Source organism: Streptococcus parasuis (assembly GCF_021654455.1).
Taxonomy (GTDB): Bacteria; Bacillota; Bacilli; order Lactobacillales; family Streptococcaceae; genus Streptococcus; species Streptococcus parasuis.
On the sequence record NZ_AP024276.1, the window covers coordinates 2075458 to 2133128 of the forward strand.

The 57671-nt window shown below is 41.0% G+C and carries 44 protein-coding genes and 2 pseudogenes (2 of these 46 only partly in view); 4 read left to right on the top strand and 42 right to left on the bottom strand.

Translation table 11 applies throughout. From position 1 onward, the window contains the following. The 27 genes and pseudogenes from rpsQ to L6410_RS11060 all read right to left on the bottom strand — a co-directional run. Positions 1-33: the 5' end (the start) of a 30S ribosomal protein S17 gene (gene rpsQ, locus L6410_RS10460; RefSeq protein WP_000440801.1), read on the bottom strand. 228 nt of this gene lie to the left of the window's left edge; 33 of the gene's 261 nt are visible here — the first part of the coding sequence; the start codon lies at positions 31-33; its stop codon lies off the left edge, out of view. A 23-nt stretch (positions 34-56) separates the two neighbouring features. Then, positions 57-263: a 50S ribosomal protein L29 gene (gene rpmC / locus L6410_RS10465; RefSeq protein WP_002936659.1), complete on the bottom strand. Its 207-nt coding sequence runs from the start codon at positions 261-263 to the stop codon at positions 57-59. A gap of 9 nt (positions 264-272) precedes the next feature. Then, entirely contained in the window at positions 273-686 is a 414-nt protein-coding gene (gene rplP / locus L6410_RS10470; protein ID WP_024391477.1) for a 50S ribosomal protein L16, read from the bottom strand. A gap of 3 nt (positions 687-689) precedes the next feature. Beyond that, entirely contained in the window at positions 690-1343 is a 654-nt protein-coding gene (gene rpsC, locus L6410_RS10475) for a 30S ribosomal protein S3 (RefSeq protein WP_237395474.1), read from the bottom strand. A 12-nt stretch (positions 1344-1355) separates the two neighbouring features. After that, positions 1356-1700 carry a 50S ribosomal protein L22 gene (rplV, locus tag L6410_RS10480; protein WP_023369052.1) on the bottom strand — a complete coding sequence of 115 codons (345 nt, stop codon included), beginning with the start codon at positions 1698-1700 and terminating at the stop codon, positions 1356-1358. A gap of 17 nt (positions 1701-1717) precedes the next feature. Further along, positions 1718-1999: a 30S ribosomal protein S19 gene (rpsS, locus tag L6410_RS10485; RefSeq protein ID WP_000533766.1), complete on the bottom strand. Its 282-nt coding sequence runs from the start codon at positions 1997-1999 to the stop codon at positions 1718-1720. A 101-nt stretch (positions 2000-2100) separates the two neighbouring features. Next, complete coding sequence (gene rplB / locus L6410_RS10490) at positions 2101-2934, bottom strand: 50S ribosomal protein L2 (RefSeq protein ID WP_024391479.1); 834 nt, start codon at positions 2932-2934, stop codon at positions 2101-2103. Positions 2935-2951: 17 nt separating this feature from the next. Next, positions 2952-3251 carry a 50S ribosomal protein L23 gene (locus L6410_RS10495; protein WP_024379978.1) on the bottom strand — a complete coding sequence of 100 codons (300 nt, stop codon included), beginning with the start codon at positions 3249-3251 and terminating at the stop codon, positions 2952-2954. Beyond that, positions 3251-3874 carry a 50S ribosomal protein L4 gene (gene rplD / locus L6410_RS10500; RefSeq protein ID WP_237395476.1) on the bottom strand — a complete coding sequence of 208 codons (624 nt, stop codon included), beginning with the start codon at positions 3872-3874 and terminating at the stop codon, positions 3251-3253. The genes L6410_RS10495 and rplD overlap by 1 nt, the downstream gene beginning before the upstream one ends. Positions 3875-3898: 24 nt before the next feature. Further along, complete coding sequence (rplC, locus tag L6410_RS10505; protein WP_011921686.1) at positions 3899-4525, bottom strand: 50S ribosomal protein L3; 627 nt, start codon at positions 4523-4525, stop codon at positions 3899-3901. A 211-nt stretch (positions 4526-4736) separates the two neighbouring features. Continuing rightward, positions 4737-5045, bottom strand: coding sequence for a 30S ribosomal protein S10 (gene rpsJ, locus L6410_RS10510; protein ID WP_024391481.1), 309 nt, complete (start codon positions 5043-5045; stop codon positions 4737-4739). A 441-nt stretch (positions 5046-5486) separates the two neighbouring features. Beyond that, on the bottom strand, positions 5487-6839 hold the full coding sequence (locus L6410_RS10515; RefSeq protein ID WP_237395327.1) for an IS66-like element short variant transposase: 1353 nt from the start codon (positions 6837-6839) through the stop codon (positions 5487-5489). Then, positions 6793-6999: an IS66 family transposase gene (locus L6410_RS10520; RefSeq protein ID WP_002939754.1), complete on the bottom strand. Its 207-nt coding sequence runs from the start codon at positions 6997-6999 to the stop codon at positions 6793-6795. Before L6410_RS10520 ends, L6410_RS10515 begins: the two co-directional genes overlap by 47 nt. A gap of 51 nt (positions 7000-7050) precedes the next feature. Further along, a complete protein-coding gene (gene tnpB, locus L6410_RS10525) occupies positions 7051-7401 on the bottom strand; it encodes an IS66 family insertion sequence element accessory protein TnpB (RefSeq protein WP_172017332.1) in 351 nt (116 codons plus the stop codon). Beyond that, a complete protein-coding gene (locus L6410_RS10530) occupies positions 7382-7567 on the bottom strand; it encodes a hypothetical protein (protein WP_024392629.1) in 186 nt (61 codons plus the stop codon). Before L6410_RS10530 ends, tnpB begins: the two co-directional genes overlap by 20 nt. Positions 7568-7829: 262 nt before the next feature. Next, complete coding sequence (gene gtfB, locus L6410_RS10535; RefSeq protein ID WP_237395478.1) at positions 7830-9155, bottom strand: accessory Sec system glycosylation chaperone GtfB; 1326 nt, start codon at positions 9153-9155, stop codon at positions 7830-7832. Then, positions 9152-10660, bottom strand: coding sequence for an accessory Sec system glycosyltransferase GtfA (gene gtfA / locus L6410_RS10540; protein ID WP_237395480.1), 1509 nt, complete (start codon positions 10658-10660; stop codon positions 9152-9154). The genes gtfB and gtfA overlap by 4 nt, the downstream gene beginning before the upstream one ends. 10 nt (positions 10661-10670) lie before the next feature. Beyond that, the gene (secA2, locus tag L6410_RS10545; protein ID WP_237395482.1) at positions 10671-13061 is read right to left on the bottom strand and encodes an accessory Sec system translocase SecA2; all 2391 of its coding nucleotides are present in this window, start codon (positions 13059-13061) and stop codon (positions 10671-10673) included. A 15-nt stretch (positions 13062-13076) separates the two neighbouring features. After that, the gene (gene asp3, locus L6410_RS10550) at positions 13077-13496 is read right to left on the bottom strand and encodes an accessory Sec system protein Asp3 (protein ID WP_050571166.1); all 420 of its coding nucleotides are present in this window, start codon (positions 13494-13496) and stop codon (positions 13077-13079) included. Then, complete coding sequence (gene asp2, locus L6410_RS10555; RefSeq protein ID WP_172040961.1) at positions 13489-15036, bottom strand: accessory Sec system protein Asp2; 1548 nt, start codon at positions 15034-15036, stop codon at positions 13489-13491. Before asp2 ends, asp3 begins: the two co-directional genes overlap by 8 nt. Before the next feature lie 6 nt (positions 15037-15042). Further along, complete coding sequence (asp1, locus tag L6410_RS10560) at positions 15043-16593, bottom strand: accessory Sec system protein Asp1 (protein ID WP_237395483.1); 1551 nt, start codon at positions 16591-16593, stop codon at positions 15043-15045. Then, the gene (gene secY2, locus L6410_RS10565) at positions 16590-17837 is read right to left on the bottom strand and encodes an accessory Sec system protein translocase subunit SecY2 (RefSeq protein ID WP_237395485.1); all 1248 of its coding nucleotides are present in this window, start codon (positions 17835-17837) and stop codon (positions 16590-16592) included. Before secY2 ends, asp1 begins: the two co-directional genes overlap by 4 nt. A 145-nt stretch (positions 17838-17982) precedes the next feature. Next, complete coding sequence (locus L6410_RS11145; RefSeq protein WP_024396200.1) at positions 17983-18285, bottom strand: hypothetical protein; 303 nt, start codon at positions 18283-18285, stop codon at positions 17983-17985. A 996-nt stretch (positions 18286-19281) separates the two neighbouring features. Further along, a pseudogene (locus L6410_RS11150) lies at positions 19282-23334 on the bottom strand (hypothetical protein); the annotation flags it as partial. A 4680-nt stretch (positions 23335-28014) separates the two neighbouring features. Further along, positions 28015-28185: pseudogene (locus L6410_RS11120) on the bottom strand (KxYKxGKxW signal peptide domain-containing protein); the annotation flags it as partial. Between the two features lie 312 nt (positions 28186-28497). After that, positions 28498-29439, bottom strand: a complete 942-nt coding sequence (locus L6410_RS10580) for a Cna B-type domain-containing protein (protein ID WP_216842261.1) — start codon at positions 29437-29439, stop codon at positions 28498-28500. Positions 29440-29546: 107 nt separating this feature from the next. After that, positions 29547-34214: a SpaH/EbpB family LPXTG-anchored major pilin gene (locus tag L6410_RS11060; protein ID WP_336512753.1), complete on the bottom strand. Its 4668-nt coding sequence runs from the start codon at positions 34212-34214 to the stop codon at positions 29547-29549. Between the two features lie 695 nt (positions 34215-34909). Here L6410_RS11060 and L6410_RS10595 point away from each other — a divergent pair. From L6410_RS10595 to L6410_RS10605, 3 genes are all read left to right on the top strand, one after another. After that, the gene (locus L6410_RS10595; RefSeq protein WP_172040955.1) at positions 34910-35737 is read left to right on the top strand and encodes a class C sortase; all 828 of its coding nucleotides are present in this window, start codon (positions 34910-34912) and stop codon (positions 35735-35737) included. A gap of 86 nt (positions 35738-35823) precedes the next feature. Continuing rightward, positions 35824-36666, top strand: coding sequence for a class C sortase (locus L6410_RS10600; RefSeq protein WP_024391281.1), 843 nt, complete (start codon positions 35824-35826; stop codon positions 36664-36666). Then, the gene (locus tag L6410_RS10605) at positions 36663-37514 is read left to right on the top strand and encodes a class C sortase (RefSeq protein WP_237395489.1); all 852 of its coding nucleotides are present in this window, start codon (positions 36663-36665) and stop codon (positions 37512-37514) included. The genes L6410_RS10600 and L6410_RS10605 overlap by 4 nt, the downstream gene beginning before the upstream one ends. A gap of 206 nt (positions 37515-37720) precedes the next feature. On the opposite strand, the gene L6410_RS10610 is transcribed toward L6410_RS10605, so the two are convergent. The 15 genes from L6410_RS10610 to argR all read right to left on the bottom strand — a co-directional run bounded on the left by L6410_RS10610 (position 37721) and on the right by argR (position 56882). After that, positions 37721-38548, bottom strand: a complete 828-nt coding sequence (locus L6410_RS10610; RefSeq protein WP_237395491.1) for a class C sortase — start codon at positions 38546-38548, stop codon at positions 37721-37723. Positions 38549-38625: 77 nt separating this feature from the next. Further along, positions 38626-40269: an isopeptide-forming domain-containing fimbrial protein gene (locus tag L6410_RS10615; RefSeq protein WP_237395493.1), complete on the bottom strand. Its 1644-nt coding sequence runs from the start codon at positions 40267-40269 to the stop codon at positions 38626-38628. A 91-nt stretch (positions 40270-40360) separates the two neighbouring features. Continuing rightward, on the bottom strand, positions 40361-44863 hold the full coding sequence (locus L6410_RS10620; RefSeq protein ID WP_237395494.1) for a SpaA isopeptide-forming pilin-related protein: 4503 nt from the start codon (positions 44861-44863) through the stop codon (positions 40361-40363). Between the two features lie 77 nt (positions 44864-44940). Further along, complete coding sequence (gene lepB / locus L6410_RS10625; protein WP_237395495.1) at positions 44941-45552, bottom strand: signal peptidase I; 612 nt, start codon at positions 45550-45552, stop codon at positions 44941-44943. A 3-nt stretch (positions 45553-45555) separates the two neighbouring features. Next, positions 45556-45831 carry a hypothetical protein gene (locus L6410_RS10630; RefSeq protein WP_024391287.1) on the bottom strand — a complete coding sequence of 92 codons (276 nt, stop codon included), beginning with the start codon at positions 45829-45831 and terminating at the stop codon, positions 45556-45558. An 835-nt stretch (positions 45832-46666) separates the two neighbouring features. Beyond that, complete coding sequence (gene nrdG / locus L6410_RS10635; protein WP_024391288.1) at positions 46667-47230, bottom strand: anaerobic ribonucleoside-triphosphate reductase activating protein; 564 nt, start codon at positions 47228-47230, stop codon at positions 46667-46669. Between the two features lie 156 nt (positions 47231-47386). Beyond that, complete coding sequence (locus tag L6410_RS10640; RefSeq protein WP_237395496.1) at positions 47387-47905, bottom strand: GNAT family N-acetyltransferase; 519 nt, start codon at positions 47903-47905, stop codon at positions 47387-47389. Beyond that, complete coding sequence (locus L6410_RS10645) at positions 47853-48818, bottom strand: Gfo/Idh/MocA family protein (RefSeq protein WP_237395497.1); 966 nt, start codon at positions 48816-48818, stop codon at positions 47853-47855. The genes L6410_RS10640 and L6410_RS10645 overlap by 53 nt, the downstream gene beginning before the upstream one ends. A 12-nt stretch (positions 48819-48830) precedes the next feature. Continuing rightward, a complete protein-coding gene (locus tag L6410_RS10650) occupies positions 48831-50168 on the bottom strand; it encodes a bifunctional metallophosphatase/5'-nucleotidase (RefSeq protein ID WP_237395498.1) in 1338 nt (445 codons plus the stop codon). Positions 50169-50170: 2 nt separating this feature from the next. After that, positions 50171-50305: a hypothetical protein gene (locus tag L6410_RS11045; protein WP_272877457.1), complete on the bottom strand. Its 135-nt coding sequence runs from the start codon at positions 50303-50305 to the stop codon at positions 50171-50173. Between the two features lie 98 nt (positions 50306-50403). Further along, positions 50404-52575, bottom strand: coding sequence for an anaerobic ribonucleoside-triphosphate reductase (gene nrdD / locus L6410_RS10655; protein ID WP_172018928.1), 2172 nt, complete (start codon positions 52573-52575; stop codon positions 50404-50406). A gap of 197 nt (positions 52576-52772) precedes the next feature. Continuing rightward, positions 52773-53213: a DUF3021 domain-containing protein gene (locus tag L6410_RS10660; protein ID WP_172089900.1), complete on the bottom strand. Its 441-nt coding sequence runs from the start codon at positions 53211-53213 to the stop codon at positions 52773-52775. Continuing rightward, positions 53210-53653 (bottom strand): LytTR family DNA-binding domain-containing protein, encoded by a 444-nt coding sequence (locus tag L6410_RS10665; RefSeq protein ID WP_024396332.1) that lies wholly within the window; start codon positions 53651-53653, stop codon positions 53210-53212. Before L6410_RS10665 ends, L6410_RS10660 begins: the two co-directional genes overlap by 4 nt. Before the next feature lie 227 nt (positions 53654-53880). After that, positions 53881-56421 (bottom strand): DNA mismatch repair protein MutS, encoded by a 2541-nt coding sequence (mutS, locus tag L6410_RS10670; RefSeq protein ID WP_237395499.1) that lies wholly within the window; start codon positions 56419-56421, stop codon positions 53881-53883. Positions 56422-56444: 23 nt separating this feature from the next. After that, a complete protein-coding gene (gene argR / locus L6410_RS10675; RefSeq protein WP_105126501.1) occupies positions 56445-56882 on the bottom strand; it encodes an arginine repressor in 438 nt (145 codons plus the stop codon). A 107-nt stretch (positions 56883-56989) separates the two neighbouring features. On the opposite strand from argR, the gene argS reads away from it, so the two are divergent. Next, positions 56990-57671, top strand: the start of a protein-coding gene (gene argS, locus L6410_RS10680; RefSeq protein WP_237395500.1) for an arginine--tRNA ligase. 1007 nt of this gene lie beyond the right edge of the window; 682 of the gene's 1689 nt are visible here — the first part of the coding sequence; its start codon is at positions 56990-56992; the stop codon falls past the right edge of the window.

The window sequence follows — 57671 nt, forward strand, 5'->3', positions numbered from 1 at the left end:
TCCAACAAGAACTTTACGATTATTGCGTTCCATTGAAATTCTCCTTTCCCAATCTATTATTTAGTTTCAGATTGCACAGTTTTGATACGTGCAATTTGTTTCTTCACTTCGTTCAAACGAGCAGTTTGCTCAAGTTGACCAGCAGCAGCTTGGAAACGAAGTTCGAAGAGTTCTTTCTTCAATTCGTTTTCTTTCTTAGCAAGTTCTTCTTGAGAAAGGCCACGAAGTTCTTTTACAAAATCTTTAATTTCTTGAAGTTTCATGTCTTCTCCTTATTCTGCTTCACGTTTTACGAATTTAACTTTAACTGGCAATTTGTGACCAGCAAGGCGGAATGCTTCGCGTGCGACTTCTTCAGAAACGCCAGCAACTTCAAACATAACCTTACCGCGTTTAACTGGAGCTACCCAACCTTCAGGAGCACCTTTACCAGAACCCATACGTACACCGATAGCTTTAGCAGTGTATGATTTGTGTGGGAAGATTTTAATCCAAACTTTACCACCACGTTTCATGTAACGCGTCATAGCGATACGGGCAGCTTCGATTTGGCGGTTTGTAATCCATGAGCTAGTAGTTGCTTGAAGACCGTATTGACCAAAGTCTACTTGTTTTCCACCTTTAGCTTCACCGCGCATTTTTCCACGGAATTCACGACGGTGTTTTACACGTTTAGGTACTAACATTTGTTATTTACCTCCTTTAGTGTTTTTACGAACTGGAAGAACTTCTCCACGGTAAATCCAAACTTTAACACCTAATTTACCGTAAGTTGTCAAAGCTTCTTCCCAAGCATAGTCGATATCCGCACGAAGTGTATGAAGAGGAACTGTTCCTTCTGAGTAGCCTTCTGCACGGGCAATATCAGCACCGTTCAAACGACCAGAAACTTGTGTTTTGATACCTTTTGCACCAGCGCGCATTGTGCGTTGGATAGCTTGTTTTTGAGCACGGCGGAAAGCCACACGTTGCTCCAATTGACGAGCAATTGACTCACCAACAAGGTGTGCATCCAAATCAGGTTGTTTGATTTCGATGATGTTGATGTGTACTTGTTTACCAGTCAATTTGTTCAATTGAGCACGAAGCGCGTCAACGTTGCTACCAGCTTTACCGATAACCATACCTGGTTTTGCAGTGTGGATAGAAACGATTACTTTGTTTACAGCACGTTCGATTTCGATTGTTGATGTTGACGCATCAGCTAATTCTTTTTTGATAAAGTTGCGGATTGCAAGATCTTCATGAAGGTAATCCGCGTATTCTTTTTCAGCATACCATTTAGCATCCCAATCACGGATGATGCCAACACGCATACCAATTGGATGTACTTTTTGACCCACGTTTTTACCTCCTTATTTCTCTGCCACAACTACAGTGATGTGAGCTGTGCGTTTGTTGATTGGTGAAGCTGAACCTTTCGCACGTGGACGGAAACGTTTCAACGTTGGTCCTTCGTTTGCGAATGCTTCGCTGACTACCAAGTTAGCTTTTTCCAAACCAAAGTTGTTTTCAGCATTAGCGATTGCTGAGTTTAAAACTCCCTCAATAATGCTTGCAGCTTTGTTTGGTGTGAATTTCAAGATTGCGATTGCGTCTGCTACGCTTTTGCCACGGATGTTATCCAAGACAAGACGTGATTTACGAGGTGAAACACGTACTGTGCGAGCAGTTGCTTTAGCTGAAGTAATTTCTGCCATTGTGTTTTCCTCCTAAATTATTTACGACGAGTTTTCTTGTCGTCAGCAGCATGACCTTTGTAAGTACGAGTTGGTGCGAATTCACCAAGTTTGTGACCTACCATGTCTTCTTGAATGTATACAGGTACGTGTTTACGACCATCGTAAACTGCAATTGTATAACCGATGAAACTTGGGAAAATCGTTGAACGACGTGACCAAGTTTTAATTACTTTTTTCTTTTCGTCATTTGCTTGAGCTTCGACTTTTTTCATCAAATGCTCATCGACGAAAGGTCCTTTTTTAAGACTGCGTCCCATTTTAGTGTTTTCTCCTTTAAAATATGTACCACAGCGGCTTGCCCGCAATGCGGGCTACCGAGTTGGCGGATGATATAGCATGCTAAGCAACTAAGTTTAGATTACTTTTGGTTGCGACGACGAACGATAAGTTTGTCTGATTTAGCTTTCTTGTTACGAGTTTTCAAACCAAGAGCTGGTTTACCCCATGGAGTAGATGGTGCTTTACGACCAACTGGTGCTTTACCTTCACCACCACCGTGTGGGTGATCGTTAGGGTTCATTACAGAACCGCGAACTGTTGGACGGATACCTTTCCAACGGCTACGACCTGCTTTACCAAGGTTTACGAGGCCATGTTGTTCGTTACCTACAGTACCAACAGTAGCACGGCAAGTACCAAGGATCATACGAACTTCACCTGATTGAAGGCGAACAAGAACGTATTTACCTTCTTGACCAAGAACCTGTGCAGATGCACCAGCAGCACGAACCAACTCACCACCGCGACCTGGTTTCAACTCAATGTTGTGAACAACAGTACCGACTGGGATGTTTGCAAGTGGAAGTGCATTACCAACTTTGATATCCGCTTCTGGACCTGAAACGATGCGTTGACCAACTTCAAGACCTTTAGGAGCGATGATATATGCTTTCACACCGTCTGTGTAGTGTACAAGAGCGATGTTTGCTGAACGGTTTGGATCGTATTCAATTGTTTTAACAACTGCTTCAACGCCATCTTTGTTACGTTTGAAGTCTACCAAACGGTAGAAACGTTTGTGACCGCCACCTTGGTGACGAACAGTGATGCGACCATTGTTGTTACGACCAGCTTTGTTTTTCAATGCAACAAGCAAGCTTTTTTCTGGAGTGCTTGTTGTGATTTCAGCGAAGTCCAAAGAAGTCATGTTACGACGGCCATTTGTCGTTGGTTTATAAACTTTAATACCCACGTTAATTCCTCCTTTGATTATTCAGCGTCAGCTGTAGCGAACAATTCGATCGCTTTTGAATCAGCAGTCAATGTGATGATTGCTTTTTTCACTTTGTTTGTGCGACCTACATAACGACCTACGCGTTTTGTTTTAGGTTTCACGTTGATTGTGTTAACATTTGCAACTTTAACACCTTCGAATGCAGCTTCAACAGCTTGTTTGATCAAGAGTTTGTGTGCACGAGTGTCAACTTCAAATACATACTTGCCTGCTTCGAGTTGGCCCATTGAGCTTTCTGTGATGACAGGTTTTTTGATAACATCATACAAATTCATTATGCAAGAACCTCCTCAATTTTAGAGATAGCTGCTTGAGTTACAAGAAGTTTGTCTGCATTTGCGATGTCAAGTACGCTTGCAGTAGTTGCAGTTGCAACTTTCACTCCTGGGATGTTACGAGCAGAAAGAGCTGCGAATTCGTTGCCTTCTTCAAGAATAACAAGGACTTTAGAATCAATGCTCAATGCTGCAAGCACTTTTGCAAATTCAGCAGTTTTTGGAGCTGTGAATTCAAGTGAGTTAACAGCTACAAATTTGTTTTCAGCAACTTTCTGTGAGTAAACAGATTTAAGTGCCAAGCGACGAACTTTTTGTGGAAGTTTGTACGCATATGAACGTGGAGTTGGTCCGAAGACTACGCCACCGCCACGCCATTGTGGTGAACGGATAGAACCTTGACGAGCACGTCCAGTTCCTTTTTGACGCCATGGTTTGCGTCCGCCACCTGAAACTGATGAGCGGTTTTTAACTGCGTGAGTACCTTGACGAAGGCTAGCACGTTGGCTGATGATCACATCAAATACAACTGCTTGGTTTGGCTCGATACCAAAGATTGCATCGTTAAGAACTACTTCACCAGCTTGTTTACCAGTTTGGTCAAATAATGTTACGTTTGCCATTTCGACTGATTTCCCCTTTCCTTATTATTTACCAGCTTTAACTGCTGATTTGATAGTGATAAGAGATTTCTTAGCACCTGGTACGTTACCTTTGATAAGGATAACGTTCTTTTCTGGAACAACTTGTACAACTTCAAGGTTTTGGATTGTTACACGGTTGCCACCCATGCGACCTGCAAGGTTTTTACCTTTGAATACACGGTTAGGTGCAACAGGACCCATAGAACCTGGACGACGGTGGTAACGAGAACCGTGAGCCATAGGACCACGTGATTGACCATGGCGTTTGATAACACCTTGGAAACCTTTACCTTTAGATGTACCAGTTACATCAACAACATCACCAGCTGCGAAAGTTTCAACTGTAATTTCTTGTCCAACTTCCAAGCCTTCAATGTTTTTGAATTCACGAATGAAGCGCTTAGGAGCTGTGTTAGCTTTAGCTACATGGCCTTTGGCAGGTTTGTTGCTCAATACTTCACGTTTGTCATCAAAACCAACTTGAACTGCCGCATAACCGTCAGTTTCAACTGTTTTCACTTGAAGAACAACGTTTGGAGTTGCTTCGATGACAGTAACAGGGATAAATTCACCAGATTCAGTGAAGATTTGAGTCATTCCCACTTTTTTCCCTAAGATTCCTTTTGTCATGAGAAAAATATTCCTTTTCTTATTTTATAGTTAAAAAGTTTTTAACGAGCGTTTTTCATGCTCAAATCAAGATACAAAGAGCATCAAACTCAAAGTGAAAATAGGAAAATCCAACGACTCAACGAGTCTAGGCAGTTTTATCTTTTTCACACGGAGTTTAGCCCGTGTTCAATTACTAAATGAACACTTGCTTTTTCGCCTCGCGACTTGATTACAATTTAATCTCTACGTTCACACCACTTGGAAGATCCAATTTCATCAACGCATCAACTGTTTTTTGAGTTGGGTTAATGATATCTACCAAACGTTTGTGTGTACGCATTTCGAACTGCTCACGAGAGTCTTTATACTTGTGAGTCGCACGGATGATTGTGTAGAGGCTACGTTCTGTTGGAAGCGGAACTGGACCTGCTACTTGAGCACCTGTACGTGTTGCAGTTTCAACAATTTTTGCAGCAGCTGTATCAAGTGTACGGTGTTCGTACGCTTTCAAGCGGATGCGGATTTTTTTGTTTGCCATCTTTTTCTCCTTTTCGTCTATTTAGAATAATAGGCTAGCTCCACAAGAAAACCAACACGTGTTGCGTGGCAATGCAACCGAGCGTGTCGCAACCTCTTGCATCAAAGCTATAGCCGTAAATTTTTACGGCACTAGAACAGTTTACCAAATTATCGGATACAATGCAAGAAGTTTTGCTTTTTATTTTTAAAAAAAATAGCTTATTCAATTGCCTCTCAGATTTCTCTCAGATTTCGAACACACTGACAAACCAAGCTTTAGTTGATGAATCAGCTTTCAGATATGAAATGATACTCAATGGAAATCAACAGCAACCTAGAAAACGAAATTGATGATAGAACAGGAGTTCATCAAGGCAAGTTGACAGGTTAGCCGTAAGCGCCCAATAATAAAGTATATTGAAAAAAGCTCCAAAGTCATGTCGACCCTGGAGCCTTTTTTCTATTTACAAGCTCTTTTAATTTTTTCCTTCCATGGCAAATAAGCCTCTAGCACCTCTTTTTTTGCGAGCGTCTCCTCGTTAGGTAAGTGTTCTAGAAGATAGGTCATATATTTTTCTGCATCAAGGCCGTGTCGTTTAGCAGTTTCCAAAAGACTCAGAATGACAGCTGTCGACTTGGCTCCCTCAAAGCTCTGAGAAAAAAGCCAATTTTTTCTGCCCATCACTAAGGTCTTCATTGCTCTCTCAGCCATATTGTTAGACAGGACTAAGTCACCGTCCGAGAGAACGGTTCGGAAAGTGGTTTCGTAGTTGAGGCTATATTCTATTGCAGTGCCCAATTTGGAGCCTGGCAAAACGGCCTGATTGCGACACCAGTCAAAGAATTCGTCCATCAAAGGAGCCAACTCTGTCTGACGTTTATGTAGCCGTTCCTCAGTAGACAAGTCTGCCCAGTCATTCTCTAAGGCAAACAGGCGGTCGCAGTAGGCTAAACCCTTGGCTCCTAAAGAAGTCTTGTTTGTCTTCTTAGGAGTCGCTTCAAAGAACTTTCGTCTAACATGAGCCCAACAGCCAACCAGCTGTGCCTTGTCTAACTGACGATAAGCACTCCACATGTCACAATGAACGTAGCCCGCATAATTTCCAAGAAATTTCTCCACAACTAAGCTGCTCCGTCGTTTGTCATGATGATAGAGGGTGATGCCCTTTTTCTCATGTTTCCCAGACAAGAAGGTCCAGTAGAAGGTTAACTGGCTATCATTTTCTAAGACCTTGTAGGAGGTCTCATCCGCATGGAGAATAGGCTGCTCCAACAATTTCTCGTGCAACAGGTCATAAATCGGTTCGAAATAATACTGACTAGACTTGATGTGCCAGTTGGCTATTTCCTTCCGACTGATTGGCAGACCAAGCTTATGCCAGTCCTCTTCCTGGCGGTAATTGGGCACCTTAAGATTGAACTTCTGATGAATAGTATGGGCGATGATAGAAGCTGAACCCAAGCTGTGTGCCAAAGGTGCCTTAGGAACTGGAGCCTTGATAATCTTATCGCTCAGATTCTTCTGACTACAAGCCTGACACTTGTATGCGTGTTGAACATGGTCAATCCGCTTTAATTGTGCGGGAATGAAGACCAACTCTTGCCGTTGAACAGTAGAACCAATCTCTTTCAACTGTCCATGACAGTCTGGACAAGTGCAGTCTTCGCCCTGCAATTCATGATGAATAATCTCTGGAGTGAACTGACTAAAAATAGCCTGACGAACTCCCTTAGCTTTCTTACGTTTATAGGTAATTGTTTCTGTTTCAACTGGGTAAGTCAGCTTCTTCTTCAGGGAGGCTTTCCTCCCCAAACAAGCTCAGCTGACCGGGTTGATACACAACCTTCTCTGATGATTTTCCGTAGAGTTTCTGTCTCAGATACTCAACCTGTTCACGAAGGAGGGTCAATTCGTTGGTCATGATTTCAATGGTTTTTGTTAGACTTTCAATCACTTTATCTTGTGACTCCATGCACTTACCTCCTTCTTTTTATCTCATTATACACAAAGAAAAGCCATGATTTCAATAGAAATCACGACTTTTTGAAACATTTATTTTTGGACTGATAGAAAATCCTTTCATGAGCCAGTCCACCTGCTCGGAAGTTAGCGCCTTAACCTCCTCTTCATTGTTTGGCCAGGTCAATTTCCCATTTTCAAAACGTTTATACAATAACCAAAATCCCTGTCCATCCCAATAAAGAGCTTTGAATCGATCTTTTCGACCTCCGCAGAAGAGATAGACCTGACCGGAGAAGGGATCCAGATTGAAATGACTTTTGACAAGGTAGGCGAGAGAATCAATCCCTTGACGCATATCCGTTTTCCCGCAAACCAAGTAGACTTGACCTAAATCACTGAGTCGGATGGTCATAGAACAGTACCTTATCCAAGATTGTTTCCAATATCTCTTGGTTGATAGAGTGAAAGAAAGTGAGTTCTACTTTTTCGAGACGAATCTTCATCAGGATCTCATTTCTGCTTTTCTTTTCAGAGCGTCGCGATTTGGGAACAGTCAATGGGACGATGGGTTGTGACATAAAAAAATCCTCCAGTTTTTTAATTACAGTATACTGGAGGAGTGAACGATTGGATAGGTACCTTGTTATGGGGCGCTTACGGTTAGCCGAATTTTGCTTCTCAAAGAGCCTAAAAAAGCAGAAGAGCTACTGGATATGTTTAGGCTCTACTGCTTTATGCTGTTTTCTTTCGGTCCCGTTTTCTAAATATGGGAGATTTCAGGCTGTCTGACTTGGTCTATAGGTAAGCAAAAAGCTTTGACAGAAACCTTCTTTATTTTTTCTAGAACTCATTTGGGTTGATCAGTTTTTTATACCCATCTTTGTTGCCCAGTCTTAGACTATTGTATTGCTCTGTCAGGCATTTCTGCCAATATGATTGCTCCCTAACCATATGTTGAATTTTATCAACCATGAACTCGACTTTATCTTTTGTAAAAACGTGTTGTTGCGGGATGTAGTCCTTATTGTGGACAGTTTCTTCAAATGCTAACAATACCATCGATTGTTCGAAGGAACGTCTTATTGCGTTAAACAGTTCATTTCCATAGTTAATATCCAAATATAGGTCACATTCTCGGAAGAGATTACTTGCTGTCTCGTCTGTCATATTAGGAAAGAGATATACATTGGTATAACGATCGAAGGAAAGGAGTTTGGTCGACATTTCTGTCAAGGCACCAATATTAAACTCTAGCTCTGGTAAGGTTTCCACCAATTTTTGTAAGCTTTCAATTTGATCTGAATTTGTCATAATCAAGGCTTTCGGTCTATAACCACTCTTTCTATGGAGTGGATATAGATAACCTTGATAGGAGATGACCTTACCAGCTGGAAGCTTTTCTTGGAGTTTGGTATAAGAATCCCAGCGCTGGACAATAACCTTTGCCGAATAACGAGAGCTATTTAACAAGGTTAACATGTTCTCTGGAACATCTTCTCTCGGTCGTTCTTGCCAAAAGAGAATATCCTGTCCATCATGCTTCATGGTGTATGCCACCAGGAATGGCAATCCAAGCGAGTTATATATGATTCGTTCACAATCAAAACTTGTTTGCTTTAAATAATAGATAATAAAGTCAATTTTATTTTTAAAAATGATGACTTCTTCATTTCTATTTAAGATACTATTTCCCGTTTCATGGTTTTCGACGATCACTTCTTTGCCGTCTTTATCATAGTAGCAAGTAACAATTGCTTTTCCTGCGTCATTGAAGCTTGTCTGAGAAAAGCGGTATCCTTTTTTATTGTAACGATCGATACTAAAAACTTTCCCTTCTTCATCTAACCATTCAACAGCTTTTACAAATCGCTTATGTGTAGGGTTAGAAAAGACAATTGTTGCACGTTTAATGTGGCGATCAGTGATCGAACCGCCATGACCTGAAGAGGTAATTTCCCAAAACTTTGGTACTCTTATCTCATTAAAGAATTTTGGTTTGCCCACTACCTGATCGAAGCCTGTAAAAAACTCATAGGGTGAGTATACATCCTCTGGTAGGAAGCCATCGTCAGTCAGAACAATTGTCGGGTGATTAAAGCCCGAACTAAGCAGTGAATAGTGCAGGTCCCAGCTCTCTTGACTATAATTATCAAACAAAGTTATCATTGTCCAAACCCTTTCAACAATTCATCCCATTTCTTTTCAATGACAGCTGTCAGATACTGCTCAGCAATTTCATAGGATTTTTCATGCATATTTTCAATGTCATTTTCATCGAAAAATTCAATTATCCTGTCAGCGAACGATTGAACAATCGCGCTTTCTTCTAGATTGTCTTGTCTAGGAATTAAGAAGCCATTTTGACAGTCCTTTATAAAGGTTGGATTCCCATAATTGACATCAAACCCAATGATTGGGAGCCCTGACCCAACTGCTTCCATGAGGGTCAATCCAAAACCCTCACTCGTTGAGGCAGTTAGATACAATTCATATTGTTGATAAACCTGATCCATCTGATGATGGCCCTTTAAATGAATATAAGCAGTTGCTTGGTATTCAGCAATTAGTTGGCGAAGAATCTTTTCTTCACCTCCGCTCCCATAGATATCAAATACGAGTTCAGGAAGGTGCTCTTTTGCCTTTACGACAGATTTGATTAACCAATTAATATGTTTTTCGCTGGCCAATCGAGAAGCTGTTAGCAATGAATAGGGAGTACGAGGTTGGTTTGGAACTGTCAAACGTTGTAGACTACCGACTGGTATTGTCACTATTTTCGGTTCCATCATACGATAGGTTTTAAAATGGCTGAGAAGGACATCCCTTTGTCGATCAGTTGCAGTCACAAAGAAATCAACTTCATCCGCATTGGTAAATTGATAATCATAATAATTATTCCAAAGTATCGTATCTTTAGTGGTTGCACCCTCGCTGAAGTGTTCTGCATGGACGACCACACCGAGTTTTGCTTTCCCATGATGGCGGAAAACAGCCTGTCCAACACCTCCAGAAGAGCGATCTAATATGATGGTATCGTCTTCACCAAGGTTGAGTTGTTGGACAAAATAGGCAAGCAATTCTTCTTTGGAATAGAAAATTTGATCTGGAAAACGAAATAAACTCCTACCATCCTGAATAATTTCCTCGTAAGCAACCGTGCCATCTTCATTATAAAAATGTCGCTTATAGAGCATTGCACGATTATCCTTTGGTCCATAAAACTCCGTGAACAGTTTAGTGTAGGAGAAAAAATCTTTCCGAATTAAGTTTCCTTTTGAAACATATTCCACTCGGTTCACAAAGTCGTCATTCTCATTGACCAGATAGGCAGTTAAAAAGAAATCTTCCTCTGCATAGTAATACCGGGCTATTTTCCCATTTTTTTCTTTTTTGGTTACTTGCCCATGAAACTGTTGAAGAACATCTGCAAGTGTTACAGAGGTGGGAGCAATCTTTGTATCCGTAAAATAGGTGTATAACCAGATAACTTCACTATCTAAAAAACCAATATTTTCAGTCAGGTGTGCAATATTTTCTTGTTGAATCATATCCACAAACACAAACTTGGCATCTCGTTGAAGATTTCTAAGTAACTGCGCCCGGTAGGCCTGAGCGTACTCTACTCCACTGCTTGCCCAACCGACTCCTAAATTGATGTTATAAACTGTCATTTCACACCTCTTATGCAAAATAGATATTCATTTTTTGATTCTTATCAACAGTCACTTCGCTAAGTAGGATGTTTCGAACAGCTAATTCCTTAATGCTCTGTAACATCTCATCGAATGATTTCAAAGCCTCTTTATGGTATTCGTATACAGGATTGCGCTGGGCTGAGCGTCGGCTGGAAACAATGACCCTTAATTGTTGTAAATAGTCAACCTCTTCAATCCACGCCTCATCTACTGCTTTCAACAAAGCCACGCGCTTGAAGGAGTTCAACCTATCCTTGGTTGATAGCAGCTGTTCTTTCTCAGCAAACTTAGAATCAACGAGTTGCATCACCAACTCTTTTGCTTCAGCAATCAGCCATTCATCCTTCAAGAAAACAGAACTATCGAAATCGTAACTAATGTTTTCCAACACAAACGACATGAGTTCTTTTCTTGTGATATGAACCCCTTTACCATGCAGGAATTGGTCTACAAATGCTTCAACAATATCTCGCAAATCATAGTCATCTAACGCATTGCCTAAAATTTTATTACGCTCTGCATACACTAATTCACGTTGCATTTTTAAACTATCGTCAAACTGAAGAGTATCCCGTCGCGACAGTCGTCCATATTCATCGCTCGCCTTTTGAGCAGCATTCACTCCTCTTTTAAAGAAAGCAGACAGTAGTTGGTCTGGATTGGACATTTCTTTCTTCGAAATTTCTTTTTTATAATACTCTTGGTATTTGGATTTCCCCCAATCTACCAATAAATCATCTTCTAAAGAAACAAAGAATTGACTGAGTCCTGGATCCCCCTGTCTACCCGACCGTCCTCGAATTTGGAGGTCCATCCGCTTACTAGCCATTCGCTCGCTCACAATGACTGCAAGTCCACCTAAGGCCCTTGCCTCATCAGACAACTTAATATCTGTCCCCCTTCCTGCCATCATGGTAGCTACCGTAACCGCTCCTTTTTGACCGGCCTCAGAGATAATTTCAGCTTCTTTAGCTTCGCTTTGCGCATTCAAAAGGTTATGCGGAATGCCATCTAATAATAACATATCAGAAAAATGTTCAGAGGCCTTTACCGAACCTGTAATTAACAATACCGGTTGTCCTTTTTCATGCAATTCTCTCACATGGCTTAATAAAGCCATCTTTTTTTCAGGCTCCGATGTGAAGATTCGATCTGGTAAGTCCCGTCGCTGAACTGGTTTGTGAGTTGGAATTTGTACAACTTCCTTGTCATAAACTTCAATAAATTCAGCCTCGTCGGATTTCCCTGTTCCTGTCATCCCCCCGTACCTCTTAAAGAGGACAAATAGGTTCTGATAGGTAATCGAAGCAATGGCACGCATTTCCTGAGAAATAGCTAGACCTTCTTTCGCTTCTAGGGCTTGATGCTGTCCAGCTTGCATTTTCGTCATTTCCAAAATGCGTCCTTCTCTCTTGTCAATCAGCTTTATTTCCCCAGCATCTACAAGATAGTCCTTGTTTTTTCTGTACAAAGTGTGGGCTCTCAAGGCTAGATTGATGTGGCGAACAAGGTTTCTATGATGCTCGTCACTTGTGAATAATTGCTTTGTGGCAAAATATTTATTGGCCTCATCGATTCCTTTTTGAGTCAGCCATACTTCGTTTTCATCCTTATCCAAGAAATAGTAATCATCCCCAACAAGAGTGTAGATAAACTTATCAACTATTTGATAGAGATTTGATTGCACACGAGGGGCACCTGAAATCACAAGTGGCATTTGAGCAGAATCGAGCAAAACAGCGTCCGCTTCGTCAATGATGCAATAGTTCAGCTCCTTCATAAATTTCTTTTGAGGACTGTCAGCCAAGTTATCAATCAAATAGTCAAAACCTAGGCCACTATTTGTAGTATAAATGACATCACTATTATAAATTTGTTGCTTTTCTGCAACAGTAAATGTTTTTCCTGGTATCTCAGAAACAGCGATGGCAGTAGTCAAACCTAAAAATTCATAGACTCCCTTCATCTCGCTCCCGTCACGACAAGCAAGGTAGGTATTGTTGGTAATCAACATTGCCCCTTTCCCTGTCAAAGCGTGCAAGTAGAGTGGCATAGTTGCAACGAGTGTCTTTCCTTCGCCCGTTTTCATCTCAGCTATGTCTCCTTGATGAAGAACAATCGCTCCCATCACCTGTTCATCATAGGGATATTGACCTAAAACGCGTTTATCAGCTTCCCGTACAACAGCAAAAGCTTCAGGCAAAAGCTCATCTAAGGTCTCACCTTGTTTTAACCTTTGTCGGAACTCCACTGTTTTTTGTCTCAAATCTTCATCTGACAATTTAGCCATTCGACTAGCCAGACCGTTCACTTTTTCTAATATGGCACGAATGCGCTTCAGTCTGTAATAATCAAATGAAAAATATTTCACTTTCAACTAGATACACCTCTTTCACAGGGAACTGAGATCAATATGATGAAACAGTAATTCAGTCACATTGGCATTAAATAAATGGATGGCGTAACTGAATGCACCATTTGGATAAGTAAAGTGAGCCTCATCAGATCGCAAGATTTTTGTATGGATGGTTTCATCTGACCGATTGTAAAAATCGATTTGCAGATAGACCGTTCCTTCTGGTATCACATCGGCCTCCAGGTGGAGGGAATAGCGCTTATTTCGAAACAGAACCGGCAACTGGGGTTGCTCACGATCCCTTTGGTAATTGGTCCGTGAATACCAACTATGAATCAAATTTCCTGATGGCATTAACTCATTTTTAAAATAGACAGAATCTCCTCGGAATTCCAACTCAGTCCCATATAAATAGGTGCTTCGGCTGTCTTGTCTCCAGTAAATTCTATTATTCATAATTCTCCTTACTAAAATCAAGTCTGATCAAACTACGAAATTGGCTTATAAACCACTGTGTAATTGCTCCAGAATTATCATTATGGCGACCAATCCAGCCTTTTCCTACGAGTTTTGTGCCAGAAGAACGTGTTTTCTCTAACAAATCATAAAAAGCAGTTCGATCATAGTCATCGTTTTTCATATAGGCAATCCTAAGCTGAGTATGCGATAAATCCGCATCTTCAAATTTTGTCCAAAAGCGGTTATCCAGATCTTGTCGGGATTGCTCCGAAAGATCATTGGCATATTGCTTCAGTAAGTCCAAGGACGTCGGGAAAATATTTGGACGAAGGGTTTTCTCGTTTTCTGCCAACTTACCAAGATTTACCAGTGGCTTACCAACAACAATGGCATGTGGCTTAAAGTCCAAACCGTAATACAAGGCCCCATAGGTTCCCATAGATAGGCCAGACATAATCATCTGAGAAGCCTCAAAGCCCAGAAAATTAAGTGCATCTTGTATGACTTGTTTAATGGCATCTTCGTATTCTTGATCCCCAATGTAAAAGGATCCACCCTCTAATCTCGGATCTGCAATTAACAAGAAGGGTTTGTTCAAGGATTTCATCATCCAATAGCCTTCAAATCCTTCAGCCGTTCTATAACCAGAAAAATATACATTCAAAGGAGGCGTAAAATCTCCTGGATGAAGGTAGTGCAGAAATTCTTGTCGTTTGCTGGTTGCATGAACATTCCCACCCAACAACAAGGTACCAAAGTGGTAGCGGCTGAAACGGTAATGAGTCGGCCCCAATTTTAGTTTGCCTTCCCCTTTTGCAAAAATACTGAGATGGAGATAGCCTTCTTGTTTGTTTCTCAAATAAAAGGGTTTGTCTAATTCTGCCTCTGAAACGACTATTTCAGAGAGAATTTTTGTTCCTCCCAAAGGAATGATTTGGAGCTTATATTGGAGTTCGCAAGGACCTTCTTTTATAAATTCTGGCCAAAATTCCAGAGGAACCTCATCTTTCGGAATGTTGTAAGCATAATTGGCAATCTGCCGAAACTCGTCCCCAAAATGACCTTCTAAGGTCAAGTAAGCACTCCCATCAAATCCTATTTTCCCCTTAAAACTAGTTGAAACAATTAGGTCTTTTGTATGGAATTTATCACCGTATTGTTTCTCAAAGAAGGTATGAGACAGGACATCGACTAACTCATTTGGATTGTCCATGCTGACTGGATAGGCCATTTGAGCAATCAGGAACCGGCGAACAGAATCTGATACAGAATTTGGGCCAATACCAGTTGAATATAGAAGAGAATAAGGTTCAAACAATCCTCCCAGAGAGATAATAGTCTCATCATAGAAATCATCTGTCAACAAAACAGCATGAATAGCCCGGCGTTTGAACGCCTCTTGTAAGCGATAGGTCTTGGAAAACATCTCAACATTTTGAGGTGAAATATAAAACCATTCTATATTTTCTGGAATCGTTAGTTCTCTTTTCCAGTTGGTTGTCCCAACTTGTAATACATTTATTTTTTCATCTTTCATCTTCGATTACCCTCTGTTCAGCATGAGACGAACCCTCTTCACTATCTCTGTATCTGAGTATTTTTCAATCAACTTGATACAATAAATCATCGACTCATTCCAGTGAGCCAAACCAGTGAGGTAGTAAACCAGTCCATCATAAAGATTATCCAAATCCAGGGTAATGTAGCCATTTTTCTTATGATGGACAAATTCTGAAGGAAGTTTGTTGATTTGAGGAATTGCAGCACTCAGCGCTGCGATATGCGTATACATATCCGGTTCATCAGCCAAATCAACTACCAGTCGGCAATTACTCAAAATTTTGATTACATCATCTGCTGGGGTGATGAAACTAAGACTGACACGGCTTTCCTTCTCTGGAAAAGCAGAATTTTCAATTGTATACGAATTTTCTTCCATCAATACCATATCAGGGTCATCATAGCTTGCTAGCAACATTCTGAGAATATTCGCCATATACTGTTGCTGTTTGGCATCTGACTCGAAAGAAACAAGGAGTAAATGAACCCGTTTATTGGTCTTCATATACCTAACTGCTGCATCTAAAACCCGTTTATAACTAGCTGTTGTCAATCCATCTAATCGAAAATAGACGAATTGGTCCTTCAACTGGCGGCTTTTACCAATGTCAAACCGCGTATCAATATAAGGTAGTTTAAGAACAGGAATATTTGTTAGGGCATTAAATTGCATTCTAGTCCTATCTGTTGTTGTCAAAATCAAATCAACATGCTTGATGTCCTCAATCATGTAGGGATCGATAGTAAATCCATTTCGTCCTTGGAAGTAGGAATAAACAACTTTTTTATTGGACTTTAATTTTAAAACTTCTGCTGAATGGCGACTATCTGCTGCCAAAAATATACTGTCATTTTCCTGATCATGTTGATCCAATACCCGCCCCATCTGCTCAAAAACCAACTCTTCAATAGAAGCATATTCTTTCTTCAAAAAGCGTGATTGTGCACTTTCTGATACTTCTACATGGTGGCCATAAGCACCAAAGTATTCACGAATTTGCCATTCTCGTTTTCTATTGTAATACTCTTGGTAGTGGTATTTACCCTCTGCATCATAAAAGATACTACTTGAAACAAAGCCTCTATCATCAAAAATATAGCGTTTTGTAGGGATATCATTCTGAAAACGGGTTATCCAAAATAGTTGGCCATTTGTTCCAAACTCTACTTCTGCTGACAATTGCCCATTTTCTTGAGCCACAACCGAGAATGGGTTATAGACAAACTCCGTCCCTTCTGCCCATTCAAGTTCTCTAAAATTGAGGACCTCCATATTTTTTCCACTAAGGTCTTGAATGATATCAAAAATAGAGACAAAATTACTTTCTAACAATTCCAGACGATGCATGTGATATCGTAACTGAGGAGTGTAATTTGGAACTATTAATTGGTAGGGGTTCCCACCCCTTGTTGCGAGTCGAACGTGGTTGGTGATATCATCTGTATAAATTAATTTTTGCTTCTGTGACCACGGTCTTGCATTAAAATACATGGTTCTTCTATCATTGTACCATGCAGGTATAAAATAAATCATTTTGCACGCCCCTTCTTCTCTTCAAAAATCGATTTGTAGTACCGTCCCATTCTCAATTTCCGAATTTCTTCCATAATCGTCAATACAATACTTGTTAACATAATGTAAAGCCCTGGAAGCATGGCAAATGTTTTATATTCTGGTCTGTATAAGGCTAAGATGAGGGGAACACCCACAATGATATCTATCATAATCCCTGAGAAAATACCAAAAAATAGGATTTCCCTCGAAAGAAATTGATAGGTTGGCTTCCCTGGACGAACTTGATCTATGTAATCTCCTTCTTTGCGCATTTGCCGAGCGAGCCTTCTTGGATCAATATTGAAAAATGAAAAGATGACGGTTAAAGCAAATACTAAAATGAGGTATAAAGCGATTCCTGACATACGGTAGGTTGAAAAATTGATTAACCAGTCCGATTCCCTAAGATCATTCGCTGTGAAATAATTCAAACCTAAAATGATGTACTGAGGAATCATCAGCAGGAGCATGGCATACATGATGGGTAGACCGCCTGCAGAGTTCACTTTTATTGGCAAATAAGATACTTCCGCTGTATGGTGGTATATACCAGGATGGTTGATTTTGATTCGGTATTCCGATTTTTCAGAAATAATCGTAAACAGAATGACCAATGCTGAAAAAATGACAAAGGCCAGTGTCACCAACCAATGGTTCAGATTGGATTGACTTAGTTGACTGATTAATTGATGAACCATATTGATAAAAATGATGATTGTAATTCCACCAATTCCATACTTGACATTCAGATTGCCTAGCCAAACGACAACAAAGCTACCCGCAACCATGGTAAGCATAGTTGGAAAGATAAGGTTCAACAGAAAGAGCCATTCACTATCAAAACTTAGTGTGTAATCAATATTGATCGCCACTGCAAATGCCTGGATGGTCGCAATAAGTAGAGTTAAACTCTTTATTCTACGGTCCGTTAGGTGAATAGCACTTTTATCATTGTCTGCATTAATTCTAAAGAGACGCCAAAAAAGCATGGCCATCATATAAGGGCTTACCCCTAATGAAAAAATACTTATTTTGGAGAGGTCTCCTCCGCTTAGACTACTTGTGAAAGAAAACCAGTCTGTCTGCGATGAATAGAAATCTGTGCTTTCTACAAATGGTAACGGGAGGTGTTGTCCCAACAACAGCACCAACACAATAAAAATTGTTACCAGCATTTTTTTGATAAAAACAATGTTATACCACATTGATCTTGAAATTTTCATACTATTTTCTCATAACTTCCCATACTTGAATATATTAAAACAAAAGGTATCTTGTTCCTCATTTTGAAGAAACAAGATACCTTTGAAGCTATTTGCAAGATATATCTTTGGCGAGATATATTGTTCCTAAATTATTAGATAAATCTTATAGCTCAACAGTTAAACTTGAAAGATCATCAGTTAGAGAGAGGCTATCAATAACCGCCTCCAAGGATGTCCGAATTGTTTCAGAAAGGCTTGGATCATAAGAGTCATATTGTACCTCTGAGGTGGAGATGCTGGCTGACTCACTGACGCTGACTGATGGATCCATTTGCGTTTCACTTGATTGGTAACTACTGTCTGTTAGTGACAAACCTGCAGCTATTGCGCTGTAGTAGAGACTTGCAGAAACAGATAGGCTACCCTCTAGTGAATCAAACTCAACTGTCGAAGTAGATAGACTCATGGATTCGCTCACACTAACCGAATTGTCCTCACTATCGTTGACACTATTTGAGATAGAGTCGCTAATCAGTTCAGAGGTGCTGATGCTAGTTGAGGTTGTCTCACTCGCTGTGTCCGTACCGCTGTTTGTATCGCTGGTACTTACTGCACCTGAAGTACTTGCCGAAGTTGATGCAGACTCTGAAACTGAGGTACTTACTGATGCTGATGCGGATTCAGAAATTGAACTACTTTCTGAAGCTGAAGTAGATTCAGATACCGAAGTGCTGGTGCTTACTGAAGTTGACGTAGATTCAGATACTGAAGTGCTTGCTGAAACTGATGTCGATTCAGACACCGATGTACTTGCTGATGCTGATGTAGACTCAGACACCGATGTACTTGCTGATGCTGATGTAGACTCAGAGACCGATGTACTTGCTGAAGCAGATGTGGATTCAGAGACCGATGTACTTGCTGATGCTGAGGCACTAATACTTGTTGAAGTTGATGCAGACTCAGATGTTGATGCACTTGCTGATGCTGATGTAGACTCAGAAACTGAAGTGCTTGCTGATGCTGATGTAGATTCAGATGTTGACGCACTTGCTGATGCCGAAACGCTAGTACTTGCTGATGCTGATGTAGATTCAGAAACCGATGTACTTGTTGATTCTGAAGCACTTGTACTTGCTGATTCTGAGGCACTAATACTTGTTGAAGTTGATGCAGACTCAGATGTTGATGCACTTGCTGATGCGGAAGTAGACTCAGAAACCGATGTACTTGCTGAAGTTGACGTTGACTCAGATGTTGACGCACTTTCTGATGCCGAGGCACTAGTACTTGTTGAAGTTGATGTAGACTCAAATACTGAAGTACTTGCTGAAGCAGATGTGGATTCAGAGACCGATGTACTTGCTGATGCTGAGTCACTAATACTTGTTGAAGTTGATGTAGACTCAGAAACTGAAGTGCTTGCTGAGGCTGATGTAGATTCAGATACCGAAGTGCTGGTGCTTACTGAAGTTGACGCTGACTCAGAAACTGAGGTGCTAGTACTTACTGAAGTTGACGCTGACTCAGAAACTGAGGTGCTAGTACTTACTGAAGTTGACGCTGACTCAGAAACTGAAGTACTTGCTGAGGCTGATGTAGATTCAGATACCGAAGTGCTGGTGCTTACTGAAGTTGATGCAGAATCAGAAACTGAAGTACTTGCTGAGGCTGATGTAGATTCAGATACTGAAGTGCTGGTGCTTACTGAAGTTGACGCTGATTCAGATACTGAAGTACTTGCTGAGGCTGATGTAGACTCAGAAACTGAAGTACTTGCTGAAGTTGATGTAGACTCAGATGTTGATGCACTTGTTGAGGCTGATGTAGATTCAGACACTGATGCACTTGCTGAAGTTGACGCTGACTCAGATACTGAAGTACTTGCTAAGGCTGATGTAGATTCAGACACTGAGGTGCTTGCTGATGCTGATGTAGACTCAGAAACTGAGGTGCTTGCTGATGCTGATGTAGACTCAGATGTTGATGCACTTGTTGAGGCTGATGTAGACTCAGATGTTGATGTACTTGCTGAAGCTGATGTAGATTCAGATACCGAAGTGCTGGTACTTTCTGAAGTTGACGCTGACTCAGATGTTGATGTACTTGCTGAAACTGAAGTAGATTCAGATACTGAAGTGCTAGTACTTACTGAAGTTGACGTTGATTCTGACACTGATGCACTTGCTGAGGCTGATGTAGATTCAGAAACTGAGGTGCTTGCTGAAACTGATGTAGATTCAGATGTTGATGCACTTGTTGAGGCTGATGTGGATTCAGACACTGAGGTGCTGGTGCTTACTGAAGTTGACGCTGACTCAGATACTGAGGTACTTGCTGAGCCACTTACACTTTCTGAAGTTGACGTAGATTCAGACGCTGAAGTACTTGCTGAGGCTGATGTAGATTCAGACACTGATGCACTTTCTGAAGCTGATGTAGACTCAGATGTTGATGCACTTGTTGAGGCTGATGTAGATTCAGACACTGATGTGCTAGTGCTTACTGAAGTTGACGCTGACTCAGATGTTGATGTACTTGCTGAAACTGAAGTAGATTCAGATACTGAAGTGCTAGTACTTACTGAAGTACTTGCTGATGCAGACGTAGACTCAGATACTGAAGCACTTGCTGAGGCTGATGTAGACTCAGATGTTGATGTAGACTCAGATACTGAAGTGCTGGTGCTTACTGAAGTTGACGCTGACTCAGATACTGAGGTACTTTCAGATTCAGACACTGAAGTACTTGCTGAAACTGATGTAGATTCAGACACTGAAGTACTTTCTGAAGCTGATGTGGATTCAGATGTTGATGTACTTGCTGAAGTTGATGTAGACTCAGATACCGAAGTGCTGGTGCTTACTGAAGTTGACGCTGACTCAGATACCGAAGTGCTGGTGCTTACTGAAGTTGACGTTGATTCAGACACTGATGCACTTGCTGAGGCTGATGTAGATTCAGATGTTGATGCACTTGTTGATGCTGATGTGGATTCAGATACTGAAGTGCTAGTACTTGCTGAGGCTGATGTAGATTCAGAAATTGAAATACTTTCTGAAGCTGAAGTAGATTCAGATACTGATGCACTTGCTGAGGCTGATGTAGACTCAGATGTTGATGTACTTGCTGAAGTTGATGTAGACTCAGATACCGAAGTGCTGGTGCTTTCTGAAGTTGACGTAGACTCAGATGTTGATGCACTTGTTGATGCTGATGTAGATTCAGACACTGATGTGCTAGTGCTTACTGAAGTTGACGCTGAATCAGATGTTGATGTACTTGCTGAAACTGAAGTAGATTCAGATACTGAAGTGCTAGTACTTACTGAAGTACTTGCTGAGGCTGATGTAGATTCAGACACTGATGTGCTAGTACTTACTGAAGTTGACGCTGACTCAGAAACTGAAGCACTTGCTGAAACTGAGGTACTTGCTGAATCAGATGTGGACTCAGATGTTGATGTACTTGCTGAGGCTGATGTAGACTCAGAAACTGAAGTGCTGGTGCTTTCTGAAGTTGACGCTGACTCAGAAACTGAGGTACTTGCTGATGCTGATGTAGATTCAGATACCGAAGTGCTGGTACTTTCTGAAGTTGACGCTGACTCAGATGCTGATGCACTTTCTGAAGCTGAAGTAGATTCAGATACTGAAGCGCTGGTGCTTACTGAAGTTGACGTTGATTCAGACACTGAAGCACTTTCTGAAGCAGATATAGATTCAGAAACTGAGGTGCTTGCTGATACAGAAGTACTTGCTGAGGCTGATGTAGACTCAGAAACTGAAGTACTTGCTGAAGTTGATGTAGACTCAGATACCGAAGTGCTGGTGCTGACTGAAGTTGACGCTGACTCAGATACTGAGGTGCTTGCTGAGGCTGATGTAGACTCAGATGTTGATGTACTTGTTGATGCTGAAGCACTTGTTGAGGCTGATGCTGATGCAGATTCAGATTCAGATACTGAGGTGCTTGCTGAAACTGAAGTAGATTCAGATGCTGAAGTGCTGGTGCTTACTGAAGTTGACGCTGACTCAGACACTGATGCACTTTCTGAAACTGATGTAGACTCAGATGTTGATGTACTTGTTGATGCTGAAGCACTTGTACTTGCTGAAGTTGATGTAGATTCTGACACTGAAGTGCTTGCTGATGCAGACGTAGACTCAGATACCGAAGTGCTGGTGCTTACTGAAGTTGACGCTGACTCAGATACTGAGGTGCTTTCTGAAACTGATGTAGACTCAGATGTTGATGTACTTGCTGAAGTTGATGTAGACTCAGATACCGAAGTGCTTACTGAAGTTGACGTTGATTCAGACACTGATGCACTTGCTGAGGCTGATGTAGATTCAGATACTGAGGTGCTTGCTGAAACTGATGTCGATTCAGATGTCGATTCAGATGTTGATGCACTTGTTGATGCTGATGTGGATTCAGAAACTGAGGTGCTAGTACTTACTGAAGTTGACGCTGACTCAGAAACTGAAGTACTTGCTGAGGCTGATGTAGATTCAGATACTGAAGTGCTTGCTGAAGCAGATGTAGATTCAGATACTGAGGTGCTTGCTGAAACTGATGTACTTTCAGATTCAGAAACTGAGGTGCTAGTACTTACTGAAGTTGACGCTGACTCAGAAACTGAAGTGCTTGCTGAAGTTGATGTAGACTCAGATACCGAAGTGCTGGTGCTTACTGAAGTTGACGCTGACTCAGAAACTGAGGTGCTAGTACTTACTGAAGTTGACGCTGACTCAGAAACTGAAGTACTTGCTGAGGCTGATGTAGATTCAGATACCGAAGTGCTGGTGCTTACTGAAGTTGATGCAGAATCAGAAACTGAAGTACTTGCTGAGGCTGATGTAGACTCAGAAACTGAAGTGCTGGTGCTTACTGAAGTTGACGCTGATTCAGATACTGAAGTACTTGCTGAGGCTGATGTAGACTCAGAAACTGAAGTACTTGCTGAAGTTGATGTAGACTCAGATGTTGATGCACTTGTTGAGGCTGATGTAGATTCAGACACTGATGCACTTGCTGAAGTTGACGCTGACTCAGATACTGAAGTACTTGCTGAGGCTGATGTAGATTCAGACACTGAGGTGCTTGCTGATGCAGACGTAGACTCAGATACCGAAGTGCTGGTGCTTACTGAAGTTGACGCTGACTCAGATACTGAGGTGCTTTCTGAAACTGATGTAGACTCAGACACTGAGGTGCTTGCTGAGGCTGATGTAGACTCAGAAACTGAGGTGCTTGCTGAGGCTGATGTAGACTCAGATGTTGATGCACTTGTTGAGGCTGATGTAGACTCAGATGTTGATGTACTTGCTGATGCTGATGTAGATTCAGATACCGAAGTGCTGGTACTTTCTGAAGTTGACGCTGACTCAGATACTGAGGTGCTTTCTGAAGCTGATGTAGACTCAGATGTTGATGCACTTGTTGAGGCTGATGTAGACTCAGATGTTGATGCACTTATTGAGGCTGATGTAGACTCAGATACCGAAGTGCTGGTGCTTACTGAAGTTGACGCTGACTCAGATACTGAGGTACTTTCTGAAACTGATGTACTTTCAGATTCAGACACTGATGCACTTGTTGAGGCTGATGTAGATTCAGAAACTGAGGTGCTTGCTGAAACTGAAGTAGATTCAGATACTGAAGTGCTAGTACTTACTGAAGTACTTGCTGAAGTACTTGCTGAAGCTGACGTAGACTCAGATACTGAAGTACTTGCTGAAGCTGATGTGGATTCAGACACTGAGGTACTGGTGCTTGCTGAGGCTGATGTAGATTCAGATACCGAAGTGCTTGCTGAAGCTGATGTAGATTCAGACACTGAGGTGCTAGTACTTACTGAAGTTGACGCTGACTCAGACACTGAGGTGCTAGTACTTACTGAAGTTGACGCTGACTCAGATACTGAGGTACTTGCTGAGCCACTTACACTTGCTGAAGTTGACGCTGACTCAGATACTGAGGTACTTTCAGATTCAGACACTGATGCACTTTCTGAAACTGATGTAGACTCAGATGTTGATGTACTTGTTGATGCTGAAGCACTTGTACTTGCTGAAGTTGATGTAGATTCTGACACTGAAGTGCTTGCTGATGCAGACGTAGACTCAGATACTGAAGTACTTTCTGATGCTGATGTAGACTCAGATACCGAAGCGCTGGTGCTTTCTGAAGTTGACGCTGACTCAGATGTTGATGTACTTGCTGAAACTGAAGTAGATTCAGATACTGAGGTGCTAGTACTTACTGAAGTACTTGCTGAAGCAGACGTAGACTCAGATACTGAAGCACTTGCTGAAGCTGATGTGGATTCAGACACTGATGCACTTGCTGAGGCTGATGTCGATTCAGATGTTGATGCACTTGCTGAAACTGATGTGGATTCAGAAATTGATATACTTTCTGAAGCTGAAGTAGATTCAGATACTGAAGTACTTGCTGAGGCTGATGTAGACTCAGAAACTGAAGTACTTGCTGAAGTTGATGTAGACTCAGATGTTGATGCACTTGTTGAGGCTGATGTAGATTCAGACACTGATGCACTTGCTGAAGTTGACGCTGACTCAGAAACTGAAGTACTTGCTGAGGCTGATGTAGATTCAGACACTGAGGTGCTTACTGAAGTCGACTCGGATTCTGAAACCTTTGTTGAAGTTGATGTAGATTCAGATACTGAGGTGCTGGTTGAGACGATAATCGACTCTGAAGTGCTTGTGGACAATGACTCTGAAGCTTTGATTGAAGTCGATGTACTTGCACTTGTTGAAGTGGACTCCACTTGACTGATTGCGGTTGAAATGCTTTGAGATTGGCTTGTGTAGTTGCTATCGATTTCTGAACCAGAGTTTGAATTCTGATTAGAAGTAGAAGAACTATTATCCTCTGTTTGACCCAGTGAGCCACCCTCATAATTCCAACGCGAAACAGTGCCTTGGCTGACGAAATCACGTGAAATGATGTTACCAGCAGTGCTAACATTTGTAGTCACTTTCGCCTCAGGAGCTAAAATCGAGCCTTCCCAGCTTCCACTGTTAATATCAATCGTACCTGTGAATGGTGTGTCATCAACGTTTACAAAATTCCAAAGGGTTGTATTCTTAATGGTTGTTGAACCACTACCGCCTGAAATTATAGTTCCATCTGTGTAATCAAATCGAATTTGAGAACGAGATTCAACAGTCGAAGAATTTCCTGTATTAATGACGTTAATCATAACCGTTTGAGGATTTACAGGATCATACCCTGAAATAGTCAACGGCGTTGCTTGCGCCAAAACATCCGAACTCATGTCGATAACAATTACACCATTGTTATCAGCGTCGGCAATCGTTGTTAAGTCTATCACTCGTTTGTTGTTATCAGAAAATGCATTATTACTAATGACTTTGTCTGCACTTGTTTGCGCAATTTGGCTACTTGTGTTTGTCAGAAATTCAAACTCTGCTTCCAGATCAATATATTTCTGCTCTGGACCATCTTGATAAACCTCTGATTTATTTAAATTATCATTGCCATTAAATGTCGCATTCCCAATCGTGAAGCCGTTCCCGTTGTTATATGGGTTAACAGTAACATCTTTACCCAGAACAAATTTTTCTGTAATATCTCGTGAACCGATGGATTGATTAATCCAGGTTGAAACATTCTCAGCGTAAAGATAATCCGTCTTGTCAGGATTATTGTACGAAGTCTGAGCACCATTGTTGTTTCCAACAAGTTCGCCCACCGCGAAGTTCCCTCTTAATGTTCCGCCAATTTGAGCATCATCTTTTGTAAAAGCAGTGAAATCTTGGGCAGCTTTCAAGAAGTTCTCTAGAGCGGATGGAACATCTTGATAGTAGGTTGTGTTGTTAATAGCAACGCCCGCACTATTTGTTGTAGAGGTGGTGCTGGATGAACTATTTGATTCTGCAACTGATGCAGACGCAGATTGACTCTCAGAACTTGACGCGCTTGCTGAGGTTGATTGTAAGCTATCTCGTAGACTATACAGTTCAGAAAGTCTTTCTGAGACAGTCATACTCGCGATTCTTTCTGACTCTGATGTAGAAGCACTTTCTGAAGTTGAATACGAGGCACTGACACTTTGAGACTCTGAAATGAGACGGTTAGACTCACTAATACTGATAGACTCTTCTTGTTCTCGCAACGAATTGCTCTCAGAAAGACTCTGTGATTCAGACACAAGACGCTCTGATGTACTTGTGCTTCTTTGTGTAGAAACTAATTCTTCCGATTGGCTTGTGCTTTGAGATTCAGATTCTAGTCGATCTGAAGTGCTCGCACTCGCTGACTCTAGAACACTGGCTAGTGAAGCACTGGCGCTGACTGATTCTGAACTTCTTCGAATAGAATCACTCTGGCTTAAGGATTCAGAAACAAGACTATTTGAAGCGCTAGCGCTTGTTGATTCCTGACTGACCCTTATGGAGTTACTGGTGCTGAGCGAATTGGACACGAGACGGTTTGATTCAGAAGCACTGAGAGACTCTGAACGCAACCGTTGTGATAAACTTTGGCTTGCCGAAGCAGAGGTACTTGTTTGAGACTGTAACACACTTGTGCTCAATGATTGTTTGGTAGAGACCGAGTTGGAAACTGATTGAGAAATCGAATCCGCATAGCTTTGAGCATAGCTGTTAGAAGCATCTGGCGTGAAGGAATCACGATAGGTCACCAACATACCACCCAAATTAGTACCATTGTTCCGCTCAGCTACTGTCGCATGCGTGTTTGAAGTGGTCGCATCTGTAACAGCTTGAACAAACACTGCAATATTCGCTAGCGTACCACCTGTTTGAGTTGAAAAACTAAACTGAATGCCCTTGCTGACATCATACAACTGGGTAGCTGAATAGTTGTTCCCATAGTAGCGACCTGAATAATCTGTTGTATTCAAATTGGAGCCTAAAGCGCGGTAGCTAGATCCCTCTTTTTGAATAAAGCTGTTGTTTTTGTATAAATCCTCTGTAATAACTGTATGTGTCGTCGCACTTGTTCCAGTTACTTTTAGATCGTAAGCCTCACCCATATCTGTAACGTTGGTCACTAAGAAACCAACATATTGAGGTGTGCTAGTACCCACAGTAGGCTCAAAATCAACTACCCAGTTTACAACACCAGTCACCACATTCAAATAACCCTTAACAGATGAAATCGTTCTATCTTTGTATTTTGAAGCGTAGTCACTTTCTTGGAATACAAGAATCTGAGCACCAGATGCATCAACAGTTTCCCCAACCTTCGTAGCTAAGCCTTCACCAGAAATAGCTTCCAACGCTTCTGATTTAGCAATATAATCGGATGCACTTTCGCTCTCACTAGTAGATGTTGAAACAGATGCTTTATATGATTCGTATACGATTAAACTAGCCGACTCTGATAAGGATTTTGAGGTAGAGTAACTTGCTAGACGCTGACTTTCTGACAAGGATTCTGAAGCCAAGCGCTCTGAAGTACTGGTACTCAAGGATTGAGAAACTGGTACATAAGACGTGCTGGCGCTCATACTTTCAGAAAGTTTTCGCAAAGAATTGCTTTGGCTGAGCGACGTTGACACAGACGCTTGCGAAGCACTTGCGCTAACGCTTTCAGATTGAAGACGGGCAGAAGTGCTGGTGCTCAATGATTCTTTTGCACTATCACTCGCTGACTGGCTGTCTTTTAACTCAGACGCTTCCCGTTCTGAAGTGCTGGCTGAAAGCGACGCGGTATCTAAACGCTCTGCCTCAGAAACACTGGTAGATTCTGAAGTGCTACGGAGAGAATCACTAGCCGAAAGGCTCTCTGACTCTTGTACCTCACGAGTAGATGTACTTGTACTCTGCGAAGCTGCAGTTTGATCTTGGACTTGCTCCACCTTTTCTGAACTTGTATCAGTAGCCTGAGCAACACTTGCATCAGAAACAGTGCCACTTGCTTCAACCTGACTTCCCTCAATCGTGCCTGCCTGTGCAATAGAATCCGAACTACCATCAGCAGAGTCCGATAAATCAACCTCAACCGAATCAGTACCTGCCAAGGTTTCAGAATTTAAATATTGAGTAGTATTTTCTGCCGCAAAAGCCTTATCTGCTACACTGACACCACCAAAAACGGTCCCCGAAAGAGCGATCGTTTTTAATATCTTTTGAGTACGGCGTTCCGCCAATTCATCCGTCACTGCTTGCGAGACTTGCTCATTGCTTGAACGATAAAGCTTGACCAGACCAATTTTTGATAGTACACGTGTTACCCAATGTTTACCAGCCTTATAAAGCTTTATCTTATCCTTTCGGTCACCTTCGCCGATTCCCTTTCCAAATTTCCAGTTCTTCACTTGAACCACCTCTAATTTCCCCAGCATGTATCGTTTTTTTATTTACAATCAAACCAGTATATCAGAGTCATTATACCACAAAGTTGCAAACTCAAGCCATAAATTTATCTAAAAATTGACAATTATACAGGAATAAAATTTCACGTTCTCAGCATGCCATACTTCACCAACCTTGACCTCATCATTATAGAAACGACTATATTATTTTTACAAATAAAAAGAGAGGAATTCTATCCTCTCCAGATGTCAAACCAAGTATCCTCAATTTCTCACTTTGATTAGTAATCAAACACAGAAAAAATATCTAGCACTCAAACTCGAACACCTAAATGTTTATTTTTATAAAGAATCATCGTTTTTGTTGTCTGTACGATATAGTCGATAACCAAAACCTATCATAACAACAGAAATTCCTATTATCCAAAAAATTTCTAGAGTACCCGTTTTTATAATCATCGAGCGAGGTGGTTTTGTAGGAACATAGGTATTCGTAATAGTAATCCCATTACCATCTGAGGACGGAACGTAAGTTGCTGTGTAGTTCTCCGGAACCACTTCTTCTGCTGAATACGTAATCGTCTCTCCATTTGATGATTGCTTATCTAAATTTTCAAAAGTGTACTCCCAGTTGTTACTGTTACTCAACTCAATGCTATCTACAATCTCACCGTTTTTCTTTAGATTGACTGTAACATTCTCTAATTGTTTACCCTTCCAAACTTTTTTGACATGAAATTTTGTCTTCTCTTCATCTACCTGAATTACTTGTTTTGGGTATACATGAAGAGCATCCTCGCCAGTAGTGTACCAAGTTCCGTCTTCTTTAAAAACAGGAAGATTTACTTCAACAGGTACTGACAACTTATATTTTATCCCAGATAAACTAGATGCTTCTTCATTTAGGATAATAACGTATCTTCCTGCTGGTAAGCCAGTAAACACAAGACGACCTTCAGCTGATGTCACTCCTGACTGAATCAATTCTCCTGTGGCCGATTCTTTCCGCAATTCGAAATTCAGCCCTTTAAGACCAACCGCCTCTTTTCCAAAGTAATCTTCAACATTTAATTGTTGCCCAATGTAACCACCGTCTTCCCACCTTTTTTGCAAGTATGATTGTTCATCAAAACTTACAGAAGTTAGAACTATATCATAAGTGTCAGTTGGAGAAGGCTGATTGGTAAGCTCTGTCGCATAAATTGAACGAATCGGAAACACTAATATACAAAAACAAATTAAAAATATACTAGTAATTTTTAATAAAAATCCTTTTCTATCCATCAAGATTCCTCCAATCCCAATCTTCATCAAAGCATTTAAGTCAACTTAAATGCTTTGATGAAGAGGCAAGCACCCTTGCCTACTTCGAAGTATTCATCATACATAGCTTACTTAGCTAAACGACGTTTAAGCATTAAACCAAAGCCTGCAACAAGCACACCTGCTACAATCACAACAACTGAACCAATACCACCAGTTTGTGGAATTGTAACTTTGTTGTTATCTACTTTTTGTGGATCTGCGGCTACCAAATTAACAGCAGTTGGATCTTCATAGTAAGAGTTTGCATTTACGGTGAACGTAATTGGCTGTTGTAACTTAGCATAACCTTGAGGCGCTTTGATTTCGACCAATTGGTAGTCAGTACTTCCTTCAGAAGCTTTTTGATTAGCCGTACCATATGGCAAACCTACAACTTCAAACGTTCCGTCCGCTTGAGACGTAAATACTGTTGCAGTTTCTTGAGAATCCACCCACTCAGTCTTTGTCACTTTTCCATCTACTGTAGTTTGTTTCAAGAATTTAGTTCTATCTGAATTCTGAACTACGAATTGAGCACCAGGCAATCCAGCCTGTGTAACTTTATCCTGTTTCTTGAATTTTTTACCACCAGTGTGGAGTTCTGGGTTTGGAGTTTCTTCATTTGGAGGAGTAGTTGGAACAACTGTTTTAGTTTCTGATGGGTTCGTACCATAGGTCAAACTGATGTCGTTAGGGTTAGCTGCACCCATGATAGCATCTTCGTTGATGTAAGCATTGTATTTAATAGTGATAACATCTTTAGGTTTTAGAGTCGCAATGTACTCTTTATTGAAAACAATTGAAAGTTTTGCAGCTTTTGTACCTACAGCTGGCTCTACAAAAGTATATGCCGTAGCAGGAATTGAAGTTTCAACACCAGCACGAGTCAGTGTTGGTGTGAAACCACCATTGTAACTCAATCCTTTAGAGAAGTTATCGTTGAAAGTCAAAACTTGATAATCTTTAATACCCTCTGGCATTGTTGAAGTAATCTTAAATGTTTTTGATTCACCAATAAGAGACGTGTCATGCATGTCTGTTTCGTTGACAACTTTTTTTACATCTGGTTTATCAACAGTATTTTTTGGATAAACGTGAACAGCATTATCGCCTGTAGTATACCATCCACCATCCGCTTTAAAGACTGGGAGTTCGATCTCTACTGGTACAGCTGCCGAGTTCGCCAACTGTTCAGATGAAGTCAATTTAGATTTTGCTTTGTTTTCAACAATATAGTATTTACCTGCTGAAAGATTTGTAAATTTAATCGTTCCATCTTCGCCTGTCAAACCTTCAGCAACGATGTCTCCAGTTGCACTACCTTGGTGCACCTCAAACCAAACGTTTGCCAATGTTTCAGCCCCAGCGCCAAAGTAGTCTGTCACTGTTAATTTTTGACCAGTGTAGGTAGAGTTATCTACACCAGTCTGTTTTGGCCAGTCAGACAAGTCTGTCAACTTAACCTTTGTCAAAACAATGTCATATTTTTCATCTGCCGCAGGAGCATTTGGCTGCTCCGCAAACGCTATCACTGAACCTAGCGATGAAACAATCAAGCTAAGAGCTGCGAAAAGCGTGAATAAAATTTTTGTAAACTTTTTCATATTTTCTTCTCCAAAAACCTTTCTTTTCTTTTGCAAATATTGTATAATTATTGCTATAAATATTGAGAATATACCAATCATAAGGTATGGTAGATTACCAAAGCCACCTGTTGCTGGATAAATGGGATTAACCTTATTTTTAAGCGTTAGTGTGGTAGTTGGTGGTGAATTAGTACTTGTAAATCGTACAAACTTCTCTGAAGAGTTGCTGATTTCCAAATAACCAACCAGTTTTTCCTCCTCGATATAGTAGGTGTAATAAGCTGTACCTGACTTATTGCGAATTGGAACTGTCTCTGTTGTCTTCCAGATATAAGTCCCTGACGTTGCCTGACGTGTTAGAGTGACTTCTTTATAGAGCTCTCCGCCACTAGTTGTCCCATCAGTTGTTCGGAATAGTTTTACCTTAAGTGAACTTGGCAAATTTACATTTGCTAGTTGCGTCGTTCCGTCACTCTTAAACCAAAGTTTTTGAATAACCAACTGACTTTGCTTGCGTTCATTGGTTACACCTAGTTGGTTTAGATTGGTCTGATATTGAAGCTGGATTCCCTGATTCAAATATTCTTTAATGTAAAAATTATCTGGAATGGTTGATGTATCTTCCTCGATAAAATAAGTGCACTTTCTTCCATAGGAATCTTGAATCATGAGATTGTTGACTGTTTTTTTCCACGAAAGATTCGTATCACTATTATATTCCAGCTCAATAACTTTGCTAAAACTGCCATCCACTGACTGACCAAACTTGCGTTTAAGGGTAACTTTAATCTTTCCAAAGTTACTAGTGTTTTGATTTGCTATTGGCTGACCATTATCCAGCCATTTTTTCGTAATAACTAATCCCGCTTCGACCTGAGTATTGGTCACGGTAAAGCCATTAAAGGAATCTCCACTGTATTTTACAGAATAACCATCTGGTAAATTGACTTCAACAGTCTTATACTTAAAGTCAGTTATGGTCACCCCAGGGTTTAGCTTCTGTATAATCTTTAACATGGAAGTTTCATCTGGAACTTGGATAAAACTAGCCCGCCAATTATTTGAAGTGCTAAGGGTTTGTCGTTGTCGGAAACTTTCTTTCTGAACACCATTTTGTTTCCATGTTGCCCAAAGTTCTATAGTAACTGCATTCGTTGGATTTGCTTGCCCAATCCAGTTTTTTCGAACATTGATATTCTTATAGGTCACCTGGTTATTCGTGAAAGTATCTGTGTTGATGGTTGACCAGATATAGTTTGAACGATATACCGTACTCGCATCCCATGAATTTACAGCAGGATTGTTAAGGGCATGCTTACCAGGCTTCCTATCCAAGTCACCAAGTGTCATTTTTATCTGGGTCGTATCAGTGGTAGTAAACATTACTGAGTTTAGATTCCACAATGGACTAGTTGGTGTGTCTTCACCATTATTACCCCAGAAGTTAACGCCACCATGGTAGGCATATTGCATTGCGTCAGCACCATCATAACTAGTTCTGATATTTGAATTTTGTACGGTGTAAGGAGCTGTTACTGTACCATTTTCGGGAAGTACATATTCAGGACCATGAGCTGCACCATCAGTATAGTTATATTCGGGGTTGAGCGAGTTAATCGTATAATAGGTTGCCTCTTCATCATTAAAAGTCCCCCCCTTAAGTGTTATTGGTGTAGTTGACCCCTTTCGATAGAAGCTTATATCGACATTAAACTCATCCACATTTTGCCGTACCCAGCCACCATGGAGGAGGCCACTGATTTGAATGGTTGGGTAATAGATTGGCTTGTCATTATCCTTATCAGCATAGGTTTTGTTTCCCCAATAATTGTAACCACCGTTCGGTGACCACCGACTTCTATTTGTCCTTGTTTTAAAGGGAGTTACTTTGATTATTGCTTCGGCATCCACCAATTCTCCATCATAGTAGGCTGCATCTGTGTACTTGACTTTCACCCACATAGTAGTTGTCGTTAAACTTAGGTCGTTAATACTCCAACCAGCGTTTGGTTCATATTTATAGTTTGGTGCTGATGGATTAGATGGTTTAAATTCAACCGTTAAACCATTATGGTTGGGAGCTGCTGATGCAATAACGGAATCGAGATTGGTATCAAAACCACCACCCCAAATCGGATTATCTGCAGGTGTATTTCCCCAAACAATTTGTGAACGATTGTAGCCTGCCCCGTAACTTATCAACTCAACCTTGGAGGTGCTGGGCATGTTTTCGATGATTTGAAGACGGTTAATTGGAGCAATAGTTGTGGGTGATACTGTAATAGGCGACATAACAGGGGTTGACGAACCTGCTCTCAAAACCGATGAGCGATAGACATCAACTTCGAATTTTGTTACTGTACTCCATGTTTCTCCGATTAAACGTTCAAATGTCCCTGCTTGGGTCAATCGAAAAATGACATCACTTGGTTTTTGATATCCAGTTTGAATCGATTGGAATCTTATGTGATAATTTGTTTCCGGTAACAGTTCAACCTCAGGATTGGCATCAGTCGAAGTCCAAACCGCTATTTCTGAAGAATCGCTTTCTCTTAATAGCTGGTAGCTTGCAGCCATGGTGGTTGTGCCATTTAGCAAGATTGTAGGTATTTTGATGAGTGTATTTACTGGATCCACTGTGCTTGTTTCTGTAGCTGTCGTTGGGCTTGTGTCAGCTGTAGATTGCACTGTGCTCGTGCTTTCTTGGGTTATAACTGGTACAGGATCCAATTTTGAGTCTAGCACGCCTGAAGTCTCGCCCTTCAACCAACTTCCATCAGCTTGTAGAGTTGATATTTGCCCTGTTTCATCAACCATCAGCACAGTGTCAGCTGTATTGACAAAACCATCAGCCGAGTCAAATCGTAAGGTGTAGCTTTTCCCTGCTATCAGGTTCAACATTTTTTCCTGACCTAAAACAGTCCAACTTTCGACCAACTCACCACTCCCAGTATCCAGTAATGAAACAGTTATATTTGAAACTATTTCATTCGTTTGGGAATTGGTAAATCTAAAAACAACTTCTTTTGAACTTTCTATTACTTGGGACTCTTGTGTGACAGCAGTCGAAGTATCTCCTGTTGTTTCAAGTGCATACAAAACAGGTGATGCCAGGTTGAAAGTCAACAAAACACTGATTAATAGGCTCGCTATAAATTTCTTTCTCATACTACCTCCTTTCTTTTGTAATTTAACAACCTCAGGTTTTGCACCCTAATTAATCTTTATATAAAATAATATGTATGAATATGTTTAAAATATTTTTTAAATCTATAACGAGGTTTTGCACCATAAAAAATCGAAAGAAATGGTTTGAATCGCTATAAATTTCTTTCTCATAGCCCCCCCTTTTTACAAGTATATTATTTTACAACCATATATATTATAACTCAATTTGATAAAAAAGAAAAATAATATGACTCAAAAACTTAAGAAAAGTTTAAGTTTTTTATGTCTATCTTTCCAAAAACTATAGACAAGGCAAGAAAAATATGATACTATATGCTTTTTGCTCAATAAAGCATGTCTTATTGGACATATGAAACCATTTTTATTTATGTAGGACGAGAGTTGTAATATTATAATCAGTCGCCATCCAAGTCGAGTATGTGCGTACAAGTTTATAAACTACACCTTTTCAATTGATGTAATAACTCCTAATTCCACATCTGGGATTAGTTTTTTTGTTTTGCCTAAGTTTCTTAATACATAGTATATTCTTTTCTATTGTACAAAATAATTAATATTGCATCATCAGCGAAAAAAAGTTCAAGTTGTGGTAAAATGTTTGTGGAGAATTCCACCTAAAGTGTCCCAACGCCATACGCACTTTGGAGCACTATTACATTTGGAAAAGATATTATATGAAAAAATTAATCAATCATCTTACGACTTTTATTATTCTAGCTGGTATTATCATTGTTAGCTATCCAGCGATTAGCCAGATGTACTATAATTATGTAAATCAACAAACAATTAATGATTTTGATTCGGGTAGAAAGCAACTGACTTCTGAAGAAATTGATAAACGAATCCAACTTGCTCAAGCTTACAATGCTTCGTTACAGAATTTTGCGATTACCGACCCATACACCGAGGAGCAATTAGAACAAGGACGCACAGAGTATGCAAGAATGTTAACTGTTCGTGAAAAAATTGCGAGCATACACATCCCTGATATTGAAATAAACCTCCCCATCTACGCTGGTTCTGGTGAGGATGTACTTCAAAAAGGTGTTGGGCATTTAGAAGGCACAAGCCTTCCAATAGGTGGAGTTAATAGCCATGCCGTATTAACCGCTCATACCGGACTCCCGAATTCTAGACTCTTTACAGATCTTGATAAACTAAAAGTCGGCGATAAATTTTATATCACAAATATCAAGGAAACTCTGGCATATCAGATCGATTCGATTACCATTATTGAGCCGACTGATTTTTCATCTCTGGTAATCTTCCCTGACCAAGATTATGTAACTTTGTTAACCTGCACACCATACATGATTAATTCCCATAGATTACTCGTTCGGGGGCAGCGCATCCCATACACTCCTGAAGATTCTGAACTTATAAAAACACAATCTACAAATTATCAGATTCCAGTACTATATTTAGTTGTTGCTAGTCTTGTAGTAATCATTGTTTTACTAGCATTTTTTATAAAGAGACAATCTAAATCAAAAATGAAATAGGTCACAAAAAAGGATTTATAACGTATGTATGGAATCCGTATTACTCATAAAATTTTATAATTCTCGAAATAGGGAGGCTCCTAATGATGACTCAAAATAACAATATTAGAAAATGGGGAAAATTAGCCTACCGTTTTTTGATTACATTTGGCATCCTGGTTATTTTGTATCCATTTGGTAGTCAAACTTATTATCAATTCATCAACAAACAAGAAGTCAATCAATTTGACCAACAGAAAAAGCAGATTGAATCTGCTGAAATTCAAGAACGAATTGATTTGGCAAAGGCATATAACAGGACCCTCACCCCAGAAAAACTTGGCGACCCTTTTACACAAGAAGAAAAAAAGGGAGTAGCCGAATATGCTCGTATGTTACAGCTTCAAGAGAAAATTGGATACGTTTCTATACCAAGTATTAATCAAGAAATCACTATCCGTGCAGGGACAAGTGAAGACGTTTTACAAAGTAATGCTGGTCACCTAGAGGGTACCAGCTTACCAGTGGGTGGCAAAGGAACACATACTGTTATCACCGCACATCGGGGTCTACCATCAGCACGTCTATTCACAGATCTGGATAAAGTAAAAATTGGAGACGTGTTCTACATCACTAATTTAAAGGAGACACTGGCATATAAAGTTGATCAAATTTTAGTTGTAACCCCTGATAATTTTGATCCAGTCTTAGTTACAGAAAACAAGGATTATGCAACTCTTCTCACTTGTACTCCATACATGGTCAATTCTCATCGCCTTTTGGTCCGAGGAACCCGTGTCCCTCTTCCAAAAGAATTCTCAAGTGACATCAAGAAAATTGATTTTTTCAGCCAATACCGTTGGTATATCATTTTGACTAGCATAAGTCTTGTATTACTCTTAGGATATATCGTATATCGACTATCAAAAAGGAGAAGGAAAAGCTCATGAAAAACAGGCAGATTATCGGACTAATCATTCTTCTCTGTGGTCTTATTCTCATTTGCATCCCTTTTGCTTCTATGATTATGGAAGACTTTAGTCAAATAAATTCTGAAACAGCCTATTCAAATTATCTGCAAACAAAGAATATTGATTCAAAAAGAATCATTAATCAACTGGCAGAAACAACTCTTGAAGCCTCGGCCGTACAGGATATCTTTACACAGAATCGCGAAAGCGCAGAAAATCAAGAGAGTCCATATGAGACACTAATAGATACTTCAACCGTCGTTGGCCAAGTCGTTATCCCAAAACTTGGACAAAATTTCGACCTCTACTTAGATGCAGATTATGACAAACTCAACAAAGGGGTCGCAACCCTAATTGGCTCAGGAGCTCCTATCGGAATTACTGGACAACGGCCAATTATAGCAGGACACAGGGTCTCCTATAGCAATCCATTTTTCTTCTTCATCCCTAACTTGGAGTCTGGAGATAAGATTTTTGTAACAATGCTTGACCAAACACTTGAATACGAGGTATATAGCAAAGAAATCATCGATGAGTACGAAATTGACAAACTAGCTCCAATACCAAATCAAGATATCATAACACTCATGACGTGTGATAATGCGCCAGAATACAATAAACGATACTTAATAAATGCAAGGCGTGTTATTAGTAATCAAGAGGTCAAAGCTCCACCGACCTCAATCATTACTTTATTGACCCAATCTGACGCAAATCTCTCATTGAAAACTTTTCGTCTTCTCCCATATTTTATTGTTATTTTCGCAACGTTAAGTATTGGTTATTTTTCTACAATATTATTGAAAATATTTACAAAAAAACAATAGCAACATGCAAAGTAAAAACATTCTCAATCTTAGAATTTTTAGTATACTAATACACTACATTTATGTTAAATACAAAACCTCATTTCTTTATAAATTAGAAATGAGGTTTTGTGATTTATGCATGTATATTATAGTTGTTGGCGATTCATTGTAAGCACCATTTACTATCACATATCGGTTTACTACCACCTATATAGCCTACTTCTTTAGCGGAAGAATCTCTTCTTGAAACTCAAAAAGATTGGTATCACTAATAGTAAGAGGCCAGCGATAAACGGTGCAACCAATATCGGGTCAACCTGACTCGCTTCCGAAGTGACGCGAGCTTCTTTTGCTTCATTGGCAATCCGATGTCCACGAACCAATAGCCTATGACTATTGACGCCGTAAGGTGTACAAGTCACCAAGGTCACATAATCTTGATCAGGATCAATTGTGAGCGGGGAAACATCGTCTGGTGTAACTGTCAATATTTGATCTACTTCATATGTCAAGGTTTGATCCAAGACCTGAATGTAAAAGATATCTCCTTCAACCAATTGATCCAAATCGGTAAATAATTTAGCTGATGGTAGACCACGGTGCCCAGAAATAACGGCGTGTGTCCCCTTACCCCCGATTGGCAAAGACGTTCCTGGGATATGGCCAATGGCTACCTGCAAAATTTCTGCATCTGTCCCATGATAAATCGGCATGGTAGTCTTAATTTTGGGAATGTCTACGTAAGCCATAATTCCCGTATCGCTAACATCCAAAATTTGATTATAGCTTGTTCGCTCTTCTGCCGTCAAATTTAAGTCGGGCAGACTATTTTTAGCAAGGCTATCATTGTAAGCTTTCGCATCTGCCAGCATCCGATCGTTTTCTTGTTGGGTCAAGTTGTTTACTTTGTCCACATAGCCTGCAATGGCCTCAGATTGATGGAAGGAATTCCAGTAGTCACTTACTGTCGGGTAGAGGAGAAAGGATAGCCCGACAAGCAAGATAAAGACCAAGATGATGGTCGAAAAATTAGCTTTGATTTTTGCAATCATACGGACCTCCTTTCTCCTAACAAAAGAAGAGGAGATAGATTTTTAGCATGCTACCTCCTGCTTCTCCCTTATTACGATTATTCAGCGTCCATGCGACGTTTTGTGATGAGGAGGATACCTGCACCAATCACAAATACTGAACCTAAAATGTAGAGCAAACGAGTACCGACGCTACCTGTTTCAGGAAGCAATGAACCAGTACCGTTGACAACTGTTGTACTTAACTTACCACCTGTAGTATCGAAGGCAACTTTGTTATCCGATTCTGAGCTTGATTGATTAGTTAAGTCTGAATTAAGACGTTCAACTGATACAGTTCTTAAGAGGGGATCTGCCGCCAAAGTATCTGCATTTGCAAGAACTCGGAAGTAAATAGGAGCTGTTAGTTTATTGTAACCCGCCGGAGCAACAGTTTCTTCTAGACGGTAAACCCCTGCATCCAAGCCAGTCACTTTAAAGTTTGTGCCATCTGTTGATTTCACCAAAGTGAGATCAGTCCAAACTCCATTCACATTTTTTTGAAGGGTAAATACAGCACCACTAAGAGGTGTTTTCTTATCTTCACCAACTTTATTGATATCTAAACTAAAGGTAAAGATAGTAACTTTATCTTCTGGTGTTTCTCCTTTTGGAGATGTTTCACCTGAACCAGTATAGTTAGGGTTATTCGAGTAAACAAGCTTAACCGTGTTTGGATTTCCTTTGGAAGCATTCTCTTGACCAACCACCAATCCATTTGATGTCAAAGTTGCAGTGTATTCAACTACAATCTTAGTTGCAGCAGTAATGTTTACAGTCGTAATTTTTTTAACATCATTTGTATAAATGTTCAAGCCAGAAGTTGTATCAACTGTAAAGTAGCTCGTAACATCTGTTCTATCACTTCCATTCACTGCGTAGACTTTTACACTACCTGCATTAAAGCTTAATGCTGATGAAAGAGTATCTACAAACTTCAAGTAGTAAGAGGTATATTCTGCGTATCGTTGAGGAAGAGTAGCTGTCAATTGGAAAGGAATAACATCTCCTAAGTCATAGCTACCAGAATCTTGCCAATCAGATACTGAATTTGTTGTATCATTTGTTTCTTTTGTTTTCTTTTCTACAGAAGGGATGGATAGTTTTGAGCTAACAGTCGTGTCACCAACAACTTGCAACATGTATTCAGAATAAGCTCGGTTAGAATTTTCTAAGGTTCCTAATTTATCTGCCACGAAGTAGTAACCAGCTGCTAATCCAGAAATAGTTACAGAAACTCCAGTTTGTGTAGTTTCTGAAGATTGCTTGGGAGTCCCTGTCAAATAGAGGTAGGAATTTCCATCCGCATTAAGCGCACCTGCTACTGCTGCAAATTTTGCACCGTTTCCTCCAGCAGCTAATGCTGCTGCGATAGCTGCTGCATCAATAGTTCCGCCATTGAAAGCGTCAGCTAAGGCTTGTTTACCAGCTTCATTAATGTTAGCACCCCAAGTGATGTTTGACAATCTTTCAACACCATTAGTATCCTTCGAATAATCACCAGCGAAGATTTGGTATGCTTCATAGGTACGACCAAAGAAGTTATAAGTGTTACCATCACCAATAACTTGACCACTACTATCGTAGTTAGGGTTTTGGATGGTAATAGTATAAGTAGTAGTATCTGCCGCCTGAATTGTTAATGCCGAGAAGGCAAGGAACAACGCAGCGAGCATTGTTAAGATTAGCTTTATTTTTTTCATTTTTTTCTCCATAAAATTGTTGCTTGATGTGATCGACATCACTGAGTAAAAAAAGTTGTGGCACTAAGCCAAAAATTGAGTTACTTTTTACCTAGGGCGCACCTCCTTGATACTTTCTGTACAGATGAACCAAGAGACCAATCATAGTGACCATTGAGGCAACCAATCCAAAGATAGCAACCTTCTCCGGTCCTATGCCTCCCGTTTCAGGAAGCACATAGGCTTGTTGGGCTTGATTGACAAGTGTGATGTCTCCTGAAGAAACTGCGTTGTCTTTGGTTACATCATAAGATACGTCATACCCTTCTATTGGGTCCTCTGTTACATAGTATCTATAGTAGGTGATGGCACCTGTTGAGTCTTTGGTCTGGGTTGGTACATTATCCAAAGACAAGGTCCAGATATCTGAGCCCGATGGAGTCATCTGATAACGACCATAGCGAGATTCAGAAAGAATCTTCCCAGCATCATCTACCTTAACCTGCATGAGGTTAACATCGATAGAACCTGAGGAACGTGTTGTCTGATGACCATTAGCATCTAACCACTTCTTGTTAATAGTAATTGTGGTTGAGGATGGAAGCGGATCGTTTTCGACGTATTCATTGGCAGACCGTTGTGATAAATCTATCACCTCTTCTCCAAAAGGAGGAGGATTTTTAGTTATTCCTGTATCAGAATATTGGAAGTAATATTTATTCGGCGATTCTGAGAGTTGGTAGCCACTTGGCGCCTTGGTTTCCATGATATAGTATACGGTATCGTAGTCGAGTGCAGCAATATTTTCACTGGCATTTCGTCCATCACGGAAGATTGCTAAGGTTCCTTTGGCACCTGTCGTGTAGCTGGCCATCTTCTTATTGGTACCGTACTCATAAACTGTGAAAACCGCACCAGGTAAGGTGTATCCATAGTTTCCTGTCATTACTTTTGTAATGTTGTAGGCTGTTTCAAAACTGACAGAAGCCGTCTGAATTCTTGTAGTGGTTGCTGTAGAGTCTGAGCTATTGCCAGCATTACTATCAGCGAGTTCGTATATCCTAGCTGAATTGGACACATTGATAGCTATATTTTGCCTTGGATCAGTTACTTTATTGGCAGAAAATTGATAGCTGTACTTAAGGGTGTAGGCCTGACCATCTGGAACAATGACCTTGAGGACAATTTGATTTTCCCCTGTACCATCACTCTTTGTCCGTATGGTGTAGGTTGTCCATGAATATTGGCTCTTGTCTACAACTTGGTTGTTCGAGTCAACCAAAGTAATAGAATCCGCTAAAAGCTGATAAGCAATTCCAGTATTGACATCTCCAGTGTATTTAAAGACATCAATGATTGTTAGACTGTCACTATTTGTCACTAAATCCTGTGCTTTAGGGTTAATAGTCAAACTATAGTCAACTGTTTTCTTGTCATTGTCCCAAACACCGTCTTTTGAAATCTTTTTAGATGGTTCAACTGTGATGTTCTGAGTGTGTCCGTCCGAGCCTGACTCTTCTCCATTTATTGTAACTGAAGCGTTGTTGGTCAGTGGATAGGTAGCACTCTGACTGACTGGAACCTCTCCCTTGTAGCGGAAGGTATAAACAAAATAGAAATATGTTTTACCTTGAATCACCGAACTTAGGTTTTGACCATTTAGTGCTGTTGCTGTCGTGACAATTTGCCCATTAGAATTTACTTTTCCTGAAATGGTCAAATCATTACTCATATCCCATGTATTGTTCTTAGAAATTGCTCCATTCGCTATCGCGGCTGTAACTCTGTAATCAATATTTCCGTATTCAACAGATACCAACTCCAGACCTTCTGGAGGTGTGTCCGTTACAGTTAGAGTTGTGTCAGTACTACTGAGTTCTACTTTGACCGCCCATTTAATATAGGCGTTGCCATTATCGACAGCACTCTCCGCAATGATATGGCTGGTCGTACTGGCATTGAAATCATTTGCCGAACCGTTCCAAGAAATCGTATTACCATCCATCTTAGTCAATTTCCCTGACAAGGATTTATAGTCATAGCTCTGACTACTAGTATGGCTTCCTGAAACAACTGTATTCATAAATTTCTTGGTGCTTGTGGCATCTATGGTGGACTGGTAGGCCAGATTGAGATTCACACTGCTGGTAAAGTCTTTCAAGAGGGTGATTCGAATCTTGTAATACTTGTTTCCAACTAATGTAAGGCTTTGGTCGATATAATTTGAATTCCAATCTCCTATTGTCGCAGCTTCGAGGGTGAAATTTCCAGCTCCGAAAATCTTGGTCAGATTGTTGTATAAGCTGGTTATCTGATTCTTGGTAAAGTAATGGTTTTGAATGTCGCCACCATCCTTACCATTCAGTGTGTCTGTAAAGACTGTCCCTGCAGGCAAGACTTGACTTTTCGGCATGGTAATCGCCAGATTCCAGTTTAAGAGCTGACTTAAGTCATTGTCTGTCCCTTCAACTGTGGTAAGGGTCTTATCAATGTCTCCTGAGTTGATTGGTACTTCCGCTGTTGTAGGCGCCTTATAACCACTTGGTGAAGTCAAAATAGCCGTGTTGGTGACGCTGTTCCCTGCCCAGGTCATCTTATCACTACTCACCCTTGTTTTATAGACAAATTCATAGGTCTTATTATTGGTCGTGCTCCCTGAGAGAGCATTAAAGGTGATGACATTGCCATTTCGTGTCCAACCTTCTCCGCTAGTCGGTAAATTCAAGGCTTCACTGAACATCGGATCAGTCAGGGTTGCACCTGCAATATTGACTTGACTCGTATTCACCCTTAGGGTCCAAGTGATCAGCCCTGTTGCATCATCATAAGTTCCTGATTTAGCAGATTGGTAGTTCCCGACGGTTGTATTGTTGTTGGTACTGCTATTGGGGATGTTTGGGGTCGTGGTTGTCGCCTGGTTGTTTATCCACGTTCCAGACCCAGCCGTATAATTACTGATACGGTAGGTATAGGTGACCAGATACCTCTGATTTGCCGCTAATCGAGGCAGGGTCATCTCAAAGGTCTTTTTGTCTGACGAAATGCTAGGAGTAACTGGAATGGAGGTGTTATTCGTGTAACCTGTCTGTCGGATTACAGAGTCAATGGTCAGGGAATCAACTGTTACCCCTGATGCACTAAGAACATCGCTCAGTTTAATACTGTCATTCGTACCATTATTTGACTTCACCTCTATTTGATATTTGACAATCGCAACATTCCCCTCATAGCTTATAGGGTTGACCGATTTCGATACCGAAACATCCTTTTGAGGCGGTTGGCTAGTCGAGGTGCTGGTGCTCGTTGAAGTCGAGGTGCTGGTTGATGTACTGGTACTTGTTGGCGTCGTATCTGGAATTGTATCAATAGAGGATGACGGAATGGTCAAAGCAGCATTGTCTCCGAAAATAAAGTTGTAATTATTATTCAAATCCCTATTTGCGGTTGTTGAAGTCATAAAGTAACTTAAGCTTACAGCACCTTTTGCATCCGCAGTAAGGTTATTGAAATAATCTTTATCAAATTCAAAGACGAGATAGGCATTGCCACTGCTATCCTTCTTGAAACTATAGGTAAATTGCTTAATTCCATCTTTATAGATTGGATAAGGCGTATCAAACTGTAATTCTGATGTATCAATCCCTGTGTTCGTTGGTAACTTCAAGGCATAGTTCAAGGTTTGAGCCAAGTTAGTCTGATTGATTGAAAAATCTATTTTAATTGTGGAATCCAGTATTTTGGTTGCTTCTTTGTAGGTAGATCGTCCTTGTGCTGTAATTTTCGGCGAGAAGATATCAATACTTTGATAGGTGACATTTCCCAAGGTATAGGTTGAAAAACTATCCGATTTGAAGGATACTTCTGTCACATTTTCGGACTTGTCCTGATCAATTACTGTCGCGGTTTCAGTTGTTAAATCCTCCACCTGATCCATATTATTATTGATAAAGTGGTAGAGTCTCCAACCTTCTTGTATCTCAGATGAAGCTAGGGCATTTTTAAAGTTGATAGAAACGGACACTTCTTTTGAAGGTTCGATTTCCACTCCAGCTGCATTAATAAAGGAAATATCGTAAGAATAGGACTCTATCAAGCTTTGCTTGTTTTCCTTCAAGACATCATTGAGTTTGTCTTCAATTTTTCTGGTGTCCGCAATGGGTGTAACTCGTAGTGAAACTGACTCATTGAAAGTTTCAGCTTCATAGGAAACCTTCACAATGACATTGTCCGCCTCCACTTCAAATTGACCAGCTTGATTGCCTGTCGGTTGTGGGGCGCTTTCTTGAGTTACGCTACTTTGTGGTGTTTCCGTCTCTTCTGTAGTTGTAGAAGGGCTGGTTGTTTCTGGTGGTGACTCAATCGTCACTTCTTGCGGTGATAGAGAAGATTCTATGGTTTCTGTGACAGAAGTCTCCGTCTCTGACAATGCAGTCTGAGTTTCCTGCTGAATGACCTTGCTGTCTGAATTCCCTGTTAGGGTCAGCGCCGGCAAAATCAAAACATAGGTAGTACAGAACACAACGATAATAGATAGGGCTAAACCAATTTTCTCCCACAGTCTATCTCTGACGCGTTCTCTAACCAGATTGGCTAATGCTTCAAGTAGGGCTCTCATGCCAACTTCAATCTCCTTTCCAACTTTTTCTTTTTCATTTATTCTTTTTCATCTATTTTTGCTGTACATAAAAGGATTTATTCTATCCAAGTGATTCGGTTTAAAGGCCAAATTCGTAAGGTAAGTTTCCCTACAATTTGTTCCGTACCTACAGTTCCGACAGCGGTATTGCGTGAGTCAATCGATACACTTCTGTGATCTCCCATCACGAAATATTTCCCATCAGGAACTTGGTAGGGTAGTTCAATATTGGTATCGCCATATGCTTTCTCGCCATCAGAAAGATAGGGCTCATCGATGACTTCTCCATCCACACTGACATTTCCATCTTCATCAATATCGACCCATTGTCCAGAAGTTGCGATGACACGTTTTACCAGCACTTTATTGTTGTAATAGAATGCAATGACGTCGCCACTCTCTAATTGATTATCATTTACAGAAACGACTAAATCTCCTGCCTCCAGCAAGGGAGTCATGGATTTTCCATAAATTTGTAAGACAGGCAACCAGATGGTCGCAACCAAGACAGCAACGGCCGCAACAGCCAGTAAAGTATAAATCGTTCCCTTAAGGGTCTTAAAATAGCGGTCTCGATATTTTACTCTGTTCAACTCTTTTGACAAGATGGCTGAACTGGGTAAATCCTCTCGTTTAACAGGCTCTTTCTTCCATGGAAATTCTTGCACGGTTTATTGCTCCTCATTTTCTAGAACGGACTTATCTGCCAAACGTTTGACACTTGCAAGGTACTGATCTGCTGTTTGCTGAGCCGTTTCAAATATGCGGTTTAGCTGAAGCGCAGCCTCTGCAATTGAGCCCGCATTTTCTAAAATGATTTGCTTGTCTTCCAATTTTTCCTGCAAGTCAGCTACTTGAGCTTCCAAGGTTTCAATTCTTTCAGCCTGGGAAACCAAGAGCTCCAATAAATCGGTACGTCTTAATTTTCTCAGTTGCTTTTCATCCATAATTCAATAATTTCCCTAATTAAAAATAAAGTTTGTGTCAATAAATTTCTTATATGTTATTTTTCATACAAAAAGCATTATGTCTAGCTCTATATTTGCATATATTTTTTTACCACAATGATCATCTGTGTAACATTGGCCATCTTTTTATCATGAAAGCAAGCAGATTGCATATTTAGAATGGTATGCACTAATGTTAGAAATAAAATTTATAATTGCTAAAAAAAAAAAGCATTTTCAGAATTATAACCCAACTTCAGATTTTTATCAAACAATTATGCTCTCCAAATTGAATCTGTGCTGTCACAAACTCGTTATCGTGTTCATTCCATTTATTCATCCAGCTAACCTCTCCTAACTCTAATTGACTTAACCCACTAAATGTTTGACATATTATTTTGTAGACCTTCTCAAACGGACTAGCCTTACTGGACTATTTTTAATGAATTAGATATATATATAGCTGTTTCCATACTAATTTGCAGAGAGAAGTTTGTCTAGATATAAATTTGAATTTTACTGTTTTTTGATTGCTTTTTCATTTATATATTTAACGACTTTTACTCATTTAAAAACAGCACCTTGACGATTATACCCTATAACGTATTTTATTTGCAAGTATTTTAACTCAAAAAGCATAAATTTTTTATGATTTTTTCATATTTTTTACCATTTATTTACAATTTGCTTAGTTTTTTAATAAAAACCATATGCGATCTCTCATCCCTTCCAGCAATTATTAAAAAAAAAAAACCAGCTCCCATCTGAGTGAGGGAGTGACTGGTTGTGAGTTCTGATTTTTCGTGTTTCTTATCGCCATTTTAATCTATGGTTTTCATCCATTATCTTTCAGTTTATCCCATAGTTGAAGGCAATTGGTTTTTAGGGACTGTTGGACATCAATAATCCGTTGGTTGGATGAACCACGAAACTGCAGCATAAGATTGCGTTTGGTTCGATCATACCGGCCATCTACTAGGATATCCAAATACGAGAGCAACTCCAACTTGTCTGGAGTTTCCAGCATCAATTCTTCCCATGTGTAGCCTGTCCAAGACCAGATATCCTTTTCGGGTAATTCATTCCGAATGCGCTTGACCAAGGGTAAGACCGTCCCGGTATTGAGAAAGGGTTCTCCTCCGAGAAGGGTCAATCCCTGTACGTAGGGCTGAGATAAGTCATCTATAATACGGTCTTCGAGTTCTTGGGTGTAGGGAATACCAGCCTTAAAAGACCAGGTTGCAACATTGTAGCAGCCTTCGCAATGGAACATGCATCCGCTGACGTATAGGGAACAGCGAACGCCTTCACCATCCACAAAGTTAAAAGCCTTATAGTCGATAATGCGTCCTTGACTGAGTTCCTCACTTTTCCATTCTTGTGGTTTGGGATTGTTCATATCTGATACCTTGAGCAGGTGTAAAGGAAATCCATCCTCTGTAGGATAAACGAATGTCTGATGGTATTCCCCATACGGTTGCTTTGGTCAGCTCGAGTCATGGTGCCCGAACCGACTTTTATTCCTTTCCAATTTTGCTTTCGTGGCTTTTCTTTCTTACTTCCCATCAATCCAATAGCGTTCTGTCCCTTCGCGGACATCCTCTAGGACTCCACCGCATGCCAGAATCGTTCTGCGACTGGCTTCGTTTTCTTGTGAGCAGGTCACTAGAATTCGGGAAATGTTTTTGGAAATAGCTTCCTGAAGACCTTGATGTAGTTGCTTCTTGGCAAATCCTTTCCCCCGTTGGCTAGGGCGGATAGAATAACCAATATGGCCTCCCTTGTTGAGCAGGAAGTCATTGAGTCGCAGGCGTAGATTGAGAAAACCGACAGCTTGGCCCCTTTCATCAAATGAAACATACTGGATATAAGGGACAAAGCCCTCTGGCAAGTCCAGGCCAGCCTCAGCTAATTGTAATTTCTCTAACCAATTTTCATACTCTTCACCCATCTGGTAGAAGCCACCATCCATGGCACTTTCTGCCTGCTTAAACTCAGCAATCATTTCCAAAATCGTGGTTTTATCCGACAATGTCGGACGCCTCAAGGTTAATTTCGGTTGGGATATTGACATGTAATTCTCCTATCTGGTGCTCAGCGTGTGCGATTTGATGGCAAATCCAGTGGCTCAACAAACTGGATGTAGGATTGACTGGATTTTGCTTGGTAACCAAGGCATCTAAAAATGCATCCACCATGCTTTCAAACCCTCGTTTATACAAGGTGCTATCCCAAGATCCAAAACTTTCTAGTATTTCCTGGCCGGCCGTATACATGCGCAATTCTTCTAAGTTTTTTACCTGATAAGTGCCCTGAGGCGTCTGTACCTCCATGATCTCTCTACGGCTACCTGCTTGAAGATTCATTGAGGCAAGGACTGAAGTTTGCTTGCTTTGTAAGGTAACCAAAACCTGACTAAGCTGCCCATTTTCAAGATGATAACTATACGTAGCCGAAAGTGGCTGGTCATCCAGCAAATAAAGGGCTGTATCCAAGGGATGAATAAAAAGGTCAAATAGTTTGAACGTTCGACTTCCCACGTCATTGACTTCATTCTTCTCTACAATAATTCTTCGCTTATTGGGCTTACTTTTTAGATTTTGAATGGTGGGTGCGAAGCGACGGTTAAAACCTGCCATCAGCAAAACACCCTTGGATTGGGCTAATTGATATAGGGTTGCGGTGTGGTAAACATCCTCTGTCAATGGTTTGTCCATATAGACTGGGATTCCTTTTTCCAAGAACAGCTCTGCTATTTCCATATGGGCCTTTGTGGCAACATGGATCATGACCCCGTCTAAACCAAGGTTAACCAACTCTTGAACCGAGGTGTAGGTTTGGCTGTGAGGCAAACTAGTCGCGATCTTGGTGAGAACTGATTGGTTGCGGGTAAATAGATGCCACTCAATTCCCGATAGCGTTCGCAAATATGGCAGATAGGCTTTTTGAAAAATACCACCCAGGCCAATAATTCCAATCTTTTTCACGAAAATTTCCTCTTAATTTCCAAATTTTTCTTCTAAGAAATTGCTCAGAATATCCACATCTAGTCCTAAGTCACGAATGATGGTAGCTTTGTGAAATTCATCATAGTTATCCTTACCCGACCAAACAAAAGAGTTGGTCACAATCTGATAGTTCTTAGCTGGCTCAACTGCTCTACTATTGATACAGAAGCGACTTCCTCGACGTTGAATCCCATGTACTTGCGGATGAAGGCCTGTTGTGAGACTAGAAATCAAGTCCTCCCCCCGTATGCTGACTAGCAGCACGCGCTTCGAAAAGGGCAAGACCTTGACGACATCACTATAGTAAACAGGGCCTGCACTTAGGGATGTTCGGATACCAAAACCATTGATAACTGCCCCGTCTGGCTGATAGCCGAAAGAAACCGCCTGTTCAAATAGGGCTTGCGTAATAAGAGGGGCTAACGTTGATCGACCGTGACGAATACTGTCCCTTTCTCCATTTAAGGGGGCTGGGAGCTGAGCAATGGGATGTGCAAAGCGTGCATTGCGTTCTGCTTGCATCTGATCAATCACTCTTCGAATCTCTTCGTCTTCGGTTTTTTGTTTATCAATCTCCACCAAGTCATAAGACAAGACCTTGTGACTACCATCCGCATAGCATCTAAGGAGTAGATTGCCAAGAAAACGCCCATACTGTCCAGCTTGAAAAATACTGACATTTCCAACCTGACTCGGTGCTGATAAAATCGTATGGGTATGACCTCCGAAAATAAGATTCAACTGAGGAAATTCCCTCGCCAATCGGAGATCCTCTTCATAACCCAGGTGGCTAAGCAAAACAATATGTGCATCTTCCGCCATCTCTGCCAAAGCCCTTCTCAAGGCCTGTCTGTGGTCTTCAAACACCACTTTATCCGATGGAGAGGCGACTTCTTCTGTCTCTAGGGTCGTTAAACCAAGAACGTAGAGAGGCTGACCAGCTATATCGAAAACCAACTTATCTTCAATCGGTACCAATTCCTCAGCCTCATGCGGATTGCGATAGGTAATATTGGTTGAAACAATGGGGAATTTGGCATAGTCATTCAAACGACTAAGCAACTCATCTCCGTGGTCAAATTCATGGTTGCCCAAGGTCATAGCCTGACAACCAATTCTATTCATTAATTCGATTTCCTTCACTCCCCGGTACATATTGAAGAAAATATTTCCAGAGAAGAGGTCGCCGCTGTCAAATACGAAGGTAGGTACACCTCTTTTCTCATTGCTCGCTCGAATGTCCGTAATTAGTTGCGCCTTCTTTGGAAAATTCTCCATATAGGAATGCATGTCATTGGTATGAAGTATGCTGATGTCCTTAAAATCCATGACTATCTCTTCTTATTTCTAGCTTGCTTTAACAATTCTTGTACGCGAGACTTCTTGTCCTGCTTCACGTTAGAATTTTTCTCATGATAGCGCTCAACAAGCGCCTTGCCCTTATCGTCTAATTGATATTTTCCCATTCTTTTCACCTTATTTTCATTTTTGAACCTGTGTTCATTTATAACAAACTTCCACAGCTACTTGGAACTGTGGAAGTCCTATCTTGTTTATTTATGATTTACAAACTTGACCCGTTCATGTGTTTCACACGCGCTGAAATTTCCTTGTGACGACCTTTTACCATCGGACGGGCTTGTGGATTGCCTAGATAGCCACAAGTTCGTTTAACAACATCCACCGACTTAGGATCGCTATTTCCACAATTTGGACACTTGAAACCACGCTCTGTTGGTTCAAAATCACCTTCAAAATCGCAGGCGTAACAATGGTCAATCGGAGTATTGGTTCCCAAGTAACCTACACGGTCATAGGCATAGTCCCAAACAGCTTCCAAAGCCTTTGGATTTTGTTGCAGTACAGGGTATTCACAGTAATGGATAAATCCACCACTGGCACCTACAGCAGGATAAATTTTCTCAAAATCCAGTTTCTCAAACGGTGTTGGATTTTTGCGTACATCATAGTGGAAACTGTTAGTGTAATACTCTTTATCCGTAATGTCCTTAACGATGCCAAATTTCTCTGTATCCATACGGCAGAAGCGGTCTGTCAGGCTTTCAGATGGTGTCGAATAAACTGAGAAATGATAACCATATTCATCCGACCAATCTTCAACCAAGTCTTTCATTTTCTTGATAATATCCACCGTGAAATCTTTTGCCTCTGGGTTGGTCTCCCATTCGCCACCATAGAATACTGTTGCGACTTCATACAAACCAATGTAGCCCAAAGATACGGTTGCTCGACGATTTTTAAAGACTTCATCTACTGCGTCTGTCTTAGCCAATCGTTTGCCAAATGCCCCATATTGATAGAGAATTGGAGCATTGGCCGGGGTTGCTTCCTTCACTCGTTCCACACGATAGACCAGAGCATCCTTGGCAATGGCCATACGTTCTGCAAAGATTTCCCAGAACTTATCCTTGTCTCCAGCAGACTCCATGGCAATCCGTGGCAAATTGACGGTTACGACACCCAAGTTCATACGACCAGATGTCACATCTTGCCCATTTTCATCCTTCCAACCTTGTAGGAAAGAGCGGCAGCCCATTGGCACCTTGAAGGAACCTGTCAACTCAACGATCTTGTCATAAGAAAGCATATCTGGATACATACGCTTGGTTGCACATTCAATCGCCAATTGCTTGATGTCATAGTTTGGAGAATCTGGCTCCAAGTTCAAGCCACGCTTAACTGTGAAAATCAACTTAGGAAAGATAGCTGTCCGACCTTCGCGCCCCAGACCCTTGATACGAATGTTCAAAATCGCTTTTTGAATTTCTCGCTCAAACCACGATGTCCCTAGCCCAAAACCGAGTGAGGTAAAGGGTGTTTGTCCATTGGAAGTAAAAAGGGTGTTGATTTCATACTCCAAAGACTGCATAGCGTCATAGATGTCTTTTTGCGTTTTAGCACGCGCATATTCTTCTTGCTTGTCTGCTAACACCCAATCCTTGGCGTCTTTCAAATGCTTTTGGTAATTGAGTTCCGCATAGGGCGCCAAAACTTCATCTATACGGTCAGCTGAGCAACCACCATATTGACTTGAGGCCACATTAGCAATGATTTGTGAAATCTGAGCCGTAGCTGTTTGGATAGATTTCGGACTTTCTACATCCGCATTTCCTATCTTGAAGCCTTGTGCCAACATTCCTTTGAAATCAATCAAACAACAGTTGGTCATTGGTGTATAAGGGCTGTAATCCAAGTCGTGGTAGTGGATGTCGCCTTTTTGATGGGCATTGGCCACATGAGCTGGCAATAATTTGAGACCGATTGACTTACCGACAATTCCTGCTGTCAGGTCACGTTGGGTATTGAACACATCCGCGTCTTTATTAGCATTTTCATTAACAACGGTTTGATCCTTGCTCAATAATTTATGGATCTCGAAATTGATATCTGTAGCCTGATGACGGCGAAAATCACGGCGTGTGCGGTATTGAATATAAAGCTCCGCCAAATCATACAAATGAGCTTTTAACAATTCTTGCTCAACAACCGTTTGAATTTCGTAAATTTGAACATCTTTCTCAAATCGGCGACCAATTTCAGCCAAAACAGCTTCTAATACTATTTTTAAACCTGCTTCTGAAACAGGATGTTCTAATTCTTGGTTTGCCCGCCGAAGAGCCGAAAAAATCTTATCCTGTTCAAAGGACACTGTCCGTCCATCACGCTTTAATACCAACAATTCTATGCTTGGCAAGACATTTTCTTGTACTCTCATCTGACAAACCTCCAAATATTTCACTCCTTATAGTCTAGCACTTTGAATTTTAAAAATCAATATCTTGTGGCAAAAAAATGATTCTTTATTTTTAAACACAATATATAGTTTGCGTTTTCTGGAAGGAAATGAAAAAACAAGAAGATTTGCACTCCTTGTTTTCATTTATTTTGATGGAAAGCCGAGTCCTACTCAACCTATAAATGACGGTTTATGGCCTGCACGCTGGCTTCCATTTTCTTGTAATTGATGAAAAATAGCAGAGCGTAAATCAAGATAAAGAGGAGCCAGAAAAAGAGCAGTCCTGCCAGATTGACTGGAAACCAGCCCGCCAAAATCGCAAGCGGTGTGAAGCCAATCGCTGTCACTAGAAAATGCGTCGCCGTCATCCGCATCAAGCTCCAATCTTGCTCAAAAATCTTGTCCGCAGCTTGGAAGAGGACACCAATTGCCCCCCAAATAAGTACTGAGATCAGCATAACCATCGGCTGCGAAAACCGCGCCAGGTAGATAGCTCCCATAGTCGAATGGGGATTGACCGGCAAGTAGTAGCCTCTGCCAAAGAAACCTGCCATGATGATTGAAATCAAACTGCCAATGGTGACACCCATAGATGCCGATAAGAGATATTTTTTCATAATCCTAACCTTTCTTTAATAGTTTTTAAATAACGACGGGATGAATAGGTGATGGAGCCATTTTTCATAAATAGTTTGACCATACCGTTTGGGGTCAGTTTGAGGTGGTCCAGTTGCCTAATATTGATAATTTCCGATTGAGAAATTTGCAAAAAGTGTACAGGAAGCATATCTTTGACCTGATACAAGCGTAGATTGGAAGTAAAGGAATCCTCCTCAGTTTCCACCTGTAAGATTTTGTCTTCCAGATATAACCTTACAATACTAGCGTAATCTACAAGGTAAATCTGCTCTCCTTTCTTTACAGTCAGACTGGTAGTTCTCTTGTCTAAATTCTGAATATAGGTCACCAAGTGAGTAATTTGCTCAGACATAGACTGGGCTTCAATTGTCACCATATCTTCTAAAATTTCTGAAGAAATATCTAGTTTTACTTTCATGTTCTCTCCTTTCTGTCCCTATTAAACACCATTTCTTTACTGGTTTCAAGGGCTTTTGGCTATATGGTTGATTACTTAAGCTAAACGGCAAAAAAGCCAGAACAGCTGTCCTGACTTTCATTGTATAGTCTTTTAGTTTGCTTTTAGTACTAGGCAACGAGCTGCAGACAGTACTGGAGTACGGCAAAGTGAGTTAACGAAGTAATAAAGCAAACTAAATGACTATATTATAATTTCTTCTTCAACTCCGCCACCGCCATCATGACTTCCATTGGGGTCATATTATAGATGTCCAGTTTTGCCAGTTCATCGAGGACTGGGTGAGATGGCGTGTCTGCGAAGAGGTCGATTTGACCAGACGGCTCTTCCACAACTGACGGAGCTGGGTGAGTTGGTGCAGTAGGAGCTTGGTTTTCAAGTGTCTGCAAAATCCTATCCGCCCGCTCCAATAGCTCCTCTGGCATTCCCGCAATCTTAGCCACATGGATCCCGTAGGACTTGTCAGCTGGACCTTGGGCAATCTTGTGGAGGAAGGTGACTTGGCCGTCCTTCTCCAAGGTCGATACATGGACATTCTCTAAGTGTTCCAAGGTCTGACTAAGGTCTGTCAACTCATGGTAGTGGGTGGCAAAGAGAGTCTTGGCACCAATCTTGTCGTGGATGTACTCGATGATAGACTGGGCCAGAGCCATACCGTCATAGGTAGCCGTTCCCCGTCCAAGTTCGTCAAAGAGGATGAGCGAACGATCTGTCGCCAGACGGACCGCCTTATTGGCCTCCATCATTTCGACCATGAAGGTCGATTGACCGCTGACCAGGTCATCTGCTGCCCCAATACGGGTAAAAATAGCATCGAAAATCGGCAATTCAGCCTGATCCGCAGGCACATAGGAACCCATCTGCGCCAGAATAACGATAACCGCCAACTGCCGCATATAGGTAGACTTACCACTCATGTTTGGACCTGTAATCAGCTGCATATGCGTATCGGTATTCAAGTGAATAGAGTTGGGAATGTAGGTCTGCTTGCCCATGACCTTCTCCACCACCGCATGACGACCACGGTCAATGGTCAATTCTCTTTGATCTGTAAAGCGTGGACAAACCAAATGTTGCTGCTCCGCCACAACTGCAAAGGCCTGCAAAACATCGATGGTTGCAATGGTCCGAGCCAACTTCTGCAAGCGACCGATATACTTCTCAACCTCTTGGCGAATCCGCATGAAAATCTCGTACTCCAAATTAGCAGACTTATCACGCGCCTCCAACATCTGCCCTTCGATCTTAGCCAACTCTTCCGTTCCATAACGCTCCGAGTTTTTCAAGGTCGCCTTACGGAAGAAATGACTAGGCACATTGCCCAGATTGGAATTGGTCACATGGAAATAGTAACCGTCTTTTTTATTGTAATCAATCTTAAGATTGTTGATACCAGACGCTTCACGCTCCTTGGCCTCAATCTCCGCAATCCAACCCGCTCCCTCACGCATGACCAGACGGTACTGATCCAGCGTTTCGTCAAAGCCCGTACGGATGATGTTTCCATCTGTGATGGTCCCTTGGGCTTCTGGGTCAATAGCAGAGCTGATGAGAGCATGCAGTTCTGGAATTGGGTCCAATCCAGCTACCAGATTGCCTAGAGCAGGCTCATTGATTTGTAGCAAGATATTCTTGATTGCTGGGATATTTCCCAGAGTCTGGGAGAGCTGCAAGAGATCCTTGGGCATGGTTTTCCCAAAAGATACCCGACTGGCCAAGCGTTCGATGTCATAGACACCTTTTAAAGCCTCGACCAAGTCACTCCGTTCAAAGAAGTAATCCAGAAAAACCTGAACGACAGCCTGACGATTCTCAATCCGCTTAAGGTCAATCAAGGGACGATCAATCCATGTCCGCAATAGTCGCATCCCCATAGCTGTCTTGGTTTCGTCTAGCAACCAGTACAAACTACCGTGCTTCTTGCCTGTCCGACCGTTTTCAAGCAGGTCCAGACTGGACTTGGTTGCATAGTCCATTTGCAGATAGTCCTTGATTTCATAGTGAACCACTTTTTGCAAATGGACCAAATCCCGCATCTGAGTCCTATGAAGGTAGCTGAGAAGCTTGCCTGCTGCAGCTTTCTCCAAGTCTGTCAAGGAATTATCAATCAATTGGACATCCTCTGTCACCTCATCTTCAAAAGAGAGCAACAAGTTCATCTGATTAGAGAAAACCTGCTCCTCTTCCTCCGACAGAGCATAGCCGATGACCAATTCACGTGCCCGTAAATTGCGGATTTCACCGCAAAGACTGGTAAAATCATCCAAACTAGTCACAAAAAACTGACCTGTTGATACATCCATATAAGAAAGTGCGAACTGCACTCCCTGACGGTCAATCGCAACCAAATAGTTACTGTCGGCTCCCATCTTTGATGAATCGGTCACTGTGCCTGGAGTGATGACTTGCACCACTTCACGTTTAACAACTCCAACAGCCTGTTTGGGATCTTCCATTTGTTCAGCAATAGCGACCTTATGCCCCAGTTCAACTAGTGTGTCGATATACTGTTGTGCTGCGTGATAAGGCACCCCGGCCATAGGAATAGGGTTTTCTGCATTCTTATTCCTACTGGTCAAAGACAATTCCAATATCTGAGCCGCCTCTACCGCATCTTCATAAAATAACTCATAAAAGTCTCCCATACGAAAAAGCAAAAAAGCATCTGGATATTGTGCTTTTATATCCAGATACTGCTGCATTCCTGGAGAAATTTTTTCTGTTGCCATCCATTATTCTCTCATTCTAACGATTACAAGAAACTATTTATTTCTTCCTCAACACGTTGAGCAGAAACATCATCTTTACAGATGACCAATAAGGTATCCGCACCAGCTACGGTTCCTAAAATGGTCTCTGGTTTCTCTTCATCAATAATATTGGCCATCAAGGCCGCTTCCCCTAGTTCCGAATGTAGAACCAGGATAAAACTAGCTCGGTTTACACTTTTCGTATATTGGGCTAGTAATTGACAAAAATGAACCTGACTATCATCCTCTCCTAGTGCATAAAAGGACTCCCCAGATTCGTGAACTTTTACAACACCCAATTCTCTCAAATCTCGTGACAAGGTTGTCTGTGTCACGGAAATTCCCTGTTCTTCCAACCATAATTGAATGTCAATTTGACGGCCGACCTTACCTTGCCGAATCATTGACTTAATCAATTCATGCCTCTCTAATTTATTCATACTTGTACCTCAAAATGTATATTTATAGAAATATTATAACATTTTTCCCAACTATTGACCTAGAATTATGATAAAATAGAATCAATAACTCTTGGAGGGATTTTTTTATGGATCATAAACAAACGGTAGCAGAAAAATTATTTGCTGTCCTTCCTCAATTAGACATTGAGACGATTTATTCATTACTCGAAAAACCAAAATCATCAGAAATGGGTGACGTTGCTTTTCCTGCCTTCTCACTTGCAAAAGTGGAGCGAAAAGCGCCACAGGCTATCGCAACGGATATCGTGGAAAAGATTGATACAACTGGCTTTGAGAAAGTTGTTGCAACTGGTCCTTATGTCAACTTCTTCTTGGATAAGGATGCTATTTCCCACCAAGTCTTGACAGATGTGATTGCTGAAAAAGACCAGTATGGTCAACTCAATATCGGTCAAGGTCGCAATGTTACCATCGATATGTCAAGTCCAAACATTGCCAAACCATTCTCAGTTGGACACTTGCGCTCAACTGTTATCGGTGATGCTCTTGCCAATATCCATGCAAAACTAGGCTTCAATCCAATCCGTATCAACCACTTGGGTGACTGGGGAAAACAATTTGGTATGTTGATCGTTGCCTACAAACTGTGGGGGGACAAGGCTGCTGTCGAAGCAGACCCAATTTCAGAACTCCTCAAACTCTACGTTCGTATCAACGCTGAGGCCGAAGAAAAACCTGAATTGGATGAGGAAGCACGCCAATGGTTCAAAAAATTGGAAGATGGCGACCAAGAAGCCTTGGAATTGT

Excerpts from the sequence above, each read along its gene's own strand:
- L6410_RS10600 (WP_024391281.1), top strand. The coding sequence starts at position 35,824 with ATGACTCAAAATAACAATATTAGAAAATGGGGAAAATTAGCCTACCGT.
- nrdD (WP_172018928.1), bottom strand. The coding sequence starts at position 52,575 with ATGAGAGTACAAGAAAATGTCTTGCCAAGCATAGAATTGTTGGTATTA.
- L6410_RS11060 (WP_336512753.1), bottom strand. The coding sequence starts at position 34,214 with ATGAGAAAGAAATTTATAGCGAGCCTATTAATCAGTGTTTTGTTGACT.
- L6410_RS10640 (WP_237395496.1), bottom strand. The coding sequence starts at position 47,905 with ATGTCAATATCCCAACCGAAATTAACCTTGAGGCGTCCGACATTGTCG.
- rpsS (WP_000533766.1), bottom strand. The coding sequence starts at position 1,999 with ATGGGACGCAGTCTTAAAAAAGGACCTTTCGTCGATGAGCATTTGATG.
- rplC (WP_011921686.1), bottom strand. The coding sequence starts at position 4,525 with ATGACAAAAGGAATCTTAGGGAAAAAAGTGGGAATGACTCAAATCTTC.
- gtfA (WP_237395480.1), bottom strand. The coding sequence starts at position 10,660 with ATGACAGTTTATAACATCAATTTAGGAGTCGGTTGGGCAAGCAGTGGA.
- rpmC (WP_002936659.1), bottom strand. The coding sequence starts at position 263 with ATGAAACTTCAAGAAATTAAAGATTTTGTAAAAGAACTTCGTGGCCTT.
- rpsJ (WP_024391481.1), bottom strand. The coding sequence starts at position 5,045 with ATGGCAAACAAAAAAATCCGCATCCGCTTGAAAGCGTACGAACACCGT.
- L6410_RS10650 (WP_237395498.1), bottom strand. The coding sequence starts at position 50,168 with ATGGATTTTAAGGACATCAGCATACTTCATACCAATGACATGCATTCC.
- L6410_RS10520 (WP_002939754.1), bottom strand. The coding sequence starts at position 6,999 with ATGGAGTCACAAGATAAAGTGATTGAAAGTCTAACAAAAACCATTGAA.
- L6410_RS10495 (WP_024379978.1), bottom strand. The coding sequence starts at position 3,251 with ATGAATTTGTATGATGTTATCAAAAAACCTGTCATCACAGAAAGCTCA.
- L6410_RS11145 (WP_024396200.1), bottom strand. The coding sequence starts at position 18,285 with ATGAGTCTATCTACTTCGACAGTTGAGTTTGATTCACTAGAGGGTAGC.
- L6410_RS10615 (WP_237395493.1), bottom strand. The coding sequence starts at position 40,269 with ATGAAAAAAATAAAGCTAATCTTAACAATGCTCGCTGCGTTGTTCCTT.
- rplP (WP_024391477.1), bottom strand. The coding sequence starts at position 686 with ATGTTAGTACCTAAACGTGTAAAACACCGTCGTGAATTCCGTGGAAAA.
- L6410_RS10660 (WP_172089900.1), bottom strand. The coding sequence starts at position 53,213 with ATGAAAAAATATCTCTTATCGGCATCTATGGGTGTCACCATTGGCAGT.
- L6410_RS10665 (WP_024396332.1), bottom strand. The coding sequence starts at position 53,653 with ATGAAAGTAAAACTAGATATTTCTTCAGAAATTTTAGAAGATATGGTG.
- L6410_RS10580 (WP_216842261.1), bottom strand. The coding sequence starts at position 29,439 with ATGGATAGAAAAGGATTTTTATTAAAAATTACTAGTATATTTTTAATT.
- tnpB (WP_172017332.1), bottom strand. The coding sequence starts at position 7,401 with ATGACCATCCGACTCAGTGATTTAGGTCAAGTCTACTTGGTTTGCGGG.
- L6410_RS10595 (WP_172040955.1), top strand. The coding sequence starts at position 34,910 with ATGAAAAAATTAATCAATCATCTTACGACTTTTATTATTCTAGCTGGT.
- L6410_RS10610 (WP_237395491.1), bottom strand. The coding sequence starts at position 38,548 with ATGATTGCAAAAATCAAAGCTAATTTTTCGACCATCATCTTGGTCTTT.
- nrdG (WP_024391288.1), bottom strand. The coding sequence starts at position 47,230 with ATGAACAATCCCAAACCACAAGAATGGAAAAGTGAGGAACTCAGTCAA.
- L6410_RS10530 (WP_024392629.1), bottom strand. The coding sequence starts at position 7,567 with ATGTCACAACCCATCGTCCCATTGACTGTTCCCAAATCGCGACGCTCT.
- L6410_RS10630 (WP_024391287.1), bottom strand. The coding sequence starts at position 45,831 with ATGGATGAAAAGCAACTGAGAAAATTAAGACGTACCGATTTATTGGAG.
- rplV (WP_023369052.1), bottom strand. The coding sequence starts at position 1,700 with ATGGCAGAAATTACTTCAGCTAAAGCAACTGCTCGCACAGTACGTGTT.
- asp3 (WP_050571166.1), bottom strand. The coding sequence starts at position 13,496 with ATGAATAATAGAATTTACTGGAGACAAGACAGCCGAAGCACCTATTTA.
- rplD (WP_237395476.1), bottom strand. The coding sequence starts at position 3,874 with ATGGCAAACGTAACATTATTTGACCAAACTGGTAAACAAGCTGGTGAA.
- asp1 (WP_237395483.1), bottom strand. The coding sequence starts at position 16,593 with ATGATTTATTTTATACCTGCATGGTACAATGATAGAAGAACCATGTAT.
- gtfB (WP_237395478.1), bottom strand. The coding sequence starts at position 9,155 with ATGATAACTTTGTTTGATAATTATAGTCAAGAGAGCTGGGACCTGCAC.
- mutS (WP_237395499.1), bottom strand. The coding sequence starts at position 56,421 with ATGGCAACAGAAAAAATTTCTCCAGGAATGCAGCAGTATCTGGATATA.
- argR (WP_105126501.1), bottom strand. The coding sequence starts at position 56,882 with ATGAATAAATTAGAGAGGCATGAATTGATTAAGTCAATGATTCGGCAA.
- L6410_RS10605 (WP_237395489.1), top strand. The coding sequence starts at position 36,663 with ATGAAAAACAGGCAGATTATCGGACTAATCATTCTTCTCTGTGGTCTT.
- secY2 (WP_237395485.1), bottom strand. The coding sequence starts at position 17,837 with ATGAAAATTTCAAGATCAATGTGGTATAACATTGTTTTTATCAAAAAA.
- L6410_RS10620 (WP_237395494.1), bottom strand. The coding sequence starts at position 44,863 with ATGAGAGCCCTACTTGAAGCATTAGCCAATCTGGTTAGAGAACGCGTC.
- L6410_RS11045 (WP_272877457.1), bottom strand. The coding sequence starts at position 50,305 with ATGGGAAAATATCAATTAGACGATAAGGGCAAGGCGCTTGTTGAGCGC.
- asp2 (WP_172040961.1), bottom strand. The coding sequence starts at position 15,036 with ATGAAAGATGAAAAAATAAATGTATTACAAGTTGGGACAACCAACTGG.